Source organism: Streptomyces sp. NPDC051662 (genome assembly GCF_040681655.1).
Lineage (GTDB): Bacteria > Actinomycetota > Actinomycetes > Streptomycetales > Streptomycetaceae > Streptomyces.
In genome coordinates, this window is the sequence record NZ_JBFAZD010000002.1 from 110710 (window position 1) to 168380 (window position 57671).

Below are 57671 nucleotides of genomic sequence, written 5' to 3' on the forward strand. Positions count from 1 at the left end.
CCGCTCTCGCGGACGCGGTTGACGCCCTCGGAGACGACGCGCAGCGCGTCGACGTCGAGGCCGGAGTCGGTCTCGTCGAGGATCGCGATCTTGGGCTTGAGCAGTTCGAGCTGAAGGATCTCGTGCCGCTTCTTCTCGCCGCCGGAGAAGCCCTCGTTCAGATTGCGCTCGGCGAAGGACGGGTCCATCTGGAGACGCTCCATGGTCTCCCGGACCTCCTTCACCCAGGTGCGCAGCTTGGGGGCCTCGCCGCGCACGGCGGTGGCGGAGGTGCGCAGGAAGTTGGAGACCGAGACACCGGGGACCTCGACCGGGTACTGCATGGCGAGGAAGAGGCCGGCGCGGGCGCGCTCGTCCACGGTCATCTCCAGGACGTCCTCGCCGTCCAGGGTCACGGTGCCACCGGTGATCGTGTACTTGGGGTGGCCCGCGAGGGAGTACGCGAGGGTCGACTTGCCGGAGCCGTTGGGGCCCATGATGGCGTGGGTCTCGCCCTGCTTGACGGTCAGGTCGACGCCTTTGAGGATCTCGCGGGGGCCGTTCTCCGCTTCGACGGAGACGTGCAGGTCGTGGATTTCAAGCGTTGCCATGGGTGACTCAGGACTCCTGGGTGACGGAGACGAGCACATCGTCCCCTTCGATCTTTACGGGGTATACGGGGACCGGGCGCGTCGCGGGCAGGCCGGACGGCTTTCCGGTACGGAGGTCGAAGCTGGAGCCGTGCAGCCAGCATTCGATCATGCAGTCCTCGACCTCGCCCTCCGAGAGGGACACGTTCGCGTGCGAGCAGATGTCGTTGATCGCGAACACCTCGCCCCCGGTACGGACGAGGGAGACGGGCGTGCCGTCGAGTTCCACCCTCTTCGGGGTGTCCTCCGCCAGCTCGCCCAGCCCACAGACTCGGACGTAGGCCATCAGACTGACGCCTCCAGCTCCGCCTCGATCGAGGCCATCAGACGTTCCTCGACATCCGGCAGGCCGATCTTCTGGACCAGCTCGGCGAAGAAGCCGCGGACCACCAGCCGGCGGGCCTCGGTCTCCGGGATACCGCGGGCCATCAGATAGAAGAGCTGCTCGTCGTCGAACCGGCCGGTGGCGGAGGCGTGCCCGGCGCCGGCGATCTCGCCGGTCTCGATCTCCAGGTTCGGCACCGAGTCGACCCGGGCGCCGTCCGTGAGGACCAGGTTCCGGTTCATCTCATAGGTGTCGGTGCCCTCGGCCGCGGCGCGGATGAGTACGTCACCGATCCAGACGGCGTGCGCGTCCGTGCCCTGGAGCGCGCCCTTGTAGGCCGCGTTGGACTTGCAGTGCGGGACGTTGTGGTCGACGAAGAGACGGTGCTCCTGGTGCTGGCCGCGGTCGGTGAAGTAGAGACCGAACAGCTCGGCCTCACCGCCGGTGCCCGCGTACTTCACATGCGGCTGGAGCCGTACGAGATCGCCGCCGAAGGTGACCACGACCGACTTGAACGAGGCGTCGCGGCCGACCAGCGCGTTGTGCTGGGCGACATGGACGGACTTGTCGTCCCAGTCCTGCACGGAGACGACGGTCAGCTTGGCGCCGTCCCCGATGAGGAAGTCGACATTGGCGGCGAGCACTCCGTCGCCGGTGTGGTCGATGACCACGACCGCCTCGGCGAAGGCTCCCAGCTCGATGATCTGGTGACCGTACGAGACCCCGCCCTCGCCGTGGACGGCGATCCGGATCGGCTCGCTCACCACGGTCTCCTTGGGCACCGAGACGACCGAGGCCTTCTCGAACGAGGAGTACGCCTGGGCGGCGACCCGGTCCACCGGGATCCCGGCCTTGCCGATCCGCGCGTCGTCACGGCCGACGGTCTCGACGATGACGCCCTCGGTGGCGGTCACCTCGACCGTGACGCCGCCGTCCTGCGCGACGGCGGTGCCGTCGTGCAGACCGCGCAGCCGTTCCAGCGGCGTGAACCGCCACTCCTCCTCGCGGCCGTGCGGGACGGGGAAGTCCGCCACGTCGTAGGAGGGGGGCGCGCTCATGCGCGTGGCGACGGTCGACTCGGCGGCCACCGCGATCGAACCGGCGGTCGTGGAACCCGCCGGAATGTTCTGAGCCTCAGCCATGGCTGTCGTCGTGCTCTCTCTCTGCCTCTGCGTAAGGGATTACGGGCGCTGCTGGTCGGGCGGGGCCTGGCGGCGGTCAGCCGACGGAGCCCTCCATCTGCAGCTCGATCAGCCGGTTGAGCTCCAGCGCGTACTCCATGGGCAGCTCCTTGGCGATCGGCTCCACGAAGCCGCGGACGATCATGGCCATGGCCTCGAACTCGGAGAGACCGCGGCTCATCAGATAGAAGAGCTGGTCCTCGGAGACCTTGGAGACGGTCGCCTCGTGGCCCATGGACACGTCGTCCTCGCGGACGTCCACGTAGGGGTAGGTGTCGGAGCGCGAGATGGTGTCCACCAGCAGCGCGTCACAGAGCACATTGGACTTGGAGCCCTCGGCGCCCTCGCCGATCTCGATCAGACCGCGGTAGGAGGTACGGCCGCCACCGCGCGCCACCGACTTGGAGACGATGTTCGACGAGGTGTGCGGGGCCATGTGGACCATCTTGGCGCCGGCGTCCTGGTGCTGGCCCTCGCCCGCGAAGGCGATGGACAGGGTCTCGCCCTTGGCGTGCTCGCCCATCAGGTAGACGGCCGGGTACTTCATGGTGACCTTGGAGCCGATGTTGCCGTCGACCCACTCCATGGTCGCGCCCTCGTAGGCCACGGCGCGCTTGGTGACCAGGTTGTAGACGTTGTTCGACCAGTTCTGGATCGTCGTGTAGCGGCAGCGACCGCCCTTCTTGACGATGATCTCGACCACGGCGCTGTGCAGCGAGTCCGAGGAGTAGATCGGGGCGGTACAGCCCTCGACGTAGTGGACGTAGGCGTCCTCGTCGACGATGATCAGCGTCCGCTCGAACTGGCCCATGTTCTCCGTGTTGATACGGAAGTAGGCCTGGAGCGGGATGTCGACGTGCACACCCTTCGGCACGTAGATGAACGATCCGCCGGACCACACGGCCGAGTTCAGCGAGGCGAACTTGTTGTCGCCGACCGGGATGACCGTGCCGAAGTACTCCTGGAAGAGCTCCGGGTGCTCCTTCAGCGCGGTGTCCGTGTCCAGGAAGATGACGCCCTGCTCCTCCAGGTCCTCACGGATCTGGTGGTAGACGACCTCGGACTCGTACTGGGCCGCGACACCGGCGACAAGGCGCTGCTTCTCCGCCTCCGGGATGCCGAGCTTGTCGTACGTGTTCTTGATGTCCTCCGGCAGTTCCTCCCAGGAAGCCGCCTGCTTCTCGGTGGAGCGCACGAAGTACTTGATGTTGTCGAAGTCGATGCCCGACAGATCCGAGCCCCAGTTGGGCATGGGCTTCTTGTCGAACAGGCGCAGACCCTTGAGCCGCAGCTTCAGCATCCACTCGGGCTCGTTCTTCTTCTCCGAGATGTCGCGGACGACGGCCTCGGACAGCCCGCGCTTGGCGGTGGCGCCTGCGGCGTCGGAGTCGGCCCAGCCGAATTCGTACGTGCCCAGGCCCTCAAGCTCAGGGTGGGCAGTCTCCGTGGGGAGCGTCATGCGGGGTTCCTCCCGGCTGTGCTTTCAGAAGCGTGATGAGTGGTCTGTGTGGGGTGCTGTGGGTGTTGCGTGGCGCGCGGAATGAAGGTCGTGCAGACCCCGTCGCCATGGGCGATGGTGGCCAGCCGCTGCACATGGGTCCCGAGCAGCTGGGAGAAGAACTCCGTCTCCGCCTCGCACAGCTGGGGGAACTGCTCGGCGACATGCGCGACCGGGCAGTGGTGCTGGCAGAGCTGCTCGCCCTGTCGGTTCGGCGCGCTACGCGCCGTAGCAGCGTACCCGTCGGTGCTCAGCGCCTCGGCGAGTGCCTCCGTACGCTTCTCCGGCTCGGCGGACTCGACCGCCTGCCGGTAGCTCTCGGACTGGCCGGCGATACGGGCGCGCGCGAAGGCGGCGACGGCCGCCTCGCCCCGCTCACCACCGCCGGCGGCGGCGGCGATCCAGCGCAGGGCGTCGGCGGCGAGCTGGTCGTAGGACTGATCGAAGGCGTCCCGGCCGCAGTCCGTCAGGGCGAACACCTTGGCCGGCCTGCCGCGCCCGCGTGAGCCGTAGACCCGCTGGTCACGGGGTTCCACCACGGAGTCGGCCGCCAGTGCGTCAAGATGGCGGCGTACGGCCGCCTGAGTGAGCCCGAGACGTCCCGCCAGCTCGGAGACGGTGGACGGGCCGTGGTCCAGGATGGAGCGCGCGACCCGGTTGCGAGTGGAGTGCTCGCCGGTCGCGAGTTCCTCCTGGGAAGCCTCGCCAACGTATTTCACAACGCCATTGTTGCGTAATTCATCCGGCCCTGACAACCGAGGTGGAAGCCGACTTCCGGTGCGCTTGATCACTAAGGGTTACCTAACCGGAAGGGCCCCACCCCGGAAGCCGGGCCCTGGATGGCGTGGAACCGCCGTTTCGCCCCCGCGGGATTGAGGCCCTTCCCGGCTGCCTAGACTTCCCGGCATGTACAGCGACTTCCCGGGTGACCGTCTGCCCGAAAGCGGCTCCGCCGCGGGCCGGACCACCGGAGAGCCGGTCGTCGAGGTACGGGGCCTGGTCAAGCGGTACGGGGCCAAGACCGCGGTGGACGGCCTGGATCTCGCGGTCGGCGCCGGTACGGTCACCGCCGTCCTCGGCCCCAATGGAGCCGGCAAGACCACCACGGTCGAGATCTGCGAGGGGTACCGCGCGCCGGACGCCGGGACCGTACGGGTCCTGGGTCTGGACCCCGTCGCGGACGCCGCCCGGCTGCGCCCGCGCATCGGCGTGATGCTCCAGTCCGGCGGTGTGTACTCCGGCGCGCGCGCCGACGAGATGCTCCGCCACATGGCCCGCTTGCACGCCCGCCCGCTCGATGTGGACGCGCTGATCGAACGGCTCGGCCTCGGCGGCTGCGGCCGTACCACCTACCGGCGGCTCTCCGGCGGCCAGCAGCAGCGGCTCGCGCTGGCCCTGGCCGTCGTCGGCCGCCCCGAGCTGGTCTTCCTCGACGAGCCGACCGCCGGTCTCGACCCGCAGGCCCGCCGCTCCACCTGGGATCTCGTACGCGAGCTGCGCTCCGACGGGGTGGGAGTGGTGCTGACCACGCACTTCATGGACGAGGCCGAGGAGCTGGCCGACGATGTGGTGATCATCGACGCGGGCCGGGTCATCGCCCAGGGCAGCCCCGAGGAGCTGTGCCGCGGCGGCGCGGAGAACACCCTGCGCTTCACCGGGCGCCCCGGGCTCGACCTCGACTCCCTGCTCAAGGCGCTGCCGGACGGCACCACCGCCGACGAGCTGTCCTCGGGGGTGTACCGGATCACCGGCGGGGTCGATCCACAGCTGCTCGCGACAGTCGCCTCGTGGTGCGCGCAGCACGGCGTGCTGGCGGACGGGATCTCCGTGGAGCGGCACACGCTGGAGGACGTCTTCCTCGAACTGACCGGCAAGGAGCTGCGTTCATGAGCACCAGCACGAGCGGTACGGGTGCGCGCGGCGCCGGTACGCGCGGCAGCGGCACCTACGCCCCCGCGCCCGGCGCGGCCCCGCTGGCACGCATGATCGCGGCACAGACGGCGTTCGAGACGAAACTGCTGCTGCGCAACGGCGAGCAGCTGCTGCTGACCGTGATCATCCCGTCGCTGCTGCTGGTGCTCTTCTCGACGGTCGACATCATCGACACGGGCGCGGACAAGGCGGTGGACTTCCTGGCCCCGGGCGTGCTCGCGCTGGCCGTGATGTCCACGGCGTTCACCGGCCAGGCCATCGCCACCGGTTTCGAGCGGCGGTACGGGGTGCTCAAGCGGCTCGCGGTGTCCCCGCTGCCGCGCTGGGCACTGATGACCGCCAAGACGCTCTCCGTACTGGTCACCGAAGTGCTCCAGATCGTGCTGCTGACCGTGATCGCGTTCGGGCTCGGCTGGTCCCCCGAGGGCAGCCCGTTCGCCGTTCTGCCGCTGCTCGTGCTGGGCACGGCCGCATTCTCCGGGCTCGGGCTGCTGATGGCCGGCACGCTCAGGGCCGAGGCGACACTGGCCGCCGCGAACCTGGTCTTCCTGCTGCTCCTGGTGGGCGGCGGGGTGATCGTGCCGCTGGACGAGTTCCCGGACGCGGCGCGCTCCGTGCTGGGGCTCCTGCCGATATCGGCGCTCTCCGACGGACTGCGCGAGGTGCTCCAGCACGGCGCCGCGCTGCCGTGGGGCGACCTCGGGATACTCGCCGTCTGGGCCGCGCTCGGCCTCGGCGCGGCGGGCGCGTTCTTCCGCTGGGAGTAGCCGGGAGCAGGCCGGAGCGGGTGGCCGGGACCGCCCGGAAGCGGCTTACGTACCCCTCGTGAAAAGCTGCACAAGCTCCGTCCTACGATGGTGGCCGTGTTGACCCCCCTCGCGTATATCGCCCAGCGCTGGACGCCCTCACCCCGTGTGCTCCAGCGCGCCGCGCTCACCGCCGTCGTGATGAGCGTGGTCATCGTCGTCACCGGCGGCGCTGTCCGGCTGACCGGTTCGGGCCTCGGCTGTGACACCTGGCCGAAGTGCACGGACGACAGTCTCTTCGCCACACCCGAGCAAGGTCTGCACGGCGCGATCGAGTTCGGCAACCGCATGCTGACCTATGTGCTGTGCGCGGCGGTCGGCTGGACGATCATCGCGGCGCGCTCCACCAAGCCGCGGCGGCGGGGGCTGACCCGGCTCGCCTGGTCGCAGTTCTGGATCGTGATGGGCAACGCCGTGATCGGCGGGATCACGGTGTGGATGGACCTCAACCCGTGGACCGTCGCGGGGCACTTCTTCCTCGCCAACATCCTGCTCACCGTCACCACCCTGACCTGGCTGCGTACCCGCGAGGGCGACGGCGCCCCCCGGCCACGTGTCCCGCGCCCGGTGCGCAAGCTGTCCTGGGCGCTGGTGGGCGCCGCCGTGGTGCTGATCGCGGCGGGTACGGCGGTGACGGGCTCGGGCCCGCACGCCGGTGACAGCAGCGATGTGCCCAGGATGCCGTTCGACTGGGCCACCGCCGCCCATGTGCACGCGGTGTTCGCCTGGATCGTCTGCGCGCTGGCGGTGGCGATGTGGCTGGTGCTGCGAGTGGTGGACGCCCCGGCCGACACCCGGGCGCGCGCCCGCGAACTGCTGCTGGTGCTGCTCGCGCAAGGCGCCATCGGCTATGTGCAGTTCTTCACCGACCTCCCCGAAGTCCTGGTCGGCACCCATATGTTGGGCTCCTGCCTGGTGCTGATCGCCGTACTGCGGCTGTCGATGAGCCTGCGCGAGCGCCCGCGGACGGCGACGGAGATCCCCGCGCAGTCGGACCCCACACTGTCGGTGGTCTGAGCGACGTCGGCGGTCCGAGCGACGTCGGCGGTCCGAGCGACGTCGGCGGTCCGAGCGACGTCGGCGGTCCGAGCGCGTCGGCGGTCCGAGCGGCGCGACCGGAGACACGGCTACGGAGCGTCCGGCAGCCCGTAGAGCCGGTGGGCGTTGCCGGCCGCGATCATCCGGGCGACGCGCTGGGCGTCCCGTAACGCCCACGCGCCGTCGCCCACCCAGCCGCCGAGGACCCGCTCCAGCGCCTCCCGGAACACCTGGGCGCCCACCACATGCAGCTCGGGCAGCCCGCGCGCGCCGCTGGAGAACAGCAGCTTCCCGAACGGCGCGAGCTCCAGGATCTCCGCGAGTACGGACGCGGCTCCGGCCCCGGTCCGCGCGAGTACGGGCCCCAGGTCCGCGTACACATGCGGGAAGACGCTCGTCAGCTGGGCCGCGTGCCGGTGGTGCGGATAGCCGTTCAGCAGGACGAGATCGGTACCGAGCCCGGCCGTGGCCGCCGCGAAGCCGGTGAGCGCCCCGGGGTCGGCGTGGCTCTCCGGTGGATACGTGTCGGTGGCGCCGCACGTGTGCAGTTGAAGCGGCAGCCCCGAGCCGACCGCCGTCCAGAGCAGATGGCGCAGCAGTACGGAGTCCGTGAGCGGGTCGCCGGCCCGGCGCCCGGCCAGCCAGCGCCCCGCGGCGCCCCGTACCTCCCCCGGTCCCGGCGGCTCGGGCGAGACGGCGAGGCCGGTCCTGGCCCCGGCGACGGAGCTGAAGGCGACGGCCGAGTCCGCCGCGGCGTGCACGGATTCGGCGAGACCGGCCAGGAAGGTGCCGGCTCCTCCTGAGACATCCGCGACCCGTTCGGCCAGCGGTTCCAGCCGGACGATCTCCCGGGCCTCGGCCGCGCCCGTCGCGGCCATCTCGGCGGGCCCGGTCAGATCACCGGGCAGTCCGGTGTCCACCAGATAGGTGGAGATCCCGGTGGAGCGCAGCAGCCGGCGTCCGGTTTCGAGTACGCCCAGCTCCCGGCGGCGGGCGAGATAGCGGGCGGGCGGGCAGTGCGGTTCCAGGTCGAGCAGCGGCGGGCACCAGCGCCGGACGGCGAACCCGGTCTGGGTGTCGAAGAACGTGGTGCCGGGCGCGGGCGCGCGCGCCGTCGCGCCGAGCTGGGCCTCGAAGGTGGCGAGGCCCAGCTCCGTACGGTGCACTCCGTGGCAGTACTGGTCCACCAGGGACGCTGTTTCGATCATCGGGTTTCCCGTCGTGGACCGTACTCCTACTGTCCTAACGGGTAACTCGCGCCCGGGTGGCGCCTGCCGGGAGGGGCACTGGAGGAGTACGTCGGTCCGGCCCGGGCTCTCAGACCTCGCGGCCACCGAGCTGGAGTCCGGCCATCCGCTTCCATTCGTACGGTCCCGTGCGCACCTTGGCGGCGAACTCGCCGTCGAAGGACTCGTGCAGCGTCAGCCCCGCCTTCTCGGCGGCGCCGCTCGCGATGGCGTGCGAGGGGGCGACGAGATCGCCCCAGCCGCCGTCCGCGCCGACCAGCACGATGCGCGTACCGGCCTGTCCGAGATACGCGAGCTGCCCCTCGGCGCCGCCGTGCCGTCGGGCGAAGGCGCCGATCCGCTTCGCCAGCCGGGCGGCCCTGCGCTCGTCGCGCGCCTCCCGCCGGGCCAGGGCCCTGGCCTCGTCGGGGTCGGCGCTCTGCTCTGTCTGCTGGGTCTCTGCCATGAACGGGATGCTACCCACGGGTAGCTCAACCGACGACGGGTGGGGCGCGTGGCCTTGACCACGCGCCCCACCTGTCGGTGGAGCGAAAACGCCTCAGCTGGGCCCAGGAGCGCCTCAGCGCAGGAAGGGATCCACGGCCACGGCCACGAAGACCAGCGACACATAGGTGATGGACCAGTGGAACAGCCGCATCTCCTTGAGCTTGGCGCCCGTCTCGCCGGCCTTGGCGCGCGACTGGAGTCCGTGCGCCTCCCAGAGCCAGTAACCGCCGGACACCAGGGCGACCGTCGTATAGAACCAGCCCGTGTACCCCAGGGGGGTCAGCAGCAGCGAGACCGCGACCATCACCCAGCTGTAGAGGACGATCTGACGGGCCACGACCTGGTTGCTCGCGACGACCGGGAGCATCGGGACGCCCACGCGCGCGTAGTCGTCCTTCACCTTCATGGAGAGCGGCCAGTAGTGCGGCGGCGTCCAGAAGAACATGACGAGGAAGAGGATGACGGCGGCCCAGGACACCGAATTGGTGACCGACGACCAGCCGATCAGCACCGGCATACAGCCCGCGATACCGCCCCAGACGATGTTCTGCGAGGTACGGCGCTTGAGGATCATCGTGTAGACGATGACGTAGAAGAGCAGCGCACCCAGGGCGAGGCCCGCGGACAGCCAGTTGACCAGAAGTCCGAACCAGAGGGTCGAGACCAGGGTCAGCGTCAGACCGAACACCAGCCCCTCGCGCGGCGAGACCATGCCGGTGACCAGGGGACGCTGCGACGTACGGTCCATCAGGGCGTCGATGTCGCGGTCGATGTACATGTTCAACGCGTTGGCGCCACCGGCGGAGAGATAGCCGCCGACACAGGTGGTGACCACCAGCCAAAGATCCGGCACGCCTTGCGCGGCCAGGAACATCACCGGAATGGTGGTGATGAGCAGCAGTTCGATGATCCGTGGCTTGGTCAGCAGCACGAATGCCTTGACGCGGGCGCCGAACGGCCGATGGCCGCCCGAGCTCGGAGTCAAGGCGACCCCTGCGGGTCGGGACTCGACGGCCGTCACGCACACCCCTGACAGAGAAATCCCAGCAAGCTCCGAGCGTGAAGGCCCGGTAAAGACTTGCGCGTACCACGCCACTCTAGACGTTGCCCATACGCCGATCTCCGCGGGGGTCCGTCGCACGGGACCGCGCGGAAACACCCTCCCGGAACGGTCCCCGCGACCTGCCTGACGGTGAACTCCGGAACGCCGGGAGGCGAACTCTCCGGGCGCACCGCACCCTGGAAACACGCTCGGAAAGATGACTGTCGCTGCGGGTAGGCTCGACAGCGAACCGGTGCGCCCTCAGACACCGGAATTCGATCATGTGGAGAGGAGCCCTGACTCAGGGTGAGCACCAAGCCGACCACCACAGACCTCGTCGAGTGGACCGAATCGGACCGCCGGGCAGTCGACACCGCCCGCGTCCTGGCCATGGATTCCGTACAGAAGGTCGGCAACGGCCATCCGGGTACGGCCATGAGCCTGGCCCCCGCCGCGTATGTGCTCTTCCAGAAGCTCATGCGGCACGATCCCGCCGACGCGCAGTGGACCGGCCGAGACAGGTTCATCCTCTCGGCGGGCCACTCCTCCCTGACTCTGTACATCCAGCTCTACCTGGCCGGATACGGAGTGGAGCTCGAAGACCTGGAGTCCTTCCGTACCTGGGGTTCGAAGACCCCGGGCCACCCGGAGTACGGGCACACCGTCGGTGTGGAGACCACCACCGGCCCGCTCGGACAGGGTGTCGCGAACGCGGTGGGCATGGCGATGGCCGCCCGGTACGAGCGCGGTCTGTACGACCCGGAGGCCGCGCCCGGCACCTCTCCGTTCGACCACACCATCTGGGCGATCGCCGGTGACGGCTGCCTCCAGGAGGGCATCTCGGCCGAGGCGTCCTCGCTGGCCGGCCATCAGAAGCTGGGCAATCTGGTCCTGCTCTGGGACGACAACCACATCTCCATCGAGGGCGACACGGAGACCGCGGTCTCCGAGGACACCCTCAAGCGGTACGAGGCGTACGGCTGGCATGTGCAGCGCGTCGAGCAGCTGCCCAACGGCGACCTCGACCCGCAGGGGCTGTACGACGCCCTGAAGGCGGCGCGGGCGGAGACCGGGCGTCCCTCGTTCATCGCGGCCCGCTCGATCATCGCGTGGCCCGCCCCGCACGCGCAGAACACCGAGGCGGCGCACGGCTCCGCGCTCGGCGACGAAGAGGTCGCCGCCACCAAGAAGGTGCTCGGTTTCGACCCGGAGAAGTCCTTCGACGTCTCCGCCGACGTGCTCGCGCACACCCGCGAAGCGCTCGACCGCGGCCGTGAGGCGCGTACCGAGTGGGAGAAGACCTTCGCCGCCTGGCGCACCGCCAACCCGGAGCGCGCGGCGACGTTCGACCGGGTCAGGGCAGGCGAACTGCCCGCGGGCTGGGAGGAGAAGCTCCCCGCCTTCGAGACCGGCAAGTCCGTCGCGACGCGTGCCGCGTCCGGCAAGGTGCTCCAGGCGCTCGGTGAGGTCATCCCCGAACTGTGGGGCGGCTCCGCCGACCTCGCGGGTTCGAACAACACCACCATCGACAAGACGTCGTCGTTCCTCCCGGTGGGCAACCCCCTGCCGGAGGCCGACCCGTACGGCCGCACGGTGCACTACGGCATCCGCGAGCACGCCATGGGTTCGACCATGAACGGCATCGCGCTGCACGGCAACACCCGTATCTACGGCGGCACTTTCCTGGTGTTCTCCGACTACATGCGCCCGGCCGTGCGGCTCGCCGCGCTGATGCGGGTGCCGGTCACCTATGTCTGGACCCATGACTCGATCGGTCTCGGCGAGGACGGTCCGACCCATCAGCCGGTCGAGCACCTCTCCGCGCTGCGGGCCATCCCCGGTCTGAACATCGTCCGCCCCGCCGACGCCAACGAGACGGCGATCGCCTGGCGCGAGATCCTCAAGCGGCACGACAAGGGCGCTCCGCACGGTCTGGCGCTGACCCGCCAGGGTGTGCCGACGTACGAGGCCAACGACGAGGCGGCCAAGGGCGGTTACGTCCTGTTCGAGGCCGAGGGCGGCGCTCCCCAGGTCGTACTGATCGGCACCGGCTCCGAGGTGCAGCTGGCCGTCGAGGCGCGTGAGCAGCTCCAGTCCGCCGGTATCCCCACCCGGGTGGTCTCGATGCCGTCGGTCGAGTGGTTCGACGAGCAGGACCAGGAGTACAAGGACAGCGTTCTGCCGCCCGCCGTCAAGGCGCGGGTGGCGGTCGAGGCCGGTATCGGCCTCACGTGGCACCGCTTCGTGGGCGAGGCCGGACGCATCGTCTCGCTGGAGCACTTCGGCGCTTCGGCCGACGGCAAGGTCCTCTTCCGCGAGTTCGGCTTCACCGCGGACGCGGTGGCCGCGGCGGCACGGGAATCTCTGGCGGCTTCGGCGCGCTGACGCCTTTATACGAACAGTAGGAGATGCAACTCTCATGACAGACGCACTCAAGCGCCTCTCCGACGAAGGCGTCGCGATCTGGCTCGACGACCTCTCGCGCAAGCGGATCACGTCCGGCAACCTGGCCGAACTGCTCGATCAGCAGCACGTGGTGGGCGTCACCACCAACCCGTCGATCTTCCAGAAGGCGATCTCGGGAGGCGACGGGTACGACACCCAGCTGACCGACCTCGCCGCTCGCAAGGTCACCGTCGAAGAAGCCATCCGTATGATCACCACGGCGGACGTCCGGGACGCCGCCGACATCCTGCGTCCGGTCTTCGACGCGACGCAGGGCCAGGACGGCCGGGTCTCCATCGAGGTGGACCCGCGGCTGGCGCACAACACGAAGGCGACCATCGCCGAGGCCAAGCAGCTCGCCTGGCTGGTGGACCGTCCGAACACGCTGATCAAGATCCCGGCGACCAAGGCGGGTCTGCCCGCGATCACCGAGACGATCGGCCGGGGCATCAGCGTCAATGTCACGCTGATCTTCTCGCTGGAGCGCTACCGCGAGGTCATGGACGCCTACATCGCGGGTCTGGAGAAGGCACAGGCCGCCGGCCTGGACCTGTCCAAGATCTACTCGGTGGCGTCCTTCTTCGTGTCCCGTGTGGACACCGAGATCGACAAGCGGCTCGACGCGCTGGGCACGCCCGAGGCCAAGGAGGCCCGCGGCAAGGCGGCCCTGGCCAACGCGCGGCTCGCGTACGAGGCGTACGAAGAGGTCTTCGCCACCGAGCGCTGGGCGGCCCTGGACCGGGCTCAGGCCAACAAGCAGCGTCCGCTGTGGGCCTCGACCGGCGTCAAGGACCCGGCGTACAAGGACACGCTGTATGTCGACGAGCTGGTGGCCCCGCACACGGTGAACACCATGCCCGAGGCCACACTCGAAGCCACCGCGGACCACGGCCGGATCACCGGTGACACGGTGCGCGGTACGTATGACCAGGCGCGCGCGGACCTCGAAGCCGTCGCGAAGCTGGGCATCTCGTACGACGAGGTCGTCCAGCTGCTGGAGGACGAGGGCGTCGAGAAGTTCGCGACCTCCTGGAACGACCTGCTCAAGTCGACCGAGGCGGAGCTCAAGCGCCTCGCCCCTTCGGAGGGCTGATCCCTTGACCGCAACCCACGGAGCGAACCCGCTCCGTGACGCCGCGGACCGACGGCTCCCGCGTATCGCGGGGCCGTCGGGCCTGGTCATCTTTGGCGTCACGGGCGATTTGTCCCGAAAAAAGCTGATGCCCGCCATCTACGACCTGGCCAACCGCGGTCTGCTGCCGCCGGGCTTCTCGCTCGTCGGCTTCGCACGCCGTGAGTGGCGGGACGAGGATTTCGCGAAGGAGGTGCACGACGCCGTAAAGGAGCACGCGCGCACGCCGTTCCGGGAGGAGGTCTGGCAGCAGCTCATCCAGGGGATGCGCTTCGTCCAGGGCGACTTCGGCGACGACGACGCGTTCGAGAACCTGAAGGCGACGATCGCCGATCTCGACAAGTCGCAGGGCACGGGCGGCAACTTCGCGTTCTATCTCTCCGTACCGCCGAAGTTCTTCCCGCAGGTCGTCCAGCAGCTCAAGAAGCACGGTCTGGCCGACCAGACGGAGGGCTCCTGGCGGCGCGCCGTCATCGAGAAGCCCTTCGGTCACGACCTGGCCTCCGCGCAGGATCTGAACAAGGTCGTCCACGAGGTCTTCCCGTCCAACGAGGTCTTCAGGATCGACCACTATCTGGGCAAGGAGACCGTCCAGAACATCCTGGCGCTGCGGTTCGCCAACACCCTCTTCGAGCCGATCTGGAATCGGTCGTATGTCGACCATGTCCAGATCACCATGGCCGAGGACATCGGTATCGGCGGCCGGGCCGGCTACTACGACGGTATCGGCGCCGCCCGTGACGTGATCCAGAACCATCTGCTCCAACTGCTCGCGCTGACCGCGATGGAGGAGCCCGCCTCCTTCGACGCGGACGCGCTGGCCGCGGAGAAGACCAAGGTGCTGGGCGCCGTGCGGCTGCCGAAGGATCTCGGCGAGGGCACGGTGCGCGGGCAGTACGCCGCGGGCTGGCAGGGCGGCGAGAAGGCCGTCGGCTATCTCCAGGAAGACGGCATCGACGCCAAGTCGAAGACCGACACCTATGCCGCGGTGAAGCTGCAGATCGACAACCGCCGCTGGGCGGGCGTCCCGTTCTATCTCCGCACCGGAAAGCGGCTCGGCCGCCGGGTCACCGAGATCGCGGTGGTCTTCCAGCGCGCGCCGCACTCCCCCTTCGACCACACGGCCACGGAGGAGCTGGGGCAGAACGCCCTGGTCATCCGCGTCCAGCCGGACGAGGGCGTGACCATGCGATTCGGCTCGAAGGTCCCCGGCACCTCGATGGAGGTCAGGGACGTCTCGATGGACTTCGCGTACGGCGAGTCCTTCACGGAGTCCAGCCCCGAGGCGTACGAACGGCTCATCCTCGATGTGCTGCTCGGCGACTCGAATCTCTTCCCGCGCGTGGAGGAGGTCGAGCTGTCCTGGAAGATCCTCGACCCGATCGAGGAGTTCTGGGACACGCACGGCAAGCCCGCGCAGTACGAGTCCGGGACCTGGGGTCCGGTCGAGGCGGACGAAATGCTCGCACGAGACGGACGGAGCTGGCGCCGGCCATGAAGATCGACCTTACGGACACCACGTCGAGCAAGATCAACAAGGCGCTGGTGCAGGGGCGGAGGGCGATCGGCACCCCCGCCGTCGGCATGGTCCTCACGCTGGTTCTCGTCACCGACGAGGAGAACCAGTACGACGCGCTCAAGGCCGCCAACGAGGCGTCCCGCGAGCACCCGTCGCGGAAGCTGGTCGTCGTCAAGCGCGTCTCGCGCTCGCCGCGCGACCGGGCCAAGGCCCGGCTCGACGCCGAGGTACGGGTGGGCGCGGACGCGGGCACCGGCGAGACGGTCGTCCTGCGGCTGTACGGCGAGGTGATGGACCACGCGCAGTCGGTGGTCCTGCCGCTGCTGCTGCCCGACGCCCCGGTCGTGGTGTGGTGGCCGGTGGGCGCGCCGGTCAACCCGGCCAAGGACGCGCTGGGCAGGCTGGCACAGCGCCGGGTGACCGACACATACGCCGCCGAGAATCCGGTGGCGGAGCTGTCGGCGCGCGCCGACGCCTACACCCCGGGCGACACGGATCTGGCCTGGACCCGGATCACGCCCTGGCGCTCGATGGTCGCCGCAGCCCTGGACCAGGTGGCCTGCGATGTCACCGCGGTGGAGGTGGAGGGCGAGGAGCACAACCCGAGCTGCGAACTGCTCGCGATGTGGCTCGCGGACCGGCTGCACGTACCGGTCAAGCGCAGTGTCTCCAAGGGTCCCGGTCTCACGGCCGTACGGATGGAGACGACCTGCGGCCCGATCAAGCTGGACCGCGCGGACGGCTCGCTGGCGACGCTCTCCATCCAGGGGCAGCCGGACCGGGCGGTGGCGCTGAAGCGTCGGGAGACCTCGGAGCTGATCGCCGAGGAGCTGCGCCGGCTGGATCCGGACGACACCTACGCGTCGGCGCTGCGGTTCGGCGTGGACCGGCTCAGTGATGTGGCGGGCCCGGCGTCGAAGACGGCGGGTGACGGCGGTACGGCCGGTACGGCCGGTACGAAGCACGCCACCACCGCCACGCCCGCCGCCATGCCCAAGAAGGCGGAGTCGAAGTGAGCGCTCCGCAGCTGGTCGTCCACCGCGACAAGGAGCTGATGGCCCAGGCCGCGGCGGCCCGGCTGATCACGAAGATCGTGGACGCCCAGGCCGCCCGCGGCTCCGCCTCCGTCGTTCTGACGGGCGGGCGCAACGGCAACGGCCTGCTGGCCGCGCTGGCCACGGCGCCCGCGCGCGACGCGGTCGACTGGTCGCGGCTCGATCTGTGGTGGGGCGACGAGCGGTTCCTGCCGGAGGGCGACCCGGAGCGGAATATCACCCAGGCGCGGGAGGCACTGCTCGACTCGGTGCCGCTCGACCCCTCGCGGGTGCATGTGATGCCGGCCTCGGACGGACCGTACGGCAGTGATGTGGAGGCGGCGGCCGCCGCGTACGCCACCGAACTCGCCGCCGCGGCCCGCCCGGAGGATCACGGGCCCGTGCCGACCTTCGACGTCCTGATGCTGGGGGTCGGGCCCGACACGCATGTGGCCTCGCTCTTCCCCGAGCTGCCGGGCGTACGGGAGACCGAGCGCACGGTGGTCGCCGTGCATGGCGCTCCCAAGCCTCCGCCGACCCGTATCTCCCTCACACTGCCCGCGATCCGCGCGGCACACGAGGTGTGGCTGCTGGCGGCGGGTGAGGACAAGGCGAGGGCGGCGGAGATCGCCCTGTCGGGTGCGGGCGAGATCCAGGCGCCCGCGGCGGGGGCGTACGGCCGCGGCCGTACGCTGTGGCTGCTGGACGCGGCGGCGGCCTCGGAGCTGCCCCGCGCGCTCTACCCGCCGGCTTCCGCGTAGGCCGGTCCGCGGGGCACGTATACGCATCGCGGCCCGGCTCGTCCTCGCGGCGGACCGGGCCGCGACGCGTGCGCGTGCCGTGTCTCTTACGTTCTTACGTTTCGCGAGGCGTCCCGTCCTGGTCCGGCTCGCGCTCCGGCACCGGCTCGCGCTCCGGCACCGGCACCGGCACCGGCACCGGCTCCAGGAACGGCGTCAGCAGGCCCGGAACCGCCTCGTCCGCGAAGGCCAGGCCCTCGCCCCACGCCGCGTCGTACACGTGGTACGCGCCCGCGCCCGCGGCGGTGGTCGCCGTTAGCGTCAGCAGGCCCGCGCGGCGCTGGAAGTACGACTGCTTGACCGTCCAGCCGATCACACCACCGCGCTGGAGGGCGACCGTCGCGCGGCGCACCGTGCCGGAGCGGGCCACGAGATAGCCGCCGCTGAGGCCATGGCCCAGGTTGCGGTAGGCGTCCAGGGCGAACAGTACGGCCACGGGCAGCAGGATCACCGCGCAGACCGCCGCGACGGAGAGCAGCACATCGGTCAGCAGCAGACCGAGGACGGCGAGGACGACGACCGGCAGCAGGGCATACGCAAGGGACCAGCGCAGCCGGCGCCCACGCGCGGCACGCGGGTGCGGGAGCAGGGTCACGCTGCTCGTCGGGGACACGGGCTCGCGCAGTACCTGCGCCGCCACCGCGTCGGCCAGCGCCCGGGGCGCGGCCGGCAGCAGCGTCTTATTGTCGCTGTGCCCGTCCTCTTCCTCCTGCGCGAGACCGGTGGCGACCGCGTCCACCCTGGCCGCGCCCGCCATCCGGACCCCCAGCGGCTCGACCAGCTCCACACCGCGCAGCCGGCGCTCCTCGATGGAGATGGAGCGGGAGGTGAGCAGTCCGCGGCGGACCCGGAGCGTACGGCCGGGCTCCCGCTCAAGGCGGTAGTTCCACCACATCTCGATCCACAGGCCCAGTGACCCTATGACGCCCACGAGGGCCAGCACGGCGAGCAGGATCACGCTCCCCCAGAGGATCGAGGCGGTCCGGAAGTAGTCGCCCAGCCATTCGAACAGCCTCAGCTGCATGCCGACCCAGTCGCTGAGCTGCACCAGTCCGCCGGCCGCCGAGGCACCGAGCAGCGGAGCGACGAAGGAGAGCGGCGCGTACCGGATCCACTGCCGGTCGAAGGAAGCCAGCGTGCCGTCGCTGTACGCCCCGGACGTCTCGGGGATCCGGTCGAGCAGCTCGCTTCTGAGCCACTCGCCCTCGGCGCGGGTGACGGGGTCGAGTTCCAGCGTGGATTCCCCGCCGGCCTGCTCGCCGGTGCCGATCCGGACCTTCACCAGCCCGAGGACCCGGAGCAGGGGATGGGCCGTCAGGTCGACGCTCCGTATTCGCTCACGGGCCAGCGACCGGCGTTTCAGCAGGAACAGTCCGGTGTGGAGTTCGGCGCGCTCGGCTCCTATCCGGTAGCGGGTGCGGCGCCACCGTATGTAGTCCGCGCCCATGACGCAGACGATCAGCAGCACGGCACCGGCCGACACCCAGCCGATCGCCTTCAGCGACCCCAGGCCGCCGGCCATGCCGACGAAGGACGGCACACCGGCGACTACGGCGACGCCGATCATGAGCACCGCGGTGACCAGGAGCGTACGCCGGTCCAGCCGCCGCCACTCCCCCTCCGCGGGCCCCCCGGACTCCGCGGGCTCGCTCATGTCGCGTCCCCCGGAGTGGCCTGGGTGATGTGCGTCAGCTGCTCGGCCAGCCCCGCGGCCAGTTCATGGTCGAGCCCCGCGATCCGCACGGCGCCCTTGGCGGACGCGGTCGTGACGGTCACCGTGGAGAGCCTGAACAGCTGCTCCAGCGGACCGCGCACGGTGTCCACGGTCTGGATCCGGGACATCGGCGCGATCCGCCACTTCCGCCAGAAGAAGCCGGTGCGGACGTAGACGGCCTCGTCCGTCACCTCCCAGCGGTGCACCCTGAACGACCACATGGGTATCAGTGCCGTACAGGCCAGCCCGAGCACCGCCAGCACGACGGCGGGGACCAGCAGCCATGTCCGTGCCGGGGTGATGAGCGCCCCGAGCAGGACCAGTACCCCCACCGGCGCCACGGTCAGCAGCAGCCACCGCGTGCGCCACCACCCGATGGCACGCCTGTCCAGCGTGTTGTTCGGCGGGCGCAGCCGCCGGCCCCCCTCCCCCGTCATCGGCTCAGCGCCCCCGCAACGAGCGGTACGCCTCGACCAGCGTGGCGGTCGAGGAGTCCAGCCCCTCGCCCGGCTCGTCGCCGGTGAGGACGGGCTCGATCTTCTTGGCGAGGACCTTGCCCAGCTCGACGCCCCACTGGTCGAAGGAGTCGATGTTCCAGATGGCGCCCTGGACGAACACCTTGTGCTCGTAGAGCGCGATCAGCTGGCCCAGGACGGACGGGGTGAGCTCCTCGGCGAGGATGGTGGTCGTCGGGTGGTTGCCGCGGAACGTCTTGTGCGGCACCAGCTTCTCCGCCACCCCCTCGGCCCGTACCTCGTCAGGCGTCTTGCCGAAGGCGAGCGCCTGGGTCTGGGCGAAGAAGTTGGCCATGAGCAGATCATGCTGCGCGACGAGTCCGGGCGCCAGATCCGCGACGGGCCGGGCGAAGCCGATGAAGTCGGCCGGGATGATCTTCGTGCCCTGGTGGATCAACTGGTAGTACGCGTGCTGCCCGTTGGTGCCCGGCGTGCCCCAGACCACGGGCCCGGTCTGCCAGTCGACCGGATTGCCGTCGCGGTCCACCGACTTGCCGTTGGACTCCATGTCCAGCTGCTGGAGGTAGGCGGTGAACTTCGACAGATAGTGGCTGTACGGGAGGACGGCATGCGACTGGGCGTCGAAGAACGCCCCGTACCAGACGCCCAGCAGCCCGAGCAGCAGCGGCGCGTTGGCCTCCGGGGGGGCGGTGCGGAAGTGCTCGTCGACGAGGTGGAAGCCGTCGAGCATCTCGCGGAACCGGTCGGGACCGATCGCGATCATCAGCGAGAGCCCGATGGCCGAGTCGTACGAGTAGCGTCCGCCGACCCAGTCCCAGAACTCGAACATATTGGCCGTGTCGATACCGAACTCGGAGACCTTCGCGCCGTTCGTGGAGAGTGCCACGAAGTGCTTGGCGACGGCTTCCTGTCCGGCCCCGAGCCCACTGAGCAGCCAGTCGCGCGCGGAGGTGGCGTTGGTGATGGTCTCGATGGTGGTGAAGGTCTTGGACGCGATGATGAACAGCGTCTCGGCCGGGTCCAAGTCCCGTACGGCCTCGTGCAGATCGGCTCCGTCGACATTGGAGACGAACCGCACCGTCAGCGCGCGGTCGGTGAAGGACCGAAGCACCTCGTACGCCATGGCGGGCCCGAGGTCGGAGCCGCCGATGCCGACATTGATCACGTTCTTGATCGGCCGGCCGGTGTGGCCGGTCCATTCGCCGGACCTGACCCGGTCGGCGAAGGCGCTCATCTTGTCGAGCACGGCGTGCACCGCCGGTACGACATTCTCGCCGTCGACCTCGATGACGGCGTCACGCGGGGCACGCAGCGCCGTGTGCAGCACGGCGCGGTCCTCGGTGGTGTTGATCTTCTCGCCGCGGAACATCGCGTCCCGCAGCTCGGCGACCCCGGTGGCGGCGGCCAGCTCGCGCAGCAGCGCCAGCGTCACATCGGTCACCAGATGCTTGGAGTAGTCCAGGTAGAGGTCGCCCACCTGGAGGGTGTAGCCGGCGCCGCGCGCCGGGTCGGCGGCGAACAGCTCCCGCAGATGCGTCTGCCCCAGCTGCTCCCGGTGCTTGCCCAGTGCGTCCCACTCGGGCGTCCGGGTCAGCCTCGTACGGCTTTCCGCGTTCATCTCGGACATCAGCCCACTTCTTCTCGTGCCTGCGTGCATGCCCTGTTGCCCGACCAACCTAATTGATCAGGGGACCCAACGACGCGGCGGCGAGCACGAACAGCCCGGCCGCCAGCAGAGCGGGGGTGTTGAGCCCCCAGCCGACCGCCGCCGCGCCACCGAGCAGCGCCCCGAGCGGCGCCCCGGCGAGGGCGAGCGTACGGAACGCCGCGCTGATCCGGCCCAGCATCTCGGTGGGGCCACGCTGCTGCAGCAGCGTCGCCTGGCTCACATTCCACACCATGCCCATGACGCCGAAGACACCGAGGCAGACGATCGCCGCCCACGTCTCGCGCACCGTTCCCAGCGCGACCAGACAGCCGGTCTGGACGGCCCCCGCGAGGAAGACGGCACGTATGCGGCCCATCCGCTCGGCGAGCCTCTTGGCGAGCAGCCCGCCCACCACGCTCCCCACCCCGTAGGCGGTGAGGGTCAGGGCATATCCGCCGTTCCCCGCGCCCAGCCAGCCCGTGACATGCAGGACCAGTGTGGCGATCAGGGCGCCCATCCCGATATTGCAGAACGTCGTCGCCAGACACAGCCCGCGCAGCGTGCGGTCCCGCCACAGGGTGCGTATCCCCTCGGCGATCTCACGGCGCAGTGTGGAGCCCTTCTTCCGGTGCGCCCGCTCAGGCGGCTCGGCCCGTAGCGAGGCGGCGAGCAGCGGGAGGGCGGCTGTTCGCAGCGCGTCACCGAACCGCGAGACGACCGCGGCCGACCACAGCCGGCCGAAACCGCCGCGCCACGCGGGCGTCGTTACGTCCAGGGCTTCGAGCGCCGTCACAACTCCCCCTTCCGGTCCACTGATTCAGACCGTAGGTGGTGCCACTGACAACGCGACCGCCTCAGCCAACACCCCAGAAGGGGGCAAAGGAGGACAGAAACGGTTCGGCCGGACACCTGTTGGGTGTCCGGCCGGAATAGCTGTCTAGATCTCGCCGCGCAGTTTGGCGAGCGCTTCGGCGAGGATCGCTTCGCCGTCCGCGTCGCTGCGCCGTTCCCGTACATAGGCGAGGTGCGTCTTGTACGGCTCGGTGCGCGGCGGGTCCGGCGGATTGTCCCGGTCCTGACCGGCCGGGAATCCGCAGCGCGGGCAGTCCCACGTCTCCGGAACCTGTGCGTCACTGGCGAAGCTCGGCACCGTCTCGTGCCCGTTCGAGCACCAGAAGGAGATGCGCAGGCGGGGCGCGGACTCGCCACGCTCGGCCTCACCCATCGGCCCCGCTCCGACCCGGCTTCCCCGGATCGCGTTGCCACTTGCCACGGTCGTAACTCCCTGCGTGATGGTGCCGCAAAGCATCGAGAGGCAGCTCCGCTGCCGGGCGCCCCAGTCTACGTAAGGCCCAACGCGCGTCCAGTGAAGGGAGTTACCCCCTTGCCGACGGGCGCGGAACCCATGATAGGCCGCGCCCGCGCCGCCGTACCGCGTACGGTCAGCTGTCGAGCTTGAGCACCAGACCGAGAACGACAATGCACGCGAACCACAGCAGACCGACAACCACGGTGATGCGGTCGAGGTTACGCTCCGCGACGGAGGAACCACCGACGGACGACTGCATTCCGCCACCGAACATGTCGGAGAGGCCGCCGCCCTTCCCCTTGTGCATCAGCACCAGCAGCATCATCAGCAGGCTGAAGACGATGAGGGCGATCGAGAACCCCATAACCACGGCTGGACCAACTTCCTCGGACTGACAGGACCGACAGGACTGAAAACGAACCACTGAGAACGAACGACACAGGACGAACAGAACGAACAGCACGAAACGTACGACGGGGACCGATCGGCCGCCTCCGATACGCATGGTCGCGCCACACATATACGGACGGCGTCCACTCGGCCCCCGCCAGGGTACGACGGATCCGTGCTACCGCATACTTACTGGTCGCGGAAGCGTACGATCTTGACGAACTCGTCGGCGTCCAGCGCCGCGCCGCCCACCAGGGCACCGTCCACATCGGGCTGCGCCATGATCGCGGCCACATTCCCGGACTTCACCGAGCCGCCGTACTGGATACGGACCGCGTCGGCCAGCTCCCGCGAGTACAGCTCGGCCAGCCGGCCGCGGATCGCCCCGCAGACCTCCTGGGCGTCCTCAGGGGTGGCGACCTCGCCGGTGCCGATGGCCCACACCGGCTCGTACGCGATCACGACGGACTCGGCCTGGTCGGCCGGTACGTCCTTGAGACCGCCGTCGAGCTGGTTCAGGGTGTGCTCGACCTGCTGACCCGCCTTGCGGATGTCCAGGCCCTCGCCGACACAGAGGATCGGGGTCAGACCGTACTTGAACGCTGCCTTCACCTTGGCGTTGCAGATCTCGTCCGTCTCGGCGTGGTACTGCCGTCGCTCGGAGTGACCCACGGCGACGTAGGTGCACTTCAGCTTCGACAGCATCGGGCCCGAGATCTCACCGGTGTACGCGCCGGAGTCATGCGCCGAGATGTCCTGGGCACCGTACTTGATCTTGAGCTTGTCGCCGTCGACCAGGGTCTGCACGGACCGCAGGTCGGTGAAGGGCGCCAGGACGGCGACCTCGACGGCGTCGTAGTCCTTGTCGGTCAGCGCGAAGGCGAGCTTCTGGACATGCGCGATGGCCTCAAGGTGGTTGAGGTTCATCTTCCAGTTGCCCGCCATCAGCGGGGTACGGCCGGCTTTTTCGGATGAAGCAGTCATACGGGGGTCAGTCCTCCAGTGCCGCGAGGCCGGGGAGCGTCTTGCCCTCAAGATATTCGAGGCTCGCGCCACCACCGGTCGAGATATGGCCGAATGCCTTCTCGTCGAATCCCAGGATCCGGACCGCGGCGGCGGAGTCGCCACCGCCGACGACGGTGAAGCCCGGGGAGTCGACGAGCGCCTGGGCGACGGCCTTGGTGCCCTCGGCGTAGTCGGGGTGCTCGAAGACGCCCATGGGACCGTTCCAGAAGACGGTCTCCGCGTCGGCGAGCTTCGAGGCGTACAGACGGCCGGTCTCGGGGCCGATGTCCAGGCCCATCTGTCCGGCCGGAATGGCGTCCGCGGCCACCGTCGTGGGGTGGGCCGGAGCCTTGGTCCGAAGGTCCGGGAACTCCGCCCCGACCAGGACGTCCACGGGGAGCACGAACTCCACCCCGCGCTCGTCGGCCCGCCGCAGATACTCCTGGACCGCCGGGATCTGGTCCTCCTGGAGCAGCGAGGAGCCGGTCTCGTACCCCTGTGCCTTGAGGAAGGTGAAGACCATTCCGCCGCCGACCAGGATGCGGTCGGCCTTCTCCAGGAGATGGTCGATGACCGCGAGCTTGTCGGAGACCTTGGCACCGCCGAGGACCACGGCGTAGGGCCGCTTGACGTCGTCGGTGAGCTTCTTGAGCACACCGACCTCGGTGGCGATCAGATAGCCCGCGGCGTGCGGCAGGCGCGCCGGCAGGTCGTAGACGGAGGCGTGCTTGCGGTGCACCGCTCCGAAGCCGTCGCCCACATAGAGATCGGCCAGCTCGGCGAGCTGGTCGGCGAAGGCGCCGCGCTCGGCGTCGTCCTTCGAGGTCTCGCCCGGGTTGAAGCGGAGGTTCTCCAGGACGGCGACCTGGCCGTCGGCGAGTGCCGCGACCACGGCCTTGGCGGACTCGCCGACCGTGTCGGTCGCGAACGCCACGTCGGCGCCCAGGAGTTCACCGAGGCGCGCGGCGGCGGGGGCGAGCGAGAAGGCGGGGTCCGGCGCGCCCTTGGGGCGGCCCAGGTGGGAGGCGACGATCACCCGGGCGCCGGCTTCGGCGAGCCTGGCGATCGTCGGCTGTACGGCCCGGATACGGCCGTCGTCGGTAATGGTGGTGCCGGCGAGCGGCACATTGAGGTCGGCGCGGACGAATACGCGCTTTCCGGCGACCCCTTCGGCGAGAAGTTCGTCGATCGTCTTCATCTGCTGCGGGACTCCTTGGAATGTCTGGACAGGCCAACAGGGCTCGAACAGCGCCGCTTGTGCGCCGACCGAGCCCTGTCGCTCATACCGAGATGCCTACCGGCCCTGAACTCAGCGACTCCGGATCAGAGCTGGTCGCCGACGAAGACGGTCAGGTCGACCAGACGGTTGGAGTAGCCCCACTCGTTGTCGTACCAGCCGATGACCTTGACGTTCTTGCCCTGGACCATGGTCAGGGAGGAGTCGAACGTGCAGGAGGCGGGCCAGTTGACGATGTCCGAGGAGACGATCTGGTCCTCGGTGTAGTCCAGGATGCCCTTGAGCTGGCCCTCGGCGGCCTTCTGGAACGCGGTGTTGACCTCGTCCTTGGTCACCTCGCGCTCCAGCTCGATGACCAGGTCGGTGACGGAACCCGTCGGGACCGGGACACGCATCGCGATGCCGTCGAGCTTGCCCGCCAGCTCCGGGATCACCAGCGCGGTGGCCTTGGCGGCACCGGTGGTGGTCGGGATGATGTTCTCCGCGGCGGCACGCGCACGGCGCAGGTCCTTGTGCGGGAAGTCCAGGATGCGCTGGTCGTTGGTGTACGCGTGGACCGTCGTCATCATGCCCTTGACGATGCCGAAGTTCTCCAGGAGAACCTTGGCCATCGGCGCCACACAGTTGGTGGTACAGGAGGCGTTCGAGATGACGTGGTGGTTGGCCGCGTCGTACTTGTCCTGGTTGACGCCCATCACGATCGTGATGTCCTCGTCCTTGGCCGGAGCCGAGATGAGGACCTTCTTGGCGCCACCCTCGATGTGCTTCGAGGCGTCGGCCTTCTTGGTGAAGATGCCGGTCGACTCGATGACGATGTCGACACCCAGCTCACCCCAGGGGATGTCGGCCGGGTTGCGCTCCGAGAGCACCTTGATGGTGTGGCCGTCGACCGTGATCGTGTCGGCGGTGTGGGTCACCTCGGCCTTGAGGCGGCCCAGGATGGTGTCGTACTTCAGCAGATGCGCCGTGGTCGCAGTGTCACCCAGGTCGTTGACAGCCACGATCTCGATGTCTGCACCCTGCTCCAGCAGCGCGCGGAAGTAGTTACGACCGATGCGGCCAAAGCCGTTGATGCCTACGCGGATCGTCACGAACCGATCTCCTCGTTGGTACGCCGGGTTTCGACGCCGGCGAGTTGTATGGGATGTCCCCGACCGCTTATGACCCTACCCCTCCACGGGCCGCGCGGTGACATCGAGTGGCCCCCGCGGGCCCGCGGGGGCCCGAACCCGTCGGTACGGGTTGACGAGCCACCGCGGACCCGGTGTCCAAGGGCTCAGTGGCGCAGGGCCCGCAGCGCCTTGCCGAGCAGCGCCGCGCGCTCCCCGGCGTCCGGGACATGCTCCAGACCGAAACCGAACAGAACGGTGTTACGCGTAGTGACCGAGGCATACGAGGTGAACAGCTCCTGGGAGCGTGCCCAGTCCCCCGCCACGGCCGGGCTCCCGGACGGCGCCCCTGGCGTGGTCCAGACCCCGAGGGAGGTCTCGAAGCCCTCGGACTCACGGTCCGCGCCACCCACCACGAGCCTCGCGTCGTCCGCGAAGAGCCCGAGGCCGCCGCTGCCGGGGTCGGTGATGTAGGCGAGCGAGATCTCGGCCTTCTTGCCCGCGTAGGCGCTCAGATCGAAGGAGACCTGACGCCAGCCGTTCGAGCTGCCGGTGAAGCTGTTCCAGGAACCGCTGGTCCCGGTCGCCGCGCAGCCGTCCGCGCCGAGGGTCAGATAGTGGTCGAGGAAGGGATGGCCTTCGAGATAGAACCCGGCCGCGCACTCGGCGGGGACGGCCGCGCTGGTCGCCCCGCCCGCCTCGGGAAGGGTGGTCCAGTCCTCGGCCCCCGCGGTACGGGCCTCCAGGACGGCGTGGTCGTACCCCTGCTCCGTGTTCCAGTTGAGCGCGAAGCGGAGGGCGGGCTTGTCGGCGGCGCTGACACCCGTGAGATCGACGGTGCGGGTGAGCCGGCTCCATTCGTTGTCCTGGTGGAGGGCCGCCGCCATCCACTGCCCCGAGTAGGGGGCGTACGGGTTCGTGACCCCCGTGTACGAGCCCGACTCGGCGCTCCTGAACTGCGGGAATTCCTTCGGGTCGAGGACATCGGAGGTGACGGTGTAGGAGCCCGCGGGGTCCAGCGGGTTGCCGGGCAGCCCGGCGAGCGATCCGGCCGCGCCCGCGAGCGCTCCCGTACCGGAGAAGCCGGTGGCGCCCGGCACGGACGTCCGTCCGTAGGCGCCCAGGTAGTACTGGCTGAAGTCGTTGGTCAGGGTCCGTCCGACCTGGGCGTTGCCGCCCGCGCGCCGGCCGGCCTCGATCAGCTTGCCGCCCTCGTTGAGGAAGGCGCGCAAGGCCAGCTGTGTGGGGCCGCCCGGGGCCGCCGCGCCGGTGTAGTGGACCACGGTGGAGAAGTGGCCGAGGACGCCCAGCGGGTGGGGTGCGCCCTGGGTGGCGACATCCCAGACGGCCGCGGTACGGCCGTTGGCGCGCAGGGCGTCGGTGTAGGCGCGGAGTTGCTGCGCGGGCGCGCCCTCCTCGGCGATCACGAGCGTGTCGGCGCGGGGGCGTTCGGCCACGGTGTAGCGGAAGCGCTCACTGGAGGTGGGTTTTCCGCTCTTCGTCCGTCCGGTGAACCAGACCTCGACCGTGTCACCCGGACGGGCGTCCTCGATCTCGGCGCGGTACTCGTCGAAGTGGAGGTTGTCCTCGCCTCCGTATGTCTCGCCGCCCTTCCAGGCCTTGAGGTCCTCGTCGTGCGTACGGCCGCCGTTGACGCGGTAGTTGAGCTCCTTGTCCCGGACCGACTTGCGGGCGGTGACCGAGACCTCCTGGTCGGCGCCGCGCGCGTACGAGGTGGTGAACGGGTCGGGGGTGAAGTCGGGGGCGGCCAGACCGACCGAGGAGGACGGCTGGTCGGGGTGGGCGGCGGTCTCGGCGACGGAGAGCGCGAAGGGGACGTTCTTGGCGAACTCGTCCTGGATCAGCTTCTCGTCGTCGGGGAAGTTGAAGCCGGACCGGCAGTCCCTGGCCTCCCAGGCGTCGTCCGGGTCGATGGCTGACGCGGTCTGGCAGGTGGTCATCTCCGGGGTGAACATCATCGTTCCGTTGACGTTCGCCGCGTGCCCGTCGGCCTCACCGTTGGTGGTGTACAGCTCGGAGGAGACCTGCGGGTAGTAGCCGGGGACCGCGGAGTTCTCGGGGGTGCCGGCGAGCGCCTTGTAGAGCACGTCGTCGGGTGTCGGGGTGGCGACCTGCCAGCCCACGCCGTAGAGCAGCAGTTCGGCGGCGGAGTGGTAGTTGATGCCGTAGTCGAAGCCGATGCGCTTCTGGAAGCGGTCGATCGCCTGGGTCTCGGGCTCGGAGCCGGGTCCGGCGCCGCGGTAGGTCTCACTGGCGGGCCGGGGCGAGGAGCCCTCGTCGTCATAGCCCCACTTGTAGGGGAAGTTCCGGTTGAGGTCGACGCCGTCGCCGGCGGCGATCTTTCCGTCGCCGTCCACGTCCCGGAGGTTCTTGCGCCACAGCCGGGCGCTGTCCGAGCTGTGGGTGTAGTCGTAGCCGTCGGGGTTGGCGGAGAGGACGAACCACAGCTCGGTGGAGTCGACGATCTTGGTGATCCGCTGATCCTTGCCGTAGTTGTCGACGTAGTGGTGCATCAGCCGACGGGTCATCTCGGGAGTGATCCACTCCCTGGCGTGCTGGTTGGACATGTACAGCACGGACGGCTTGGCCCCGTCCTTGGTCGTCCGCGCGCCCTTGCTGAGCTTGAGGGCCAGGATGTCCTGGCCGTTGAGGCTCTTGCCGATGGAGACGACCTTGGCGATCCGGGGGTTGGCCTGCCCGGTCTCGACGATCTCCTCCTGGAGGTTGCCCGCGCCGCTGTACGGGCGGAACACCCCGTCCCCCGCCGCCCGCAGCCGTGCGTCGGCCTTCGCGGGGACCTTCCGTTCGGTGGCCTCGACACCCTGCTTCGCGAGGGCGCGCGCCTGCGCGTCGGTGAGGAACAGCTCGACGTTCGCCGTCCCCTTCTCGGGAGCTCGTTCCGTCAGTTCATGGGCGTCCTGGCCGGCCGCGAGAAGCAGCGGTATCTGCTCCTTGGTGACCTCGGCGTCGAAGACCTTCACCGCGTCCGCGCCCGGTGCCGCCTCGGCTCCCGGCGCGTCTCCGGGCCGTGCCTGGGCGATGGGTGCCGCCGTGATGCCCGCCAGCAGCAGCGCGCCCGCCGCGAGGATCGATCCCGCTCTTCGTCTCATGTGCCCCCCTTGCTGTTGTCTGCCACATCCGTGGACAGACGCCAGGCTCACCACCCTCCATGATCATGTCAAGGGTGTGTCGATGGGCGGCAAAATGCCTGCTGCCGACACCTATTCGGCGTCGGCAGCGGGCAGTTGGGGACTTCGGACCGTCCAGAGACTTACTCGTCCTCGTCCGGAGACCTGCTCGTCCGGCTCAGCCGACGAGCCCGTCGGCCAGATCCTCGCTCAGATTGGACTCCGTACCCGGAATCCCGAGGTCCTGTGCCCGCTTGTCGGCCATGGCCAGCAGCCGCCGGATCCGGCCCGCGACCGCGTCCTTGGTGAGCGGCGGGTCCGCGAGCGCGCCCAGCTCCTCCAGGGAGGCCTGCTTGTGCTCCATCCGCAGCCGGCCCGCGGCGGCGAGATGCTCGGGCACCTCCTCACCAAGGATCTCCAGCGCGCGCTGGACCCGGGCGCCGGCCGCGACGGCGGCCCGCGCGGACCGGCGCAGATTCGCGTCGTCGAAGTTGGCGAGGCGGTTGGCCGTGGCGCGGACCTCGCGGCGCATCCGCCGCTCCTCCCAGGCCAGCACCGACTCATGGGCGCCGAGCCGGGTCAGCAGCGCGCCGATCGCGTCGCCGTCCCGTACGACCACCCGGTCCACCCCGCGCACCTCACGGGCCTTGGCGGCGATCTGGAGCCTGCGGGCGGCACCGACCAGCGCGAGGGCCGCCTCGGGGCCCGGGCACGTCACCTCCAGCGAGGAGGAGCGGCCGGGCTCGGTGAGCGAGCCGTGCGCCAGGAACGCGCCGCGCCAGGCCGCCTCCGCGTCACAGGTGGCACCGGAGACGACTTGCGGGGGCAGTCCGCGGATCGGGCGGCCACGGCCGTCGACCAGTCCGGTCTGCCGGGCCAGCTGATCACCGCCCGTAATCACCCGTACGACGTAACGGCTGCCGCGGCGCAGTCCGCCCGGGGCCATCACGACGAGCTCGGAGTTGTGCCCGAAGATCTCCAGGATGTCCTTGCGGAGCCGGCGCGCGGCGATGCTGGTGTCCAGCTCCGCCTCGATCACAATGCGGCCGCTCACCAGGTGCAGCCCGCCCGCGAACCGGAGGATCGCCGAGACCTCAGCCTTCCTGCAGCACGTCCGGGTGACGGGGAGGCGGGCGATCTCGTCCTTCACCGCTGGCGTCATCGCCATGGGCCGATCCTTCCATGCATCCGAAAAATACGGTCGTACGCGGCTGCCAACAGCTCCGGATCATGGACCGGGGAACCGTCGGGCGCTGCCACCGGCGCCAGCTCGACCGCGGCACCGAACCGCTTGGCGGCATCGGAGAGTGATTCGCGGTCGGGCACGGCGGCCTGGTCGGCCAGCACCGCGTCCAGGGCGAGTTTAGGGGCGTGTCGCCCCAAAACCTCCAAATGACGCTGCGGTGAGAAGCCTTCGGTTTCACCGGGTTGCGGTGCGAGGTTCAGCGAGAGGACCCGGCGCGCCTTCGTCTCGACGAGCGCGTCGAGCAGTTCGGGCACCAGAAGATGCGGGATCACCGAGGAGAACCAGGAGCCGGGGCCGAGCACCACCCAGTCGGCGTCCAGCACCGCGGCGACCGCCTCGGGGACGGCCGGCGGGTCGTGCGGCACCAGATGGACGGACTGCACCTCACCGCGGGTGAGCGCGACGGTGGCCTGGCCACGCACCGTGTCGACCTGGTCGGGGCGCGCCGGGTCATGGCCCCGTACGAGCGCCTGGAGCTCCAGCGGTACGGCGGACATGGGCAGCACCCGGCCGTGTGCCCCCAGGAGCTTGCCGACCAGATCGAGGGCCTGCACATGGTCGCCCAGCTGCTCCCAGAGGGCGACGATCAGCAGATTGCCCACCGCGTGCTCATGGAGGTCGCCCTGCGACTGGAAGCGGTGCTGGATCACCCGCGCCCAGGTCTGGCCCCAGTCGTCGTCGCCACAGAGCGCCGCCAGGGCCTTGCGCAGATCGCCGGGTGGCAGAACACCCAGCTCCTCCCTGAGCCGGCCGCTGGAGCCGCCGTCGTCGGCGACGGTGACGACGGCGGTGAGATCGCCGGTGATCCGGCGGAGCGCCGCGAGGGAGGCGGACAGGCCCATTCCACCGCCGAGCGCGACGACCTTGGGCTGAGCGCCACGCCCCCGCGCCGACAGCGCGGGGACACCCCTGCGCAGCCGGCGCATGCGGAAGGTGCGTCCGGTCACTCGCGCCCCATGTCCCGGTGGACGACGACGGTCTCGATGCCTTCGGAGGCGAGGCGCGCGCCGAGCCGCTCGGACATGGCGACGGAACGGTGTTTGCCGCCGGTACAGCCCACGGCGACGGTCACATAGCGCTTGCCCTCGCGGCGGTAGCCCGCGGCGATCAGCTGGAGCAGCTCGGTGTAGCGGTCGAGGAACTCCTTGGCGCCCGGCTGGTTGAAGACATACGCGGACACCTCCTCGTTGAGCCCGGTGAAGGGCCGCAGCTCGGGGACCCAGTGCGGGTTGGGCAGGAAGCGGCAGTCGACCACCAGGTCGGCGTCGACCGGCAGACCGTACTTGTAGCCGAACGACATGACGGTGGCCCGCAGCTCCGGCTTCTCGTCCCCGGCGAACTGGGCGTCCATCTTGGCGCGCAGCTCATGGACGTTGAGGCTGGAGGTGTCGATCACCAGATCCGCGTCACCGCGCAGCTCGCGCAGCAGCTCCCGCTCCGCCTCGATGCCGTCGACGATCCGGCCGTCGCCCTGGAGGGGGTGCGGACGCCGTACGGATTCGAAGCGGCGCACCAGCGCCTCGTCGGAGGACTCCAGGAAGACGACCCGCCGGGTCACCTGCTTGGCGTCGAGGTCGGCGAGGGACTCGCGGAGGTTGTCGAAGAACCGCCTCCCCCGTACGTCGACCACGACCGCGATCCGCGCCACATTGCCCTGCGAGCGGGCGCCGAGCTCCACCATGGTGGGGATCAGCGCGGGCGGCAGGTTGTCCACGACGAACCAGCCGAGGTCCTCCAGACACTTGGCCGCGGTGCTGCGGCCGGCGCCCGACATACCGGAGATGATCACCAGTTCGGGGATGGCCGCCTCGACGGCGTCACCCGTCTCGTTTGTGATGCCCGTACTCACGTGCCCTGCTCCGTCCCGGTCGTGCTCAGTCATGCGTGCTGCCCCCGTCGTCTTCCATGATCTCTCCTGTTGCCGTGTTCACGGCAGGTGCCGCCGGGGCCGCCTTGGCGAAGGCCACGACGACGGACTCGGCCGTCTTGCGACCCACGCCCGGAACCTCACAGATCTGGTCGATTGTCGCCTGCCGCAGCTTCTTCACCGAGCCGAAATGCTTGATCAGCGACTGTTTCCGGGACTCGCCGAGGCCCGGCACATCGTCCAGTGGGCTGGACCTGACGCGCTTGGCCCGCTTGACGCGTTGATACGTGATGGCGAAGCGGTGCGCCTCGTCCCGTACGCGCTGGAGCAGATAGAGCCCCTCGCTGGAGCGGGGCAGGACCACCGGGTCGCTTTCGCCGGGCACCCAGACCTCTTCGAGGCGCTTGGCGAGACCGCAGACGGCGACATCGTCGATGCCCAGCTCGTCCAGGGCCCGCTGGGCCGCCGCGACCTGCGGCTGGCCGCCGTCGACGACCACCAGCTGGGGCGGGTAGGCGAAGCGCTTGGGGCGGCCGTCGTCCTCACGGTCTGCCTGTTCCAGCCGTTCCAGCGGGCCCGGCCCCACCGAGGGATCCTCGGGGTCCTCGGACCGATCCCGCCGCTCCGGCTCCTCCGGCCACTCCCCGGTCCGCTCCTTCTCCTGGAGATAGCGCCGGAAGCGCCGCCCAATGACCTCGTGCATCGACCGGACGTCGTCCTGGCCCTCGAACCCCTTGATCTGGAACCGGCGGTATTCACCCTTACGGGCGAGGCCGTCCTCGAAGACGACCATGGACGCCACGACATCGTCACCCTGGAGATGGGAGATGTCGAAGCACTCGATACGCAGCGGCGCGCTGTCCAGACCAAGGGCCTCCGCGATCTCCTCCAGGGCCCGGGAGCGGGTGGTGAGATCGCTGGCGCGCTTGGTCTTGTGCAGGACCAGCGACTGCTGGGCATTGCGCCCGACCGTCGCCATCAGGTCCTTCTTGTCACCGCGCTGCGGAATCCGCAGCGAGACCTGGGACCCGCGGCGCTCGCTGAGCCACTGGGCGACGGCCTCCGCGTCCTCCGGCAGGGCGGGGACGAGTACTTCCTTGGGGACGGCGTCGCCGCTCTCCTCCCCGTACAGCTGCTGGAGCGCGTGCTCGACGAGCCCCGCCGTCTCCACGGCCTCGACCTTGTCGGTGACCCAGCCGCGCTGCCCCCGGACCCGGCCGCCGCGGACATGGAAGATCTGTACGGCGGCTTCCAGCTCGTCCTCGGCCACCGCGATGAGGTCGGCGTCCGTGGCGTCGGCGAGCACGACCGCGTTCTTCTCCATCGCTCGGCGCAGCGCGCCTATGTCGTCCCGCAGTCGGCCCGCCTTCTCGTACTCCATCTCCTCGGCGGCCTCCGTCATCCGCTGCTCAAGGCGGCGGATGTACGTGCCGGTGCGGCCGGCCATGAAGTCGCAGAACTCCTCGGCCAGTTCACGGTGTTCCTCGGGGGTGACCCGGCCGACGCAGGGCGCCGAGCACTTGCCGATGTAGCCGAGGAGACAGGGGCGGCCGGTCCGGGCGGCGTTCTTGAACACCCCTGCGGAGCACGTCCGTACGGGAAACACACGGAGCATCAGATCGACGGTCTCGCGGATGGCCCAGGCATGTCCGTAGGGACCGAAGTAGCGCACGCCCTTCTTCTTGGCGCCGCGCATCACCTGGACCCGGGGGAACTCCTCGTTCAGCGTGACGGCGAGGAACGGATAGCTCTTGTCGTCGCGGTACTTGACGTTGAAGCGGGGGTCGTACTCCTTGATCCAGGAGTACTCCAGTTGAAGCGCCTCGACCTCGGTGGAGACGACGGTCCACTCGACGGACGCGGCGGTGGTGACCATGGAGCGGGTCCGCGGGTGCAGACCCGCGAGGTCCTGGAAGTAGTTGGCGAGCCGTTGACGCAGGCTCTTCGCCTTCCCGACATAGATCACCCGCCGGTGGTCGTCACGGAACCTGTAGACCCCCGGCGAGTCGGGGATCTGTCCCGGCTTGGGGCGGTAGCTGGAGGGGTCGGCCATGCCGTCCACCCTACTGTCGGGGACCGACAGCAGAGCTCCGCCGGGGTACCCCCAGGGACGACGCTCAGGCCCGGGGGCCCGCGATGAGCTTGCCGCCCTCCGCCGTGATCGGGACCTCGGGCAGTGACGCGGTCGCCGGTCCCTGTAGCGCCTTGCCGGTGGTGACATCGAACTTGCTGCCGTGGCACGGGCAGTCACCCACCGTGCCCTCCAGCTTCTCCAGGAGGCAGCCCGCGTGGGTGCACTGCGCGCCGAACGCCCTGTACTCCCCCTTCGCGGGGCAGCTCACCACCAGTCGCTGCTCCCGGTAGAGCTTCGCGCCGCCGACCGGCACATCCGCCGCCGCGCCGAGGTCGACCGGTGCGGTGGGGGTGGGGTTCTCGGCGTGGCCCAGCTTCGACTCGGTGGAGCAGGCCGCCGCCCCCAGCCCGGCCGCACCGGCGAGCGCGGCGCCCTTCAGCACGGTACGGCGAGCGGCGGACGGGCCGGCCATGGTGTCTCCACTGGGTCAGGGGTCGGTGACATACGCGACGATACCGGGGCCGTTCCGGCGGTCCTTCAGCGGCTGTCCCCCCGGCGGCGCACACCCCCGAGGAACGCCCCGACCGCCGTCCGGAAACCCTCCGGGTCCTCGGTCCAGGGCAGGTGTCCGGCGCCCGCCAGCGTCGTCCTGGTCACATCGGGGAGCGCGCTCTCCAGCGAGTCCACGGACCACCGGGGCCGGATGTCGTCCTCCCCGTCCACGATCAGGACGGGGACACGCAGCGCCGCGCACCGCTCCCGTAGCCCATGGGTGGCCTCGGGCCGGCGCAGCTCCGCGCCAATGGTGGCGTTGCACGTGTGGTTGACGCCGAACCACGGGGTCGCCATGGCCTCGGCGTGCGCCAGGGCGCGGTCGCGATCGGCGAAGTCCACCGACCACTGGAGGATCGCGTACTCCCGGTCCTGCGCGTCCGTACGGCCGTCGCCGAGCCCGCGCAGTTCCTCCCAGCGCTCCCGGTGGCCAGGGCGCGCACCGAGCCTGCGGTGGAACGCCTCCTTGTACGCCGGATGCCAGGTGGAGTCGGCGTCGATGCCGGTGCCCGAGACATAGATCAGCCCGCTGACCCGGGCGGGATGGGCCAGTGCGTACGCGAGGGCCAGCCGCGCGCCCCAGGAGTGGCCGAGCAGCGTGACCCGGTCCAGCCCGAAGTGACGCCCGGCGTCGTCGAGATCGGCCACCGAGCGGTCGACGCTGTACGGCCCCGAGCGCTGGGAGCGACCGCAGCCCCGCTGGTCCCAGCGGTACGCCGGGGTGTCGGGGAGCAGCCCGGCCGGCTCCTCCAGGGTGTCCCAGAGGCCCGGCCCGCCATGGCAGAGGATCACCGGCTCTCCGGCGCCGCCGCCCGTGCGGATGGCCCAGAGCCGTACCCCGTCGTCCGTCAGAACCGTCTCGTCCCTGTCGCCTGTCACGGCTGTCCCGTCCATCCCAGGATTGTGCCGAGTGAGGGAGGGACGGGACAGCCGCTGCGCGGGGCGGAGCCGGTGCGGGCGGCACGCCGGGTGAGAGGGTCAGCCGCGGCGCGAGCGCGCGGCGGTCTTCTTCGCCGCCACCGCCTTGGCCGGCGCCGCCTCGGCCGGCACCTTCTTCGCGGCCGTCTTCTTGGCGGCACTCTTCCGCGTCGTGGCCTTCTTCATCGGCGCCGCGTCGCTGATGCTCTCGGCGTCCAGGATGTCGCGCAGGAACTTTCCGGTGTGGCTGGCCGGGACTCCGGCCACCTGCTCCGGGGTGCCCTCCGCGATCACCAGACCGCCGCCGTTGCCGCCCTCCGGTCCCATGTCGATCACCCAGTCCGCCGTCTTGATGACGTCCAGGTTGTGCTCGATCACGATCACCGTATTGCCCTTCTCGACCAGTCCGGAGAGCACCGTGATCAGCTTGCTGATGTCCTCGAAGTGCAGACCGGTCGTCGGCTCGTCCAGGACGTAGACCGTACGGCCGGTGGAGCGCTTCTGCAGCTCGCTCGACAGCTTCACGCGCTGCGCCTCACCGCCCGAGAGGGTCGGCGCGGACTGGCCCAGCCGGACATACCCGAGGCCGACCTCGTTGAGCGTCCTGAGATGCCGCGAGATCGTCGGGACGGCCTCGAAGAAGTCCAGGGCCTCCTCGATCGGCATGTCCAGCACCTCGGCGATGGACTTGCCCTTGTAGTGGACCTCCAGGGTCTCCCGGTTGTAGCGGGCTCCATGGCAGACCTCGCACGGGACATAGACGTCCGGCAGGAAGTTCATCTCGATCTTGATCGTGCCGTCACCCGAGCAGTTCTCGCAGCGACCGCCCTTGACATTGAAGGAGAAGCGCCCGGGGAGGTAGCCGCGGACCTTGGCCTCCATCGTCTCGGCGAAGAGCTTGCGGACATGGTCGAAGACGCCGGTGTACGTGGCCGGGTTGGACCGGGGCGTACGGCCGATGGGCGACTGGTCGACATGGACGACCTTGTCGACCAGATCGTCGCCGTCGACCCGGGTGTGCCGGCCGGGCACCGACTTCGCGCCGTTCAGCTCGCGCGCCAGATGCGTGTACAGGATGTCGTTGACCAGCGTCGACTTGCCGGAGCCCGAGACGCCGGTGATGGCCGTGAACACACCCAGCGGGAACGACACGTCGATGTCCCGCAGATTGTTCTCCCGGGCGCCGTGCACGGTCAGCTGCCTGCCCGGGTCGATCGGGCGGCGGATGCCCGGGGTCGGGATGGCCCTCTTCCCTGAGAGGTACTGGCCGGTCATCGAGTCCTTGTTGGCCAGCAGCCCCTTCAACGGTCCCGAGTGCACGACCTCGCCGCCGTGCTCACCGGCGCCGGGGCCGATGTCGACCACCCAGTCGGCCACCTTGATGGTGTCCTCGTCGTGCTCCACGACGATCAGGGTGTTGCCCATGTCGCGCAGCCGGACCAGGGTCTCGATCAGCCGGTGGTTGTCCCGCTGGTGCAGACCGATCGACGGCTCGTCCAGTACGTACAGCACACCGACCAGCCCGGAGCCGATCTGGGTCGCGAGCCGGATCCGCTGGGCCTCGCCGCCGGAGAGCGTCCCGGCCGCGCGGTTCAGCGAGAGGTAGTCCAGGCCGACGTCGACCAGGAACTTCAGCCGTTCGTTGACCTCCTTGAGCACCCGCTCGGCGATCTTCTTGTCCCGGTCGTTCAGCCGCAGCTCGCCCAGGTAGTCGGCGCAGTCGCTGATCGACAGCGCGGCGACCTCGGCGATGGACTTCCCCATGACCGTGACCGCGAGGACGATCGGCTTGAGCCGGGTGCCCTCACAGGTCGGGCAGGGCACCTCGCGCATATAGCCCTCGAAGCGCTCCCTGCTGGTGTCGCTCTCCGCTTCCGTGTGCCGCCGCTTGACGAAGGAGACCGCTCCCTCGAAGGCGGGGCTGGTGTAGGCGCGCTCACGGCCGTACCGGTTGCGGTACCGGACCTCGACCTGGGTCTTGTGGCCGTACAGCAGCGCCTTCCTGGCGCGCTGCGGCAGCCCGGCCCACGGGATGTCCGTACGGAACCCGAGGGCCTTGGCGAGGCCGCCGATCTGCCGTCCGAAGTACTCCTTCGTATGGCCGTGGGACCAGGGGTGGATCGCGCCCTCGTCGAGAGACTTGTCCTCGTCGGGGACGATCAGCTCCGGGTCGACCTCCATGCGCGTACCGATACCGGTGCAGTCGGGGCAGGCGCCGAAGGGCGAGTTGAAGGAGAAGGAGCGGGGCTCCAGCTCCTCGAAGGAGAGATCGTCGTACGGGCAGTACAGATGCTCGGAGTACATCCGCTCGCGCTCGGGGTCGTCCTCGGGGAGGTCGACGAAGTCGAGCACGACCATGCCGCCGGAGAGACCGAGCGCGGTCTCGACCGAGTCGGTCAGCCGGCGCTTGGCGCTGTCCTTCACCGTGAGGCGGTCGACCACCACCTCGATGGTGTGCTTCTCCTGCTTCTTGAGCTTGGGCGGCTCGCTGAGCTGGATCGTCTGCCCGTCGACCCTGGCCCGGCTGTAGCCCTTGGTCTGGAGGTCGGAGAAGAGATCGACGAACTCGCCCTTGCGCTCACGGATGAGCGGCGAGAGCACCTGGAACCTGCTGCCCTCGGGCAGTTCGAGCACCCGGTCCACGATGGCCTGCGGCGACTGCCGGGAGATCGGCCGGCCGCACTCGGGGCAGTGCGGCTTGCCGATCCTGGCGAAGAGCAGCCGGAGGTAGTCGTAGACCTCGGTGATCGTGCCGACCGTCGAGCGCGGGTTGCGCGAGGTCGACTTCTGGTCGATGGAGACTGCCGGGGAGAGCCCCTCGATGAAGTCGACGTCCGGCTTGTCCATCTGACCGAGGAACTGCCGGGCGTACGAGGAGAGGGATTCCACGTACCGGCGCTGTCCCTCGGCGAAGATCGTGTCGAACGCGAGAGAGGACTTGCCCGACCCGGAAAGCCCGGTGAAGACGATGAGGGAGTCACGGGGGAGGTCGAGCGACACGTTCTTGAGATTGTGCTCGCGCGCGCCACGGACGATGAGACGGTCGGCCACGCCGGTCCGCACCTTTCTGAAGAGAACCTGAGGGGCGGAGCCCCCTTCCCACACTCATGGGGGTCGCCAGAACGATGGATGTGCCAGTGGTCGATTGCCGGGCTTCGGAGCGCCGGGCGGGATTGCCTATATGCCAGGATGCCTCCACTGAGCCTATAGCACGTGCATTCGATTTACGGCGGCCCTTCACCGTCTTCACCCGATCGAGTGGCAGCGCTATGGTCGGCGGCATGATCGATCACGAGCGTGACCTGGCGGCTGTACGTGAAGCGACGGATCGGCTCCTCAGCGCAGCCGCCGAACTGGACAACGCGGCCCTCGCCGCACCGTCACGGCTCCCGGGCTGGAGCCGTGGACATGTGCTGGCACATCTCGCCAGGAACGCGGACGCACTGGTCAATGTGCTCGAAGGCCGGCCCATGTACCGCGACGCCGAAACGCGCGACGCGGACATCGAGCGGGACGCGGCCCGGCCGCTGGATGTCCAGCTCGCCGATGTACGTAACACCGCCGAGGGCTTCCAGCATTCCGCCGCCGCCCCGGCGGACTGGACGCGCGTGGTCACGATGCGCAACGGCGTCACGGATGTGGCGGCCCGCGTTCCGTTCCGTCGGCTCATCGAGATCGAGCTGCACCATATCGATCTCGGCATCGGCCGCGAGCTGGAAGATCTGTCCGAGGAGTTCGTCGAGCGCGAGACCGCCTTCCTCGTGGAGCGCTTCTCCGGGAACGCCGCGGTGCCACCGCTGGCCCTGACCGCGACCGACGGGCGGACCTGGCGCACGGGGGGTACGGAGGGCACCCCGCTCGCCGTGAGCGGACCGGCCCCGGACCTGATGGGCTGGCTCGCGGGCCGCGGGGACGGGACCGCACTGAAGTCCCCGGACGGCCCCCTCCCCGTACTGCCCCCGCTATAGGCTGATCCGTATGACGTACAGCGGAGCGGTGAAGGTCGGCGGACCGGCGGACGTGCATGAACTGCCCGCCCTGATGATCTCCAAGGTCGCCGTCGGGCCGATGGACAACAACGCCTATCTGCTGCGCTGCCGGGCCACCGGTGAGCAGCTGCTGATCGACGCGGCCAATGACGCCGGTACGTTGCTGACGCTGATCGGCGACGACGGCATCGCGTCCGTCGTCACCACGCATCGCCATGGCGACCACTGGCAGGCTCTGGCCGAGGTCGTGGCGGCCACGGGCGCGCGGACGTACGCGGGGCGGTACGACGCCGAGGCCATCCCGGTGCCCACCGATGTCCCGGTCGAGGACGGGGACACGATCCGTGTCGGCGAGATCGAACTCACCGCCCTGCATCTGGTGGGCCACACCCCGGGCTCGATCGTGCTGGTCTACGACGACCCGCACGACCACGCGCATCTGTTCACCGGCGACTGTCTGTTCCCGGGCGGCCCCGGGAAGACCGGGACCCCCGCGGACTTCACGAGCCTGATGGACGGGATCGAGACCAAGATCTTCGCGACCCTGCCCGACGAGGCGTGGATCTACCCCGGCCATGGCAACGACTCCACGCTCGGCGCCGAGCGCCCGCACCTCGCGGCCTGGCGGGCGCGCGGCTGGTGACCAGCCGCTGACGCCATGGGGCTGCTGCTGGAGACCGCGCTGGCCGTGTACGCCCCGGACACCATGGCCGTCTTCGATGTGGACTTCGGCCATACCGACCCTCAGCTGGTCATCCCGTACGGCGGCACGGTGCGGGTGGACGGGCCCGCGCGGCGTATCAGCGTCACGTACTGAGGTCAGGTACCTCAACCGAGCTCAGATACCGAGCTCAGATACCGAGCCTTACGGAAACGCGGAAGGGGGCGAGCGGCAGTGCTGCCGCTCGCCCCCTCCTTCTCCGCGCGGATCAGGCCTCGATGCTGTCCTTGCTGTCCTTGCCGCTCTCCGTCTCGGCGGCGGTGGCCGCGTCGCGCTCCGCCTGCTTCTTCGAGGCGATCAGGCTGGTGATCGTGGTGATGATCAGGACACCACAGATGACCGCCAGCGAGACCGGAATGGAGATCTCGGGGACATGCACCCCGGTCTCGTGCAGCGCGTGGAGCACCAGCTTCACACCGATGAAGCCCAGGATGACCGACAGACCGTAGCTGAGGTGCACCAGCTTCTTCAGCAGCCCCCCGATGAGGAAGTAGAGCTGCCGCAGACCCATCAGGGCGAAGGCGTTGGCGGTGAAGACGATGTACGGGTCCTGGGTCAGACCGAAGATCGCGGGGATGGAGTCCAGCGCGAACAGCACGTCGGTGGTGCCGATGGCCAGCATGACCACCATCAGCGGGGTCAGGATCCGCTTGCCGTTGCTCTGGATGAAGAGCTTGGTGCCGTGGTACCTGTCGGCGACGCCGAAGCGCTTCTCGATGGACTTCAGGAGACGGTTCTCCTCGAACTCCTCGTCCTCGTCGTCGGAGCGCGCCTCCTGGATGAGCTTCCAGGCGGTGTAGATCAGGAACGCGCCGAAGATGAAGAAGACCCACGAGAAGCTGGCGATGATCGCGGCGCCTGCCGCGATGAATATGGCGCGCAGCACCAGGGCGATCAGCACACCGATGAGCAGCACACGCTGCTGGAGGTGCGAGGGAACCGAGAACTTCGCCATGATCAGGACGAAGACGAAGAGATTGTCGACACTGAGCGACTTCTCGGTGATGAATCCGGCGAAGAACTCGCCAGCTGCCTGGCCCGTCCCGAACACCATCAGGCCGACGCCGAACAGCGCGGCGAGGGCGATCCAGACGATCGTCCAGATACCGGCTTCCTTCATCGACACGTCATGGGGCTTGCGCCCGATGAAGAAGTCGACAGCGATCAGGGCGGACAGACCAAGAATGGTCAGCACCCACAGGGTCAAGGAAACGTCCACTGTGCCTCCGGCTTCGTACGGCTATTGATCAGCGTCGTCGCTGCCGGAGGTCTCTTCCACCCGGGCGGCTTCCACCGCTCCCCGGGCCGACGCCCCGGGATCGATGGCGATCCGTATTGACGGGCACGTCGCGATGTGGGAATACTCCCCTCCGCTGAAAAGAAGAGTACAGGAAGGACCAAGAAAAGGTAAAGAAATCAGTAAAGGATCACCAAGTGTGCAGGGCGGGCCCGGTCAGCGGCGCCAGGAGCGGCGAGCGGACGCCACCTGTTCGAGGACCTGGAGGAGCACCCGGCTGCCCGGCGGCACCGCCGGCGGCTCATAGGTCCAGGCATGGCCCACCCAGGGATCAGCGAGATGGTCGTCCGGGACGGGGGTGACCCGCAGCAGCGTCCGCCAGAGCGGATCCAGCACCGGTCCGTATCCGCTCGCGTCCTCGCGGTCCGCGACCATCAGCAGATGCACGCCGACCGCCGGACCCTCGTCGGCGAGATAGCGGAGCTGGGTGACCGCGCGGTCGTCGAAGCCGTGCGGGAAGTCATTGACGATCAGCAGCTGCTCGGCGGTGTCCAGACCGGGCGGCAGGGACTCGGCGGCCCCGCCGCGGACCGCCATCTGCACCAGGTCCACGCGCTGCGTGAGTGTCGCGAGGACGGTCGCCACTCCCCCGGCGCCCGCCGCGGGCGGCCGGTCGAGCACCCCTGACGCGGTCAGCGGGGCCAGGGAGCGTGCCCCCGAGCCCGCCGGGTCGATCACATGGACGGTGAACTCGCCGGGCGGGTAGGCGGCCAGCAGGCGCGCGGCATGGGCGACCGCGGTGTCCATGGCCAGCCCGCGCAGCTGGGCGTCGTCCATCATCAGCGCGGCCTCGGAGCCGGATCGGCCGCTGTCGACCCAGAGCCCGCGCTCCAGGGGCAGCCGCACCAGCATCGGTATTCGCAGATCGGGGCGCTCGGGCAGATGGACATCGCCGAGGCGGAGGGCCATCGGGATCTCCATCGGAACGCGGTAGGCGTGCCAGACGGGGTTGTCCCAGCGGGCGTAGGCGGGGGGCAGCGCGGGCTCGACGACCTCGGACTCGGCGACGAGCTGCGCCAGATCGCGGTCGAGGACCTCGCGTGCCCGGCCCGCGAGCTGGTCGTGCTTGGCGCGGGCGGCCTCGCGGGCGGCGTCCCCCGCTCCGCCGATGCGATGACGGGGGTCGGAGAGGACACGGTCCAGCTCCTGATCGAGCCGGGACTCGGCGAAGTCCATGGCGCTGCGGTACGCGGCGGTCGTACGGGCCAGATCCTCGAACATGCCCCAGACCTGGTTGTAGAGGCGCTCGTCCATGGTCCAGCCGGTTGCGTCGCCCGCGACAGGGCGGGGCGGCCGGCCCGGCTGGGCGGGCACCGCGGCCGGGGGCGGAGTCGGCGGCGTGGACGTACGGCGGCCCGGATGCGTGTAGTTGACCGCCCCGCCCGCGCCGGACTGCGGACCTCCGGACGACGGCGGTCCGGCTACCGGCGCTCCCGCTACCGGCGGTCCGGCGGACGGTACGGTCCCGGGCGTGGTCCCCGGGGCCGTGGCGGGCCCCGGGGCGGGGGCCAGGGGCAGCCCCTCGGACCTGTGCCGCCCGCCGTCCGTCGCGCCGGGCAGCGGTGTCTGTACGGCGCTGGCCAGATGGCGGGCCACCGCCTCCTGGATATCGGCGGCGAAGGCACGGGCCTGGGGCAGGCCCTGGTCGCCGAACAGCTCGGCGAGGCCGCCCGCGTACCCCTGGCCGACGGCCCGGACCTTCCAGGCACCCTGGCGGCGGTAGAGCTCCAGGGCGACGACGGCGGTCTCGGAGTCCAGTCCGGTGAGGGTGAAGCTGGCGACCTCGGCGCCCTCGGTGGAGGTGACGGCCGCGAAGGGGGCCGCGGTGGCGCCGAAGCGGTCGGGGCCGCCGATGCCCTCGGGAAGGGCGAGCAGTACATGGACCAGCTGCACTCGCGGGGGCAGCGCGTCCAGATCGACATGGAAGCGCAGGGCCGCGGCGGCCTGGCGGGACACCTCGATGCCCGGGAGGGAGGGCGAACCGGGGTGGACGATCCACTCCGTGCCGCCCACGGTGCCCTGGGCGTCCGCGAGCGTGGCGCAGGCCATGACCGGTGCGCCCGCCGTCACCCGGATCTCCAGTCGGGTGTGGGGCAAGGGGTGGTTCTGCCCCCGGACCAGCTCGGCCGTCATCGCCTCTGTCCCCTCATCGGTTCATCGGTTACGCGTCGGTGTTCAGGTGTGGTGGTACGGCTCGGTACGGATGTTCCGGTGCGGATGCCCGGGTGCGGGGTATTCCTGTGTGCCCGCAGAGGCGCAGCCCCCGGTGGCCTGCGCCGGCCTCCGGGAGCTGCGCGTACTGGACGACGTCGCCGCCGCGTCCTACAGATGCGGCAGGATCGACGGCATCAGGTCCTGGAACGTACGGCCGTTGGCCGGGTTGCCGAGGGCCGTCATCTGCCACCCGGAACCCACGCGGTGGACCTTCGCCATGATCTGCGCGGTGTACTGGCCCCCGCCGTCGAGCGTGTAGCGGGCCATCTCCTGGCCGTTGGTCTCGTCGACGATGCGGCAGAAGGCGTTCTGGACCTCCTGGAACGTCTGGCCGGTGAACGAGTTCACCGTGAAGACGATCTGGTCGATATGGACCGGGATCCGTTGGAGGTCGACGAGGATCGCCTCGTCGTCGCCGCCCTGGCCGGCGCCGCCGACCAGATTGTCACCGGTGTGCCGTACCGAGCCGTCGTCGCTGACGAGATGGCGGAAGAAGACCACGTCGACCGGCTGCTTGTCGGCGAACAGCACCGCCGAGGCGTCCAGGTCGATCTCGCGGGTGCGGGAGCCGAACAGGCCCCGGCGCGGGGCGGCCTGCCAGCCGAGCCCCATGCGCACCGCCGTCAGGGTGCCGCCGCCCTTCTTCTCCAGGCTGATGGCCTGACCCTTGGTCAGATTGACGCCAGGGCCTCCGGGCGCACTGCCCTTGGATACGTCCACCACGCGCTGTCCCCTCTCGAATGGTTCCCCCGCAACCGTCCGTTTGCGGTTGCGGAGCACCCTACGCAGTCCCGCGCACCTCGCAGGAGGCTTGGACCGTTTTTGTGTCGGTCTTGCAACACACCACGTGTCCCGGTGTGTCAGGCAAGTCCCACTTCCCTCATCTGCCGCAGTTCCTTCTTGAGTTCGCTCACTTCGTCGCGCAGCCGCGCGGCGACCTCGAACTGAAGCTCTGCCGCGGCGGCCCGCATCCGGTCGGTCATCTCCTCGATGATCCCGGCCAGTTCGGCGGCGGGCCGGTCGGTGAGCACCGCGCCCGTCGTCCCCGCCTTGCCGCCCTTCGCGGTCTTCGCCCCGAGCGAGGGGACCGGGGCCTTGGCGGGCTTGCCGTCCTTCGACTGCCGGTAGCCCGTGCCGAGCAGGGCCTCGGTGTCGACCTCCTCGCGCGCGATGGTCGCGACGATGTCGTTGATCTTCTTACGGAGCGGCTGGGGGTCGATACCGCGCTCGGTGTTGTACGCGATCTGCTTCTCCCGGCGCCGGTTCGTCTCGTCGATCGCCTGCGCCATCGCGGGGGTGATCTTGTCCGCGTACATATGGACCTGGCCGGACACATTGCGCGCGGCTCGCCCGATGGTCTGGATGAGGGAGGTGCCCGAGCGCAGGAAGCCCTGCTTGTCGGCGTCGAGGATCGCCACCAGGGAGACCTCCGGGAGGTCGAGGCCCTCACGGAGCAGGTTGATGCCGACGAGGACGTCGTACTCACCGGCGCGCAGCTCACGCAGCAGTTCGACCCGGCGGAGGGTGTCGACATCGCTGTGCAGATACCGCACCTGGATGCCCAGCTCCAGGAAGTAGTCGGTGAGGTCCTCGGCCATCTTCTTGGTGAGCGTGGTCACCAGGACGCGCTCGTCCTTCTCGGCGCGCTCGCGGATCTCATGGACCAGATCGTCGATCTGCCCTTCCGTGGGCTTGACGACGACCTCGGGGTCGATCAGACCCGTGGGACGGATGATCTGCTCCACGAAGCCGTCGGAGCGGGACAGTTCGTAGGTGCCCGGAGTGGCGGAGAGATAGACGGTCTGGCCGATCCGCTGCTGGAACTCCTCCCACTTCAGCGGGCGGTTGTCGAGCGCGGACGGCAGCCGGAAACCATGGTCGACCAGGGTCCGCTTGCGGGACGCGTCGCCTTCGTACATCGCGCCGATCTGCGGCACGGTGACATGCGACTCGTCGATGACCAGCAGGAAGTCCTCGGGGAAGTAGTCGAGGAGGGTATTGGGCGCGGAGCCGGGCGCGCGGTCGTCGAAGTGCATCGAGTAGTTCTCGATCCCCGAGCAGGAGCCGATCTGGCGCATCATCTCGATGTCGTAGGTCGTACGCATCCGCAGCCGCTGGGACTCCAGCAGCTTGCCCTGCTTGTCCAGCTCGGCCAGCCGGGTCTCCAGCTCCTGTTCGATCCCGTTGACCGCCTTCTCCATGCGCTCGGGACCGGCCACGTAGTGGCTCGCCGGGAAGATGTACAGCTCGTCGTCGTCGCTGATGACCTCGCCGGTGAGCGGGTGCAGCGTGGACAGCGCCTCGATCTCGTCGCCGAACATCTCGATACGGACGGCCAGCTCCTCGTAGACCGGGAAGATCTCGATGGTGTCGCCCCTGACCCGGAAGGTGCCCCGGGCGAACGCGAGGTCGTTGCGCGTGTACTGGATGTCGACGAAGCGGCGCAGCAGCTGGTCCCTGTCCAGCTCCAGGCCGACCTTCAGCGGCACCATCCGGTCCACGTACTCCTGGGGCGTACCGAGTCCGTAGATGCAGGAGACCGAGGCGACGACGACCACATCGCGCCGGGTGAGGAGGGAGTTCGTCGCGGAGTGGCGCAGCCGCTCGACCTCCTCGTTGATCGAGGAGTCCTTCTCGATGTAGGTGTCCGACTGCGGGACATACGCCTCGGGCTGGTAGTAGTCGTAGTACGAGACGAAGTACTCGACGGCGTTGTTGGGCAGCAGCTCACGGAATTCGTTCGCCAGCTGGGCGGCCAGCGTCTTGTTCGGCGCCATCACCAACGTGGGGCGCTGGAGCTTCTCGATCATCCAGGCGGTCGTCGCCGACTTTCCCGTGCCGGTCGCGCCGAGCAGGACGACGTCCTTCTCGCCCGCGCGGACACGCCGCTCCAGGTCGGCGATGGCCGCGGGCTGGTCGCCACTGGGCTGGTAGGAGCTGACGACCTCGAAAGGCGCCACCGTACGTTCGATCTTGGAAACGGGCCGCATGGATCCACCGTACGACCCCGCACTGACAGTGGGACGGCGAGCGGCCCCGGATCACCCGGAGTGACCGACGGGTCACCCGCGTCACCAGTCGTGGAGGTCCTGGGAGCCGCGGCGCGCGGACCTGGCCGCCGCCCGGTCGGCGTGCTCGCGCAGGGCCGGCCGCGGCCGGATCCGCTGTGCGGGCACCCCGCGACGCCCGCACGGCCCGGTCACGGCCGCCGCGGAGCGTGACCGTTCACGGCGGTCCGTCACCAGCAGCGGGTCGACCAGCACCGCGACACCGGCCAGCAGCAGGAAGAAGGCCGGGCCGACCAGCATCGGGGCCAGCAGTTCGGCGGGCGGGGCGCCGCCCGAGTCGCCGACGGCGCCGCTCAGATGGACGTGGACCGCGGCCATCGCGGTGTAGTGCATCCCGGTCGACGCGACGCCCATGACCCCGCTGGCGGCCAGACCGGCCAGAAACCCGCGGTGCGAGACGACCACCCAGAGGGCCGCCGTCGTCATGATGACGGCGATCATGACGGAGAGCGCGACGGTGACGATGTCGTATCCGACGCGGCCGTGCAGCCGTATGCCCGCCATGCCGAGGTAGTGCATGGTGGCGAAACCGAGGCCGGTGATGGTGCCGCCGGTGACGAGGGTCATCGGGGTCGTGCCGCGGTACCCGACGATGAAGATCCCCACCCCGACCATGACGATCCCCACGACGAGGCTGGCGAATGTCGTGAGTCGGTCGTAGCCGATCGGCACCTCCGAGACGCCGAACCCCATCATCGCGATGAAGTGCATCGTCCAGACGCCGGAGCCGATCGCGGCCGATCCCAGCGCGAGCCCGCCCGGCTTCCAGGAGCGCCTGGTACGCAGGGACCTCGCGGTGCAGCGCAGCCCCAGAGCCGCGCCGAGACAGGCCATGAGAAAGGCCGCCACGGGTGTGACGAGACCGTAGCTGAATCCGTCGATCGTGCCCTGCATAGCGATATGCCCCTCGCCCCTCGTGCTCCCTGTGCGAAAGCGCCGGCTCGGGCGAGGGTAGGACGGCCGGCCCGGTTAGCAAACAGGCCACCGGCGATTTGTCGACACGAAACGGCGCGGCTCCGTGGTGCGGGGCGGCCCCTCGCCGGTGTGGCTTCATGATCTCACCCCGCCCTTCCGGTCCTCGGCGTGACTTCACGTTGTGGCCAACCTTCGCCTGTTCCCTGTTGGCCGCGGGCTGCGACGCTCTGGCCGACTGTCATCGCACGACCTGTCATCGCCCGACGCGAGGAGTACACGTGTACGCACGCACCTCAGTGACAACGGCCGCCGCACTGCTGGGAGTCACGGCCCTGGTTCTGCCCGGCGCCGCCACCGCGAACGCGGGCCCGGCCACCGAGTCCAGGAGCGGGAGCCCGGTCGTCATCGCGCACCGCGGCGCCTCGGCCTATGCCCCGGAGAACACGCTCGCGGCCGTCGACGCGGCCGATGACCTGGGCATCGACTGGGTGGAGAACGACGTCCAGCGCACCAAGGACGGCCGGCTGGTGGTGATCCACGACGACAATCTCCGGCGGACCACCGATGTGGAAGAGGTCTTCCCCGACCGGGCGCCCTGGAAGGTGAAGGACTTCACGGCGGCGGAGATCGCCCGGCTGGACGCGGGCAGCTGGTTCGGCGAGCGGTGGGCGGGCGAGCGCGTACCCACGCTGAAGCAGTACCTGGGCGCCGTGGAGGGCAACCGGCAGAAGCTGCTCCTGGAGATCAAGGCCCCCGAGCAGTACCCCGGCGTCGAGAAGGACATCCTGCGGGTGCTGCGCCAGGAGGGCTGGCTGAACCGCGCGCACGTCAGGAACAAGCTGGTCATCCAGAGCTTCAGCGCGGACAGCGTCCGTACGGTGCACCAGCTGCGCCCGGACCTCACCACCGGCTTCCTCGGCGCGCCGGCGGTGGCCGAGCTGCCCGCGTACGCCGCGTTCACGGACCAGATCAACCCCGCGTACGCCGCGCTCACCGGCGAGTACGTGGCCGCGGTGCACCGGCTGAAGGGCCCGAAGGGCAAGCCGCTCACGGTGAGCACCTGGACGGTCAATGACGCGGCGGCCGCCGTGCGGGTCCGGGATCTCGGTGTGGACGGGATCATCACCAACAACCCCGACGTGGTGCGGGACGCGGTGGGCTGAGCCCGGAGGCCGGTCGCAGGACCGTTGTCAGTGGTGGCCCGTACCGTGGTCGGCATGAACAACTACGGGCAGTCGCCGGTGGAGTGGACGGTCGTGTCCACCGGCATCGGGCCACTGCTGCTGGCCGCCACCGGCCAGGGGCTGGTGAGCGTCGTCTTCCATGTCGACGGACCGGTGCGGCGGAAGGCGCTCGGACAGCTGAGGGACCGGCTGGGCACCGAGCCCGCCGAGTCGGCGTCGGGGCTGCTGGCCGAACCGATACGCAGGCTGTCCGCGTACTTCGCGGGCGAGCTGCGGGAGTTCGGGCTGCCGCTGGACTGGTCGCTCGCCACGGGCTTCAACCGGCAGGTGCTGCGCGAGCTGGCGACGGGTGTCCCGTACGGCACGGTGGTCGGTTACGGCGATCTGGCCGAGCGGGTGGGCCAACCGAGGGCCGCCCAGGCGGTCGGCGCGGCGATGGGCGCCAACCCGTTGCCGGTGGTGGTGCCGTGTCATCGCGTGGTGGAGAGCGACGGCGGGATCGGCGGCTTCGGGGGCGGCCTCGAAACGAAGCGGCGGCTGCTGGCCCTGGAGGGCGTCCTCCCGGAACCGCTCTTCTGAGCCCGGCCACCGCCCCGGACGGGTCGGATTGGGTGCATTTACCGGCACTTGTCCGCTTTACATGGCGGGCTTAGGCTTATGTGTGGAGAACCACCGCGCGTACTGCCCGGCGGGCAGTGGACGTCGGCCCGGGGCGTCCCGTACCGGCGGGCACGTCGACCGGACCGCCCGAGCGGTAGCCGACTCCATCGCACACACAGGCCGAGTCATCCGCTGGACGAGGAGAGCCGAAGGGACGGCGAGTCAGGATGAGCGGAGGAAACAAGGCAGTCGCATACATCAAGCCGGGTGAGGTGGATGTGAGGACCACCGACTACCCGACGCTCGAACTTCAGGACGGGCCGGGTGTGGCCCCCGCGAACGTAGGCCGGAAATGCCGCCACGGGGTCATCCTCAAGGTACTCGCGACCAACATATGCGGCAGCGACCAGCACATGGTGCGCGGCCGGACCACGGCCCCCGAGGGCTTGGTCCTCGGCCACGAGATCACCGGTGAGGTCATCGAGCGCGGCCCCGACGTCGAGTTCATCGACGTCGGCGATGTCGTGTCGGTGCCCTTCAACATCGCTTGCGGCCGCTGCCGCAACTGCAAGGAGCGCCAGACCGGTATCTGTCTCAACGTCAATCCCGCCCGTCCCGGCGCGGCGTACGGCTACGTCGACATGGGTGGCTGGGTCGGCGGACAGGCGGAGTACGTGATGGTGCCGTACGCGGACTTCAACCTGCTCCGCTTCCCCGACCGGGACGCGGCGCTGGAGAAGCTGCTGGATCTGACGATGCTGTCGGACATCTTCCCCACCGGCTACCACGGCGCGGTGACGGCGGGCACGGGCGTCGGTTCCACGGTGTATGTCGCGGGCGCGGGACCTGTCGGTCTGGCCGCCGCGGCTTCGGCCCAGTTGCTGGGCGCCGCGGTCGTCATCGTCGGCGATCTGAACGCCGAACGGCTCGCGCAGGCCCGCAGTTTCGGCTGTGAGACCGTCGATCTCACCAAGGGGTCGGTCGAGGACCAGGTAGCCCAGATCCTGGGCGAGCCCGAGGTCGACGCCGCGGTCGACGCGGTCGGCTTCGAGGCACGGGCGCACGGCAAGGACTCCAAGGAGGCTCCGGCGACCGTCCTCAACTCCCTGATGGGTGTCGTCAGAGCGGGCGGCGCGCTCGGTATCCCGGGGCTGTACGTCACCGACGACCCGGGCGGTATCGACGAGGATGCCAAGAGCGGCACGCTGAAGGTCAGGCTGGGCCTGGGCTGGGCGAAGAGCCACACGTTCAGCACGGGACAGTGCCCGGTGATGAAGTATCACCGGGGCCTGGCGATGGCGATCCTGCACGACCGGGTCCATATCGCGAAGGCCGTCAACGCCACGGTGATCTCGCTGGAGGACGCCCCGCGCGGCTACGAGGAGTTCGACCACGGCGCCAGCCGCAAGTACGTGCTCAATCCGCATGGAGCGCTGAACGGAGTGGTGGCCGCCTGAGTGATTCCCGAGCGGTGGAGGGCGCGGTCGGGCACCGCGCCCTCCACGGGTACGTCCTTGGGCGTGTCCTGGGGCGTGTGGGCACAGTAGCGCCGTTCGCCCGCGCGTCGACGTTTGCGTCCGCGCGGGATGTGCCATGGATGGGGACATGCCAGACATCACTTCGCAGCTCTCCCCCGAGGTACGGGAGGCGCTCGCCGGGCACCGTCCCGTGGTCGCCCTGGAGTCGACGATCATCGCGCACGGACTGCCGCGCCCGCGCAATCTGGCCGTCGCGGAGGAGCTGGAGGCGCTCGTACGGGCCGGTGGCGCCGTACCCGCCACGGTCGCCGTGCTGGACGGCCGGCCCCGGGTGGGCCTGTCCAAGGACGAGTTGGAACGGATCGCCCAGGACGACTCCGTACGGAAGCTGGGCCATCGCGATCTGGCGCCCGCGCTCGCGGCGGGGGCGAGCGGCGCCACGACCGTCTCCGCCACGGCGTTCCTGGCCGCGCGGGCCGGGATCCGGGTCTTCGCGACGGGCGGCCTCGGCGGGGTCCACCGCGGCTGGACCGACACCCAGGACGAGTCGGCCGATCTGCGCCTGCTGGCCAGGACCCGGATCACCATGGTGTGCGCGGGCGTCAAGTCGATCCTCGACGTACCGGCGACGCTCCAGCGGCTGGAGACGCTGGGGGTGGGCGTCCTCGGCTACGGGACCGACCTGTTCCCCGGCTTCTATCTGACCTCGTCCGGTGAACCGGTCGACTGGACGGTCCGTACGCCCGAGGAGGTCGCGGCGGTGATGGACGCTCAGGACGCGCTCGGCGGACCGGAGTCGGCGCTCATCGTCGCCAACCCCGTGCCGGAAGCGGAGCAGTTGGATCCGGCGCGGCACGACCGGGTCCTCGCGGAGGCGTTGACGGAGTGTCATGAGCGGGGTATCAGCGGCCAGGCGGTCACTCCGTTCCTGCTGGACCAGCTGATGCGCCGGACGGGCGGCGCCTCCCTGGAGGCCAATCTCGCGGCGGTGCGCGGCAATGCGTGGCTCGCGGCGCGCATCGCGGCGGCGTGGGCCGCGCCGGCCAGGACCGCGGCGGGCGGATGAGCACGGATACGCGGATGAGCACGGATACCGGGGGCGGTGCGCTGCTGGTGATCGGGGACGTGGTCACCGATGTGGTGGCGCGGTACCGCACCCCGCTCGCGCACGGTACGGACACGGCCGCCGAGATCCGTACGCTGCCCGGCGGCGCCGGGGCCAACGCGGCCTGCTGGGCGGCGCACTCCGGGTGCGCGGACGTGCGGCTGCTGGCACGGGTGGGGACGGAGGCGCGGGAGTGGCACGAGGAACGGCTGCGGCGGGCGGGGGTACGCACCCATCTCGTCGTCGACGACCTGGTGCCGACCGCGACGGTGATCTGTCTGGTCGACGCCTCCGCGGAACGCACCCTGCTCACCGACAGCGGCGCGGCGCTGCGGCTGTCTCCCGCCGACTGGTCGCCGTCCCTGCTGGACGGGGTGGGCCGGCTGCATCTCTCCGGTTATCTCTTCTTCGCGGACACCGGCCGCCGACTGGCCCTCGCCGCACTGGAATCGGCTGGGGAGCGGGGCGTCCCGGTGAGTGTGGACCCCGCTTCGGCGGGGTTCATCAAGGAGCTGGGCGTGGACCGTTTTCTGGCGTCGGTCGAGGGCGTGGAGGCACTGCTGCCGAACGCGGACGAGGCCAGGCTCCTCACCGGGCTGACGAACGTGGCGGACGCCGCCGCCGCGCTGAGCCGTCGGGCGGGGGTGGCGGTGGTGACCCTGGGCGGGGACGGCGCGCTGGTGGCGGAGGCGGGGGCCGTCCTGGCCCGGGTACCGCCGGTCCCGGCCCGCGCCCGGGACTCGACGGGTGCGGGCGACGCCTTCACGGGCGCGTTCCTCGCGGCCCGGCTCACGGGGGCGGACCCGGTGGCGGCCGCGGCAGCGGGCTGCCGGGCGGGGGCGCGGGCGGTCGCGACGGTGGGCGGCCGGCCCTGACTCAAGGGCCGCGGCGGCCCACGCCGTCCGAGACCGGTGCCCGCGGCCCACGCCGTCCGAGACCGGTCCTGCGGCCCGCGCCGACCGGGACCGGTGCCCAAGACCGGTGCCCGGGACCATTGTTCGAGACCGCCCGGTGCCCGGGACCGCTTATTCGAGACCGCCCCACGCCGGATGGCGCGGATCGTCCGTCCGTACGACCACATCGGCGGCCTCGGCCGGGTCCACCTCCTGCTCGTAGCGCTCGAAAGCGGGAAGTGTCCAGCGTTCGCTCTCGTCCGTACGACGCCGGAGCGCGGCCGGTGACAGCCGCAGATGCACCGAGAGGTCGAACGGGAACCAGTGCCCCAGCAGGAGCGGACCGTGCAGCACCAGCACACCGCCGGGCGCGAGTTCGCTGTGCGGGCTGCGGGTCGCCCGGTCGGTGGCGGGGTCCCAGAGATCGGGCAGGACCCGCCCGGTGCCGCCGGGCTCCAGCGGCCCGAAGACCTCCCGCCACAGCGCCCCGGTGTCGAACCAGCCGGTGTAGTACGTCTCCGGGTCGTCGCGACCGTACTCGTACCGCAGCGACGCCGGCCGGAGGAATCCGCCGGTGCCGACGACCAGTACCGACCGGCCGCGCAGCCGCAGCGCCTCCGCGAGCGCGTCGGCCCGCTCCCCGGTTCCGGCGGCCGGTGCTCCGTCGATGGCGACACGGAGCCAGGGACCGCCGTCCGCGGCCCCGGTCTCCAGCACCCGGTCGGCGACGGCCTCGGTCAGCCGCTCCCACGTGATCGCTTCGAGTCGCACGCGCCCATCATCGTCCAGCGCCGCTCGCTCATGGCGCGTCGGCCCCCGTCACCCCCGTCACCCCCGTCACCCTCACCGGCCTCACCGGCCTCACCGGCCTCCGGTCGGCAGGGCTCAGATCCCGACCACGGGGAGCGTCTGCTCGGCCCAGATGGTCTTGCCTGCCGTGCCCTGGCGGGTGCCCCAGCTCTGGGTGAGCTGAGCGACGAGCAGGAGGCCGCGGCCCCCCTCGTCGAACACCCGGGCCCGGCGCAGATGCGGGGCGGTGTTGCTCCCGTCCGAGACCTCACAGATGAGGCTGCGGTCATGGATGAGGCGCAACTGAATGGGGGCCTCGGCGTATCGGATGGCGTTGGTGACCAGTTCGCTGACCACCAGTTCCGTGGTGAAGACGGCCTCCTCCAGCCCCCAGACGGCCAGTTGTTCGGCGACGTCCCTGCGCGCCTGGGCCACCCCGGCGGGATCGCAGTCCAGCTCCCACGTCGCGACCTGGTTCGCGTCGAGAGCGCGGGTACGGGCGAGGAGCAGGGCGACGTCATCGGCCGGGCGGCTGGGGAGCAGCGTCTTCAGTACGTTGTCGCAGGTGTCCTCCAGCGGGGCCGCGGGCTGTGCGAGGGCGGTGCGCAGCACGGCGAACGATTCGTCGATGCCGCGCTCGCGCGATTCGACGAGGCCGTTGGTGAACAGCGCGAGCACGCTGCCCTCCCGCAGCTCCACCTCGACGGATTCGAAGGGCAGATTGCCCAGACCGAGCGGGGGCCCCGCGGGCAGGTCGAGGAAGTCGACAGTGCCGTCCGGGGTGACCATCGCGGGCTGCGGGTGTCCGGCGCGCGCGAGGGAACAGCGCCGGGACACCGGGTCGTAGACCGCGTAGAGGCAGGTGGCGCCGACATCCCCGGCCCCCTCGGCCGCGGCGCCGGGGGTCTGTCCGGCCGACGCCTCCGCGGCCAGATGGTTGACGAGGTCGTCGAGGTGGGTGAGCAGTTCGTCGGGCGGCAGATCGACATCGGCGAGGGTGCGTACGGCCGTACGCAGCCGGCCCATCGTGGCCGACGCCTGGACGCCGTGGCCGACCACGTCGCCCACGACCAGGGCCACCCGCGAGCTGGACAGCGGGATCACGTCGAACCAGTCGCCGCCGACCCCGGCTCCGGTGTCCGCGGGGAGGTAGCGGAAGGCGAACTCGACCGCCGCGTGGTCGGGCAGCGCGCGCGGCAGCAGGCTGCGCTGAAGGGCGAGCGCCGTTTCGCGTTCACGCGTGTAGCGGCGGGCGTTGTCGATACAGACGGCCGCCCGCGCCGTGATCTCCTCGGCGAGCAGCAGATCGTCCAGCTCGAAGGGGGCCGGGCTCCGGTGCCGGGAGAAGGTGGCCACACCGAGGATGGCGCCGCGGGCACGCAGCGGTACGGCCATGTTCGAGTGGAACTTGAACGCGCGCAATTTGGCGGCGCGCACCGGGTCGGTGAGCTCCCAGAGGGCCACGGAGGAGTCCGTCACCCTCTTCATGACGCCCCGCTGGGTGAGCAGGGACTCGGCGGCGGGTGAGCTGTCGGGGTAGAAGGAGGTGTCCCCGACCTCGACCGCGGCTTCGGGGGCCCCCTCGAAGACGGACCGGAGGGCCACGCGCCGCAGCCTGATCTGGCCGGGCAGCGGTCCCGCGGGGGTCTCGCGGCTGCCCCCGCTGACCTCGGGGAGCAAATCGACCGTGACGTAGTCGGCGAGGACGGGGACCGCGACATCGGCCAGTTCCTGCGCGGTGCTCACGACGTCGAGGGCGCTGCCGATGCGGGTACTGGCCTCGTTCATGAGAAGCAGCCGCTGCTGGGCCCGGCTCTGCTTGGTCATGTCGTGTACCGCCACGACGACACCGCATGTCCGGCCGTCGCCGTCCCGCAGCGGGGCGATGGAGACCGACCAGGCGAACTCCTGGTCGCGGCCCGGCAGGCGCAGCGAGAATTCGAGGCGTTGCGGTTCGCCGGTCTCCAGCGCCCGCAGCATGTGCCGTTCGGTGTTGTCGATCTCCGGGGCGGGCATGGCCTCGGGCAGCCGCAGCCCGCGTACGTCGTCCTCGGCGAGGCCCAGCAGCCTTTCCATGTCCTCGCTCACGTGCCGCAGCCGCAGCCGCGCGTCGTAGACGGCCATCGGACAGGGCGACTGGCTGAAGACCAGTTCGAGCAGGCGCGGGGCCTCGGAGCCCGGGGCCGTCCCCGTCAGCGGGGAGACGAGAAGCCACTCGGTGGCGCCGTCGTCCGTCGTACGGCGGTGTGCCAGCAGCCGTACGTCCAGACGCTCGCCGTTCCGGTGCAGCAGCGTCACCGTCCCGCTCCATCTGTCCGGCAGGGCGGCCGGGTCGAGCGCCGCCGGATCGAGCGTGCCGGTGCGGGACCGCCCGACCGCACCGTCGGCGAGCAGCGCGGCGGCGGACCGTCCAACGATCTCCGACGGCCGGTGGCCGAGCAGCCTGCGGGCGCCCTCGCTCCACTCCGTTACGGTGCCCCGGGCGTCGATGACCGCCTTCGCCGTGGCCGCCTCGTCAAACGGATCGGTCTCGCGGAGGTCGGTCTCGTGGAGGTCGGTCTCCGGGGGATCGTTCGACCGGACGGGCTGGTCGTCCCGCCCGGAGTCCGGTCGCCTCATCGTCGCTCATCTCACCCTGCCCGGACCCGAGCGCCGGGGAGCAAGGTCCCGGCCCCGGCGGGCCTCCAGTGGCTCCAGTGGCTACTGACGCCTCCAAGTATGACATCAGTGACGAATAATGCTATTTCTGTCACCTTCCGCGGCAAGAGACGGCCTCCTATTCCGCGGCAAGGAACGGCCTCCCACTCGCTCACTCCCCCCGCAGCACCTTGGCCAGCGGCCCGTCGCCCGACACCTCGATCCGTCCGTCCCGCACTCCGTCCCCCACCGTCAGCGCGCCCCCGCTCAGCTCACGGCAGGTGTCGGCGTCGAGCACGAGGCGGGCGTCCGGGCTCTCCGCCGGTCCGTCGCCGTACACCGGATCGCCCGCTCCGAGCCGTACATGGAACGCCCCTTCGTCCAGCCGGACTTCCACCACCCCCTCCCCCGACCCGCCGCCCACACCCGAGCCCGCCGGACCCGACAGCCCGTCAAGCACCGGCAGCAGCGGTACGGCGAACCAGTGCGCCCGTACGGCGTCGGTGGGCCTGCGCTCCTCCAGTGCCGGCGCGCCCCACTCCGCCAGAGCCGTGAGCACCGGCAGCAGCCCCCGCCCCCGCTCGGTCAGCTCGTACACATACGCCCCGGCCGGGGGCGGCAGCTTGCGGCGCAGGGCCAGATCGTCGCGCTCCATGTCCTTGAGCCGGGAGGCGAGCACATCCGTGCTGACACCCGGCAGATCGGCGTGCAGATCGGTGTACCGGCGGGGGCCCGCCAGGAGCTCCCGGACGATCAGCAGGGTCCAGCGGTCGCCCACGGAGTCGAGGGCACGGGCGGTGGCGCAGTACTGGTCGTAGCTTCGGCGACGTGACATGTGACGGATTCTAGACATGTTGTTGGACTTTCCAAGCTCGGACTTGGTAAAACCAAGTATCGCACCAAGGTCTGGGAGGCCACCGCATGGAATTCCGGCAGTCGAGCAAGCTCAGCGAGGTCTGCTACGAGATCCGCG

49 protein-coding genes and 1 pseudogene (2 of these 50 only partly in view) are annotated in these 57671 nt (G+C 70.0%); 17 read left to right on the forward strand and 33 right to left on the reverse strand.

Going from position 1 to position 57671, the window contains the following annotated elements; genetic code table 11:
• From sufC to AB0M67_RS03225, 5 genes are all read right to left on the reverse strand, one after another.
• Positions 1–590, reverse strand: the 5' portion of a protein-coding gene (gene sufC, locus AB0M67_RS03205) for a Fe-S cluster assembly ATPase SufC (protein ID WP_356517190.1). It extends 202 nt beyond the left edge of the window; only the first 590 of its 792 coding nucleotides appear in the window; the start codon lies at positions 588–590; its stop codon lies off the left edge, out of view.
• Between the two features lie 7 nt (positions 591–597).
• A complete protein-coding gene (locus tag AB0M67_RS03210) occupies positions 598–915 on the reverse strand; it encodes a bifunctional 3-phenylpropionate/cinnamic acid dioxygenase ferredoxin subunit (protein WP_365742058.1) in 318 nt (105 codons plus the stop codon).
• The gene (sufD, locus tag AB0M67_RS03215; RefSeq protein WP_365742060.1) at positions 915–2096 is read right to left on the reverse strand and encodes a Fe-S cluster assembly protein SufD; all 1182 of its coding nucleotides are present in this window, start codon (positions 2094–2096) and stop codon (positions 915–917) included. Before sufD ends, AB0M67_RS03210 begins: the two co-directional genes overlap by 1 nt.
• 76 nt (positions 2097–2172) lie before the next feature.
• The gene (gene sufB / locus AB0M67_RS03220; protein ID WP_365742062.1) at positions 2173–3594 is read right to left on the reverse strand and encodes a Fe-S cluster assembly protein SufB; all 1422 of its coding nucleotides are present in this window, start codon (positions 3592–3594) and stop codon (positions 2173–2175) included.
• Positions 3591–4352 (reverse strand): ArsR family transcriptional regulator, encoded by a 762-nt coding sequence (locus AB0M67_RS03225; protein WP_365742064.1) that lies wholly within the window; start codon positions 4350–4352, stop codon positions 3591–3593. Before AB0M67_RS03225 ends, sufB begins: the two co-directional genes overlap by 4 nt.
• Positions 4353–4539: 187 nt before the next feature.
• Between AB0M67_RS03225 and AB0M67_RS03230 the strand changes: the two genes are divergently transcribed.
• The 3 genes from AB0M67_RS03230 to AB0M67_RS03240 all read left to right on the forward strand — a co-directional run bounded on the left by AB0M67_RS03230 (position 4540) and on the right by AB0M67_RS03240 (position 7388).
• The gene (locus tag AB0M67_RS03230; RefSeq protein ID WP_365742066.1) at positions 4540–5523 is read left to right on the forward strand and encodes an ABC transporter ATP-binding protein; all 984 of its coding nucleotides are present in this window, start codon (positions 4540–4542) and stop codon (positions 5521–5523) included.
• Positions 5520–6332, forward strand: coding sequence for an ABC transporter permease (locus AB0M67_RS03235; protein WP_365742068.1), 813 nt, complete (start codon positions 5520–5522; stop codon positions 6330–6332). Before AB0M67_RS03230 ends, AB0M67_RS03235 begins: the two co-directional genes overlap by 4 nt.
• An 87-nt stretch (positions 6333–6419) precedes the next feature.
• Positions 6420–7388 (forward strand): COX15/CtaA family protein, encoded by a 969-nt coding sequence (locus AB0M67_RS03240; RefSeq protein WP_365742070.1) that lies wholly within the window; start codon positions 6420–6422, stop codon positions 7386–7388.
• A gap of 110 nt (positions 7389–7498) precedes the next feature.
• On the opposite strand, the gene AB0M67_RS03245 is transcribed toward AB0M67_RS03240, so the two are convergent.
• The 3 genes from AB0M67_RS03245 to AB0M67_RS03255 all read right to left on the reverse strand — a co-directional run bounded on the left by AB0M67_RS03245 (position 7499) and on the right by AB0M67_RS03255 (position 10163).
• A complete protein-coding gene (locus AB0M67_RS03245; protein ID WP_365742072.1) occupies positions 7499–8617 on the reverse strand; it encodes an amidohydrolase in 1119 nt (372 codons plus the stop codon).
• 109 nt (positions 8618–8726) lie between these two features.
• Positions 8727–9101, reverse strand: a complete 375-nt coding sequence (locus AB0M67_RS03250; RefSeq protein ID WP_365742074.1) for a hypothetical protein — start codon at positions 9099–9101, stop codon at positions 8727–8729.
• A 114-nt stretch (positions 9102–9215) separates the two neighbouring features.
• Positions 9216–10163: a heme o synthase gene (locus AB0M67_RS03255; RefSeq protein WP_365742076.1), complete on the reverse strand. Its 948-nt coding sequence runs from the start codon at positions 10161–10163 to the stop codon at positions 9216–9218.
• A 327-nt stretch (positions 10164–10490) separates the two neighbouring features.
• Here AB0M67_RS03255 and tkt point away from each other — a divergent pair, with 327 nt between their 5' ends.
• From tkt to pgl, 5 genes are read left to right on the forward strand one after another with little or no spacing between them, the layout of a single operon-like run.
• Entirely contained in the window at positions 10491–12569 is a 2079-nt protein-coding gene (gene tkt, locus AB0M67_RS03260) for a transketolase (RefSeq protein WP_365742078.1), read from the forward strand.
• A gap of 34 nt (positions 12570–12603) precedes the next feature.
• A complete protein-coding gene (gene tal, locus AB0M67_RS03265; protein WP_365742080.1) occupies positions 12604–13722 on the forward strand; it encodes a transaldolase in 1119 nt (372 codons plus the stop codon).
• Between the two features lie 4 nt (positions 13723–13726).
• Positions 13727–15259: a glucose-6-phosphate dehydrogenase gene (gene zwf / locus AB0M67_RS03270; protein ID WP_365742082.1), complete on the forward strand. Its 1533-nt coding sequence runs from the start codon at positions 13727–13729 to the stop codon at positions 15257–15259.
• A complete protein-coding gene (gene opcA / locus AB0M67_RS03275; protein WP_365742084.1) occupies positions 15256–16296 on the forward strand; it encodes a glucose-6-phosphate dehydrogenase assembly protein OpcA in 1041 nt (346 codons plus the stop codon). The genes zwf and opcA overlap by 4 nt, the downstream gene beginning before the upstream one ends.
• Positions 16293–17075 carry a 6-phosphogluconolactonase gene (gene pgl, locus AB0M67_RS03280; protein ID WP_365742086.1) on the forward strand — a complete coding sequence of 261 codons (783 nt, stop codon included), beginning with the start codon at positions 16293–16295 and terminating at the stop codon, positions 17073–17075. The genes opcA and pgl overlap by 4 nt, the downstream gene beginning before the upstream one ends.
• Before the next feature lie 94 nt (positions 17076–17169).
• Here the strand turns inward: pgl and AB0M67_RS03285 are convergent, their stop codons facing one another.
• The 17 genes from AB0M67_RS03285 to uvrA form a co-directional block, all read right to left on the reverse strand.
• Positions 17170–18768 carry a PH domain-containing protein gene (locus AB0M67_RS03285; RefSeq protein ID WP_365742088.1) on the reverse strand — a complete coding sequence of 533 codons (1599 nt, stop codon included), beginning with the start codon at positions 18766–18768 and terminating at the stop codon, positions 17170–17172.
• On the reverse strand, positions 18765–19265 hold the full coding sequence (locus tag AB0M67_RS03290; protein WP_365742090.1) for a PH domain-containing protein: 501 nt from the start codon (positions 19263–19265) through the stop codon (positions 18765–18767). The genes AB0M67_RS03285 and AB0M67_RS03290 overlap by 4 nt, the downstream gene beginning before the upstream one ends.
• 4 nt (positions 19266–19269) lie before the next feature.
• Complete coding sequence (pgi, locus tag AB0M67_RS03295) at positions 19270–20922, reverse strand: glucose-6-phosphate isomerase (RefSeq protein ID WP_365742842.1); 1653 nt, start codon at positions 20920–20922, stop codon at positions 19270–19272.
• A 58-nt stretch (positions 20923–20980) separates the two neighbouring features.
• Entirely contained in the window at positions 20981–21745 is a 765-nt protein-coding gene (locus tag AB0M67_RS03300; protein WP_365742092.1) for an MFS transporter, read from the reverse strand.
• A gap of 144 nt (positions 21746–21889) precedes the next feature.
• A complete protein-coding gene (locus AB0M67_RS03305; RefSeq protein WP_078615979.1) occupies positions 21890–22225 on the reverse strand; it encodes an RNA polymerase-binding protein RbpA in 336 nt (111 codons plus the stop codon).
• Positions 22226–22394: 169 nt separating this feature from the next.
• Positions 22395–22625, reverse strand: coding sequence for a preprotein translocase subunit SecG (secG, locus tag AB0M67_RS03310; protein WP_365742844.1), 231 nt, complete (start codon positions 22623–22625; stop codon positions 22395–22397).
• Positions 22626–22840: 215 nt separating this feature from the next.
• Positions 22841–23635, reverse strand: coding sequence for a triose-phosphate isomerase (gene tpiA / locus AB0M67_RS03315; RefSeq protein ID WP_365742094.1), 795 nt, complete (start codon positions 23633–23635; stop codon positions 22841–22843).
• Positions 23636–23642: 7 nt separating this feature from the next.
• Positions 23643–24854: a phosphoglycerate kinase gene (locus tag AB0M67_RS03320; protein ID WP_365742096.1), complete on the reverse strand. Its 1212-nt coding sequence runs from the start codon at positions 24852–24854 to the stop codon at positions 23643–23645.
• A gap of 125 nt (positions 24855–24979) precedes the next feature.
• Complete coding sequence (gene gap / locus AB0M67_RS03325; protein ID WP_365742098.1) at positions 24980–25984, reverse strand: type I glyceraldehyde-3-phosphate dehydrogenase; 1005 nt, start codon at positions 25982–25984, stop codon at positions 24980–24982.
• A gap of 185 nt (positions 25985–26169) precedes the next feature.
• The gene (locus AB0M67_RS03330) at positions 26170–29133 is read right to left on the reverse strand and encodes a M14 family zinc carboxypeptidase (protein WP_365742100.1); all 2964 of its coding nucleotides are present in this window, start codon (positions 29131–29133) and stop codon (positions 26170–26172) included.
• 196 nt (positions 29134–29329) lie between these two features.
• On the reverse strand, positions 29330–30319 hold the full coding sequence (gene whiA, locus AB0M67_RS03335) for a DNA-binding protein WhiA (protein WP_030353658.1): 990 nt from the start codon (positions 30317–30319) through the stop codon (positions 29330–29332).
• Positions 30310–31344: a uridine diphosphate-N-acetylglucosamine-binding protein YvcK gene (gene yvcK, locus AB0M67_RS03340; RefSeq protein ID WP_365742103.1), complete on the reverse strand. Its 1035-nt coding sequence runs from the start codon at positions 31342–31344 to the stop codon at positions 30310–30312. The genes whiA and yvcK overlap by 10 nt, the downstream gene beginning before the upstream one ends.
• Complete coding sequence (rapZ, locus tag AB0M67_RS03345; protein WP_365742105.1) at positions 31341–32279, reverse strand: RNase adapter RapZ; 939 nt, start codon at positions 32277–32279, stop codon at positions 31341–31343. The genes yvcK and rapZ overlap by 4 nt, the downstream gene beginning before the upstream one ends.
• Complete coding sequence (gene uvrC / locus AB0M67_RS03350; RefSeq protein WP_365742107.1) at positions 32272–34317, reverse strand: excinuclease ABC subunit UvrC; 2046 nt, start codon at positions 34315–34317, stop codon at positions 32272–32274. The genes rapZ and uvrC overlap by 8 nt, the downstream gene beginning before the upstream one ends.
• Positions 34318–34381: 64 nt before the next feature.
• Positions 34382–34810 carry a Rieske (2Fe-2S) protein gene (locus AB0M67_RS03355; RefSeq protein ID WP_365742109.1) on the reverse strand — a complete coding sequence of 143 codons (429 nt, stop codon included), beginning with the start codon at positions 34808–34810 and terminating at the stop codon, positions 34382–34384.
• A gap of 65 nt (positions 34811–34875) precedes the next feature.
• On the reverse strand, positions 34876–35784 hold the full coding sequence (locus AB0M67_RS03360; RefSeq protein WP_365742111.1) for an alpha/beta hydrolase: 909 nt from the start codon (positions 35782–35784) through the stop codon (positions 34876–34878).
• An 84-nt stretch (positions 35785–35868) separates the two neighbouring features.
• Positions 35869–38859 carry an excinuclease ABC subunit UvrA gene (gene uvrA / locus AB0M67_RS03365; RefSeq protein ID WP_365742113.1) on the reverse strand — a complete coding sequence of 997 codons (2991 nt, stop codon included), beginning with the start codon at positions 38857–38859 and terminating at the stop codon, positions 35869–35871.
• 230 nt (positions 38860–39089) lie between these two features.
• Here uvrA and AB0M67_RS03370 point away from each other — a divergent pair, with 230 nt between their 5' ends.
• The 3 genes and pseudogenes from AB0M67_RS03370 to AB0M67_RS03380 all read left to right on the forward strand — a co-directional run.
• Positions 39090–39776: a maleylpyruvate isomerase family mycothiol-dependent enzyme gene (locus tag AB0M67_RS03370; protein WP_365742115.1), complete on the forward strand. Its 687-nt coding sequence runs from the start codon at positions 39090–39092 to the stop codon at positions 39774–39776.
• 10 nt (positions 39777–39786) lie between these two features.
• The gene (locus AB0M67_RS03375) at positions 39787–40440 is read left to right on the forward strand and encodes an MBL fold metallo-hydrolase (RefSeq protein ID WP_365742116.1); all 654 of its coding nucleotides are present in this window, start codon (positions 39787–39789) and stop codon (positions 40438–40440) included.
• A gap of 24 nt (positions 40441–40464) precedes the next feature.
• A pseudogene (locus AB0M67_RS03380) lies at positions 40465–40614 on the forward strand (LD-carboxypeptidase); the annotation flags it as partial.
• 112 nt (positions 40615–40726) lie between these two features.
• Here the strand turns inward: AB0M67_RS03380 and AB0M67_RS03385 are convergent.
• From AB0M67_RS03385 to AB0M67_RS03405, 5 genes are all read right to left on the reverse strand, one after another.
• On the reverse strand, positions 40727–41737 hold the full coding sequence (locus AB0M67_RS03385; RefSeq protein WP_365742119.1) for a TerC family protein: 1011 nt from the start codon (positions 41735–41737) through the stop codon (positions 40727–40729).
• Positions 41738–41971: 234 nt separating this feature from the next.
• On the reverse strand, positions 41972–43948 hold the full coding sequence (locus tag AB0M67_RS03390) for a TerD family protein (RefSeq protein WP_365742121.1): 1977 nt from the start codon (positions 43946–43948) through the stop codon (positions 41972–41974).
• A 189-nt stretch (positions 43949–44137) separates the two neighbouring features.
• Positions 44138–44704 carry a TerD family protein gene (locus tag AB0M67_RS03395; RefSeq protein WP_165371922.1) on the reverse strand — a complete coding sequence of 189 codons (567 nt, stop codon included), beginning with the start codon at positions 44702–44704 and terminating at the stop codon, positions 44138–44140.
• Positions 44705–44889: 185 nt separating this feature from the next.
• Complete coding sequence (gene uvrB, locus AB0M67_RS03400) at positions 44890–47019, reverse strand: excinuclease ABC subunit UvrB (protein ID WP_365742123.1); 2130 nt, start codon at positions 47017–47019, stop codon at positions 44890–44892.
• Between the two features lie 81 nt (positions 47020–47100).
• On the reverse strand, positions 47101–47991 hold the full coding sequence (locus AB0M67_RS03405) for an MHYT domain-containing protein (RefSeq protein WP_365742124.1): 891 nt from the start codon (positions 47989–47991) through the stop codon (positions 47101–47103).
• 299 nt (positions 47992–48290) lie between these two features.
• On the opposite strand from AB0M67_RS03405, the gene AB0M67_RS03410 reads away from it, so the two are divergent.
• The 5 genes from AB0M67_RS03410 (at position 48291) to AB0M67_RS03430 (ending at position 53254) form a co-directional block, all read left to right on the forward strand.
• Complete coding sequence (locus AB0M67_RS03410; RefSeq protein ID WP_365742126.1) at positions 48291–49175, forward strand: glycerophosphodiester phosphodiesterase family protein; 885 nt, start codon at positions 48291–48293, stop codon at positions 49173–49175.
• A gap of 54 nt (positions 49176–49229) precedes the next feature.
• The gene (locus AB0M67_RS03415) at positions 49230–49775 is read left to right on the forward strand and encodes a methylated-DNA--[protein]-cysteine S-methyltransferase (RefSeq protein ID WP_365742128.1); all 546 of its coding nucleotides are present in this window, start codon (positions 49230–49232) and stop codon (positions 49773–49775) included.
• Between the two features lie 248 nt (positions 49776–50023).
• Positions 50024–51253, forward strand: coding sequence for a formaldehyde dehydrogenase, glutathione-independent (gene fdhA, locus AB0M67_RS03420; protein WP_365742130.1), 1230 nt, complete (start codon positions 50024–50026; stop codon positions 51251–51253).
• A 148-nt stretch (positions 51254–51401) separates the two neighbouring features.
• Positions 51402–52340 carry a pseudouridine-5'-phosphate glycosidase gene (locus AB0M67_RS03425; protein WP_365742132.1) on the forward strand — a complete coding sequence of 313 codons (939 nt, stop codon included), beginning with the start codon at positions 51402–51404 and terminating at the stop codon, positions 52338–52340.
• 14 nt (positions 52341–52354) lie between these two features.
• Complete coding sequence (locus AB0M67_RS03430) at positions 52355–53254, forward strand: PfkB family carbohydrate kinase (protein ID WP_365742134.1); 900 nt, start codon at positions 52355–52357, stop codon at positions 53252–53254.
• A gap of 150 nt (positions 53255–53404) precedes the next feature.
• Here the strand turns inward: AB0M67_RS03430 and AB0M67_RS03435 are convergent, their stop codons facing one another.
• The 3 genes from AB0M67_RS03435 to AB0M67_RS03445 form a co-directional block, all read right to left on the reverse strand.
• Positions 53405–54043, reverse strand: coding sequence for a uridine kinase (locus AB0M67_RS03435; protein WP_365742136.1), 639 nt, complete (start codon positions 54041–54043; stop codon positions 53405–53407).
• A gap of 114 nt (positions 54044–54157) precedes the next feature.
• Positions 54158–56680, reverse strand: a complete 2523-nt coding sequence (locus AB0M67_RS03440; RefSeq protein ID WP_365742138.1) for a SpoIIE family protein phosphatase — start codon at positions 56678–56680, stop codon at positions 54158–54160.
• A gap of 190 nt (positions 56681–56870) precedes the next feature.
• Positions 56871–57533 (reverse strand): helix-turn-helix domain-containing protein, encoded by a 663-nt coding sequence (locus tag AB0M67_RS03445; protein WP_365742140.1) that lies wholly within the window; start codon positions 57531–57533, stop codon positions 56871–56873.
• 86 nt (positions 57534–57619) lie between these two features.
• Here AB0M67_RS03445 and AB0M67_RS03450 point away from each other — a divergent pair, with 86 nt between their 5' ends.
• Positions 57620–57671, forward strand: partial view of a pyridoxal phosphate-dependent aminotransferase gene (locus AB0M67_RS03450; protein WP_365742142.1) — the start only. Its footprint extends 1160 nt past the window's final position; the window shows 52 of its 1212 coding nt (coding positions 1–52); the start codon lies at positions 57620–57622; its stop codon lies beyond the right edge, outside the window.

Bases quoted from the DNA above. Each gene is read 5' to 3' on its own strand.
- AB0M67_RS03210 (WP_365742058.1), bottom strand. From the start codon at position 915: ATGGCCTACGTCCGAGTCTGTGGGCTGGGCGAGCTGGCGGAGGACACC.
- sufD (WP_365742060.1), bottom strand. From the start codon at position 2,096: ATGGCTGAGGCTCAGAACATTCCGGCGGGTTCCACGACCGCCGGTTCG.
- sufB (WP_365742062.1), bottom strand. From the start codon at position 3,594: ATGACGCTCCCCACGGAGACTGCCCACCCTGAGCTTGAGGGCCTGGGC.
- AB0M67_RS03230 (WP_365742066.1), top strand. From the start codon at position 4,540: ATGTACAGCGACTTCCCGGGTGACCGTCTGCCCGAAAGCGGCTCCGCC.
- AB0M67_RS03235 (WP_365742068.1), top strand. From the start codon at position 5,520: ATGAGCACCAGCACGAGCGGTACGGGTGCGCGCGGCGCCGGTACGCGC.
- AB0M67_RS03240 (WP_365742070.1), top strand. From the start codon at position 6,420: ATGGTGGCCGTGTTGACCCCCCTCGCGTATATCGCCCAGCGCTGGACG.
- AB0M67_RS03245 (WP_365742072.1), bottom strand. From the start codon at position 8,617: ATGATCGAAACAGCGTCCCTGGTGGACCAGTACTGCCACGGAGTGCAC.
- AB0M67_RS03250 (WP_365742074.1), bottom strand. From the start codon at position 9,101: ATGGCAGAGACCCAGCAGACAGAGCAGAGCGCCGACCCCGACGAGGCC.
- tal (WP_365742080.1), top strand. From the start codon at position 12,604: ATGACAGACGCACTCAAGCGCCTCTCCGACGAAGGCGTCGCGATCTGG.
- opcA (WP_365742084.1), top strand. From the start codon at position 15,256: ATGAAGATCGACCTTACGGACACCACGTCGAGCAAGATCAACAAGGCG.
- AB0M67_RS03285 (WP_365742088.1), bottom strand. From the start codon at position 18,768: ATGAGCGAGCCCGCGGAGTCCGGGGGGCCCGCGGAGGGGGAGTGGCGG.
- AB0M67_RS03290 (WP_365742090.1), bottom strand. From the start codon at position 19,265: ATGACGGGGGAGGGGGGCCGGCGGCTGCGCCCGCCGAACAACACGCTG.
- pgi (WP_365742842.1), bottom strand. From the start codon at position 20,922: ATGAACGCGGAAAGCCGTACGAGGCTGACCCGGACGCCCGAGTGGGAC.
- secG (WP_365742844.1), bottom strand. From the start codon at position 22,625: ATGGGGTTCTCGATCGCCCTCATCGTCTTCAGCCTGCTGATGATGCTG.
- tpiA (WP_365742094.1), bottom strand. From the start codon at position 23,635: ATGACTGCTTCATCCGAAAAAGCCGGCCGTACCCCGCTGATGGCGGGC.
- AB0M67_RS03320 (WP_365742096.1), bottom strand. From the start codon at position 24,854: ATGAAGACGATCGACGAACTTCTCGCCGAAGGGGTCGCCGGAAAGCGC.
- AB0M67_RS03330 (WP_365742100.1), bottom strand. From the start codon at position 29,133: ATGAGACGAAGAGCGGGATCGATCCTCGCGGCGGGCGCGCTGCTGCTG.
- whiA (WP_030353658.1), bottom strand. From the start codon at position 30,319: ATGGCGATGACGCCAGCGGTGAAGGACGAGATCGCCCGCCTCCCCGTC.
- rapZ (WP_365742105.1), bottom strand. From the start codon at position 32,279: ATGACTGAGCACGACCGGGACGGAGCAGGGCACGTGAGTACGGGCATC.
- uvrC (WP_365742107.1), bottom strand. From the start codon at position 34,317: ATGGCCGACCCCTCCAGCTACCGCCCCAAGCCGGGACAGATCCCCGAC.
- AB0M67_RS03355 (WP_365742109.1), bottom strand. From the start codon at position 34,810: ATGGCCGGCCCGTCCGCCGCTCGCCGTACCGTGCTGAAGGGCGCCGCG.
- AB0M67_RS03360 (WP_365742111.1), bottom strand. From the start codon at position 35,784: ATGGACGGGACAGCCGTGACAGGCGACAGGGACGAGACGGTTCTGACG.
- AB0M67_RS03370 (WP_365742115.1), top strand. From the start codon at position 39,090: ATGATCGATCACGAGCGTGACCTGGCGGCTGTACGTGAAGCGACGGAT.
- AB0M67_RS03375 (WP_365742116.1), top strand. From the start codon at position 39,787: ATGACGTACAGCGGAGCGGTGAAGGTCGGCGGACCGGCGGACGTGCAT.
- AB0M67_RS03390 (WP_365742121.1), bottom strand. From the start codon at position 43,948: ATGACGGCCGAGCTGGTCCGGGGGCAGAACCACCCCTTGCCCCACACC.
- uvrB (WP_365742123.1), bottom strand. From the start codon at position 47,019: ATGCGGCCCGTTTCCAAGATCGAACGTACGGTGGCGCCTTTCGAGGTC.
- AB0M67_RS03405 (WP_365742124.1), bottom strand. From the start codon at position 47,991: ATGCAGGGCACGATCGACGGATTCAGCTACGGTCTCGTCACACCCGTG.
- AB0M67_RS03415 (WP_365742128.1), top strand. From the start codon at position 49,230: ATGAACAACTACGGGCAGTCGCCGGTGGAGTGGACGGTCGTGTCCACC.
- fdhA (WP_365742130.1), top strand. From the start codon at position 50,024: ATGAGCGGAGGAAACAAGGCAGTCGCATACATCAAGCCGGGTGAGGTG.
- AB0M67_RS03425 (WP_365742132.1), top strand. From the start codon at position 51,402: ATGCCAGACATCACTTCGCAGCTCTCCCCCGAGGTACGGGAGGCGCTC.
- AB0M67_RS03430 (WP_365742134.1), top strand. From the start codon at position 52,355: ATGAGCACGGATACCGGGGGCGGTGCGCTGCTGGTGATCGGGGACGTG.
- AB0M67_RS03440 (WP_365742138.1), bottom strand. From the start codon at position 56,680: ATGAGGCGACCGGACTCCGGGCGGGACGACCAGCCCGTCCGGTCGAAC.
- AB0M67_RS03445 (WP_365742140.1), bottom strand. From the start codon at position 57,533: ATGTCACGTCGCCGAAGCTACGACCAGTACTGCGCCACCGCCCGTGCC.